The sequence below is a fragment of the Pseudomonas sp. GD03944 genome (assembly GCF_029839275.1).
Taxonomy (GTDB): Bacteria; Pseudomonadota; Gammaproteobacteria; order Pseudomonadales; family Pseudomonadaceae; genus Aquipseudomonas.
The window spans coordinates 111914-156267 of the sequence record NZ_JAOCAH010000012.1 but is presented as its reverse complement, the minus strand read 5'-3'; the positions used below and the strand labels follow the sequence as shown (position 1 = coordinate 156267).

Here is a 44354-nt window from a genome sequence, read left to right as displayed (position 1 = left end):
CTTCGGCTTGATTGGGTCTTTCCCGTGCAGTTGTCGCTGCATGTGGGAAAGATTAAATTCGACACCCTTGATGCACCAGATAGCAAAAATCACCTCTAGCGTTCCATTTGGAGAACGATCAGTGGAAGACCTCAATTCCCTCTACTACTTCACCCAGGTGGTGGAGCACGGTGGCTTCGCCGCCGCCGGCCGCGCGCTGGACATGCCCAAGTCCAAGCTCAGCCGCCGCATCACCGAGCTGGAGGAGCGCCTCGGCGTGCGCCTGCTGAACCGCACCAGCCGCCATTGCTCGCTCACCGAGATCGGCCAGGCGTACTACCAGCGCTGCGTGGCTATGCGGGTGGAAGCGGAAGGCGCGGCGGAAGTGATCGAGCGCAACCGCTGCGAGCCGCGCGGCCTGGTGCGCCTGGCCTGCCCCACGACGCTGCTCAACCACTGGGTGGGGCCGATGCTGACCCGCTACATGATCAAGTACCCGCTGGTGGAGCTGTACATCGAGAGCACCAACCGCCGGGTCGACATCCTCCACGAGGGCTTTGACATCGCCCTGCGGGTGCGCTTTCCGCCGCTGGAAAACACCGACATGGTGATGAAGGTGCTGGGCGCCAGTACCCAGTGCCTGGTCGGCCACCCGGATTTCCTGGCGCAGCTGCCGGCCAACTTCCAGCCCGAAGACCTGGGCAATCTGCCCAGCCTGCACTGGGGCGGCTCGCAACGTGATTACCAGTGGGAACTGCTGGGCCCGGACAACGCGCGCCAGGTGATCGCCCACACCCCGCGCATGGTCACCGACGACCTGATCGCCCTGTGTCACGGTGCGGTGGCGGGCGTCGGCATTGCCCACCTGCCGCGCGTCGCCGTGCGCGACGACCTGGCCGCCGGGCGCCTGGTGGAAATGCTGCCGGGCTGGACGCCCAAGTGCGGCATCGTCCACGCGATCTTCCCGTCGCGCCGCGGCCTGCTGCCCTCGGTACGCACGCTGATCGACTTCCTCGCCGATGAATTCAGCCAGAGCGACATGGCCTAGGGCATCGCCGCCGGCCAGCCTTGCAGTCGGCCGGTGGCGGGCGTTGCTGGTCCTGCGCTATACCGAATGAGCCAATTCACCGGCACCGAAAAGTGGACCAATCCGAATGTGCCGGATTGGATCTATGTGGACGAGCCGACGGTGCGTAGAGTCGCCTTCACCGGGCCAGGTAGTTCTGCCACACGCACAGAGGCGTCGGTTTCTTCTCAACCCAGACACGGATGAAAACCCATGAGCCAACGCCTCGATTACTTCTCCCTCTCGCCCCAGGCCTCTGCCAAGTACGTGGATTTTTCCATGCTGCTGAACAAGACGCCGTTCCTGGCCGAGCTGGCCCACCTGGTGATGCTGCGCGCCTCGCAGATCAACGGCTGCGCCTTCTGCGTCGACATGCACGTGAAGGAAGGCAAGATCCGCGGTGAACGCGAGCTGCGCCTGCACCACGTGGCCATCTGGCGCGAATCGCCGCTGTTCTCCGAGCGCGAGCGCGCCGCCCTGGAATGGACCGAAGCCTTGACCAGCCTGTCGCCGCTCGGCGTGTCCGACGCCGTCTATGCCAGCGTGCGCGAGCAGTTCTCCGAACAGGAGCTGTCCGACCTGTCGTTCATGGTCGTCGCCATCAACGGCTGGAACCGCCTCAACGTGGCCTTCCGCAACGTGCCGGGCTCCGCCGACAAGCAGTTCGGCCTGACCAAGGCCAACCTGGCCTGACGCTGTCCTCCACTTTCAGGGAAGCCATGACCATGACCATGACCACTCCCCTTCGCGTGCTTCGGCTCGCCAGCAGCCCGCGCGGCGCCGACTCGGAAAGCCTGCGCCTGTCACAACGGGTGCTCGACGGCCTGGCCGCGCAGCACGGCGGCCGAGCCCTGGAGCTGCAGGATGTCGACCTCAACGACCTGCCCCATGTGGACACCGCCTATGCCGTGGCCCTGGCCACGCCAACCGCTAGCGCCCAGGGCGAACCGGGCAGCACGCTGCAGCGTTCCGATGCGCTGATCCGCCAGCTCGACGAGGCCGACGTGCTGCTGATCGCCACGCCGATGCACAACTACACCGTGCCGTCGGCGCTCAAGTCCTGGGTCGACCACGTGGTGCGCGTTCGCGTGACCTTCAACGGCACGCCCCAAGGCAAGGTCGGCCTGCTGCGCGACCGCCCGGTGTACGTGGCGGTGTCCTCGGGTGGCCTGATCAGCGGCGAGCAAGCGCGCCAGCCAGACTTCCTGCGCCCGTACCTGCAAGCCGCGCTGGGCACGGTTGGCCTGCACGACCTGCATTTCTTCTGTGTGGAAGGCACCGCCAGGGGCGAACAGGCGACCGCCGACGCCCGCTTAGCGGCAGAGGCCGCGATCAGCGCGTTCTTCTCCGCCGCCTGAGTCACCCCGGCCCGGCAGATCCGCGTAGCTGCCGGGCCATTCCCCGTTCTGCCCCAGCTGTTTCCCCCTTCCGGCGCCGCCTCGCTTGCGCCATCCGCCGCAGTCCTATACACAGTCAGCCGCGCCTCGTTGCACGCCAGGGCAGGGTCCGTCCCGCGCAGCGACCGGCTGCGGTGACCAATCCCCGCGCGCCTCCATCAGACACATTCGCCGTCCGCTCAACGGAGCTTTGCATGCTGCCTCTGCCGTTTTCCCTCCCGCCTGCCCGCCTCACCCTGCTGGCGCTCGCCTGCCTGACCGCCCAGGGCGCACTGGCGGCGCAGCCGTTGCAACTGGATTCGGTGCAGATCAGCGGCACGCAGCTGAGCGAGACGGAAGCCGCGCGCGAGCAGCTCAAGCGCGTGCCGGGCGCCACCAATGTGGTGGACATGGCCACGGTGGAAGAAGGCCGCGTGGCCGGCGTCGCCGATGTGCTGGCCTACCAGCCCGGGGTCTACGCCCAATCGCCGGGTAACGAGGGGGTGAAGATCAGCGTGCGCGGCTCGGGCATCAATCGCGGCCCCGGCTCCCACGCCTCCGGCACCCACATCATGCTCGACGGCCTGCCGCTGACCGGCCCTGGCGGTACGCCCTACGAACTGCTGGAGCCGCTGTGGATAAGTCGCGCCGAAGTGCTGCGCGGCGCCAATGGCTTCGACCGCGGTTCGCTGGCCCTGGGCGGCGCCATCGACTACATCACCCACACCGGCCACACCGCGCCCAAGCTGCAGCTGCGCTACGAAGCGGGCAGCCGCGGCTACCAGAAGCGCAGCATCACCTCCGGCCAGGTGCTGGGCGATTTCGACTACTACATCAACCTGACCGACAGCGACACCGACGGCTACCAGGATCACTCTTCGGGCCAGGGCAAAGGCATCGCCGCCAATGTCGGCTACCGCTTCAACGAGAGCCTGGAGACGCGTTTCTACCTGCGCTACCGCGAGACCGAGCACGACATTCCGGGTCGCCTGACCAAGGCGCAGATCGAGCACGACCCGCGCGCGGCGGCCGCCAACAACCTGCGCATCGACGCCCACCGCGACCAGCCCGGCAGCACCTGGATCGCCAATAAGACCACCTGGCAGATCGATGATGACTCGACCCTGGTGGCCGGCCTGGCCTATCACCACTACCCGATGGACTTCGCCGAAACCGCCTACCGCGACAGCGCCTACCGCATCCGCGTGGACTACAGCGACGTCAGCGCCACGCTGAACTACACCCGCCGGCACACCCTGTTCGGCCTGGACAGCACCACCACCGTGGGTTTGCGTAGCACCACCACCCTGCCGAGCAGCAAGTCCCGGGAGAACGCCACCCTGCCGATGACCGTGGACACCACCGTCTACCCGGCCGGCACCCTGATGCGTGCTTACGAGCACCTGGGCTCGGACAACGTGCTGCATGTCAGCAACGAACTGGAGCTGGCCCCCGACCTGTGGCTGACCAGCGGCCTGGCGCTGATCTATACCCGCCGTGAGGTGCAGGTGACCTGGCCGGCCAACGACGACAAGCTCAGCGAAAGCACCTGGGACTACGCGCCCCGTATCGGCCTGCGCTACCAGCTCAACCCCGAGGTGCAGCTGTACGGCAACATCAGCCGCTCCGTGGAGCCGCCGCACGCCTGGTCGATGATCTGGAGTTCGCCCCTGCGCTTCGCCGCGCCTGGCCAGCCGTACAACGCCCGCCAGCGCGCGCCGATTTCGCTGGATAACCAGACCGCCACCACCTTCGAGATTGGTGCCCGTGGCGACTCGGCCATCGGTACCTGGGACCTGGCCTACTACTACGCGCAGGTGCGCCACGAGCTGCTCACCGTCGAGATCGAGAACAACGTCTTCGCCGAATCCAACGCCAGCCCCACCGTGCACCAGGGTATCGAAGCCGGCCTGACCAGCCCGCTGTGGCAAGGCGGCGCGGCCGGCGCCCTGAGCCTGCGACAGGCCTACACTTTCAGCGACTTCCACTACCGCGACGACGATGAGTTCGGCGACAAACGCCTGCCGGGCCTGCCCCGTCACTACTACCAGGCCGAACTACGCTACGACCACCCGAGCGGCTTCTACGCCGGCCTCAACACCCAGTACGCCTCCAAGGTCGCGGTGGACTACGCCAACTCCTACTACGCCGACGCCTACGCCACCTTCGGCGCCACCCTGGGTTACGCCTCGCCGAAAGACGACTGGCAAACCTGGCTCGACCTGCGCAACCTCACCGACAAACGCTATGCGGCGACCGTCACCCCTGGCTACAACGACAACGGCGCCGACGTGGCACGCTCCACGCCGGGCGAAGGGTTTGGGGTGTATACAGGGGTGTCGTGGAGTTGGTTGTAACGCGGGCTTTGCACGGCTCGTGGGCTGGTGGTGGAAAACGCTTCGCGGTTTTCCACCCTACTTACTTCCAACTATTCGCATGTGCCATCCAGTAGTAGCCTAGTGCCTTCTTTCACTGCGCTACGGATTGGCCATGAAAACTCTCGCCCTCTCCCTGGCTTTACTTGGCCTGTTCAGCACAGATGCCTGGTCTAAAAACTGCCGCAACAGCCAGCCATGCGGTAACTCCTGTATTTCGTGGAACAAGACGTGTCGCATTGGGACACCCAGCTATGTGGCTCCCGCACCGCCAGTGCGTACACAGCTTCCCGCTAAACCCCATGAAGCCTCAACAACGTCCGGCTTGTATGTGCAAGATGACGACACGTATTCCGTAAGCTCTCCTGCCCATAACGCTCGACGATTAAGGCGGCTGACATTTGGTGAAATGGTGCGGGTTTATCAACAGATTGGTGACTGGATACGCATCTCCGAACCTGGTCAACCGAATGAATGGCTAATTCGACACTCGTTGAGTACTTCACAGCCGTCACATAGCCCATCTCAGCCAGCCAGGTCACCGCTCAAATACGATCTCTCTCAACCAGAGGCAGTCATCGCGTGGGGAGATGCCCAAACCGATGCCGCATTCACCTATGCATTGCCCTCCCGTACATCCAGTCGCATAAGGAGACTCGTATTTGGAGAAAAACTCGCCGTTTACGAACTCATGGGCGAATGGGCGCGAATTTCGCCAGCAGGCGCTGATGAGGAATGGGTGGTACGAAGCTACATAGGCGTTTAACAACGGCCAGACCGTAGGGTGGACAACGCTGTTTTTGTCCACCGTCCTGCCACTTACTCCGCTGCCTGACCGTCTTTCCTCAACAGATAGCTGTCCATGATCCAGCCATTGCGTTCCCGTGCCTCGGCACGGGTGGTGGCGATGCGGTCGGCCACGTCGTCGAGCGGGCCGGCGATGAGGATTTCGTCGGCGGTGCCGACGTAGGCGCCCCAGTAGATGTGCAGGTGCTGACCGACGAAGCGGCGGTAGGTGTCCTTGGCGTCGAGCATCACCGCCACGCTGTCCACGCCCTGGGGCCAGCCCTCGGCGAGCAGGCGGCCGGTGGTGATTTCCACGGCGCGGCCAATGCTGTTGAGCGGGACGCGGTGGCGCGCCGTAAGGGCCTGCAGGCTGGTGATGCCGGGGATCACGTCGTACTCGAGGTCGCCGCGGGCCACGGCGATGGTCTCGATGATGCGGATGCTGCTGTCGTACAGCGACGGGTCGCCCCAGACCATGAAGGCCGCCACGTCGCCGTCGGCCATCTGCTCGTCGATCAGTTGCTCGAACACCGCCTGCTTGTCGCGGTTCAGCTCGTCGACGCTGCCGCGGTAATCGGCGGCCTCGCGCTCGCGTTCCGGTTGCAGGCCTTCGGCGAAGCGCGGGGTGTGGCCGTCGAGGAAGCGCTCGCAGATTTCCCGGCGTAACGCGTTGAGCTTGTGCTTGGCCGGGCCCTTGTCCATCAGGAAGATCACGTCGGCGCGGCGCAGGGCCTTGATCGCCTGCTGGGTGATGTAGTCGGGGTCGCCGGCACCGATGCCGACCAGAAGCAGGGTTTTCATCAGGTTCTCCACCCGGCGAGCGGCGCCAGGCTGTCGATGGGGTAATAGTCGGCGCCGAGTTCGGCGGCCAGTTGGCGGCCACGGCCGATGCGGACCGGCGCGCTTTCGATGTCCACCAGCAGGGTCGGGCAGGCGCTCGGGCTCAGGGTCGGCCAATCGCGCACGCGGCCGTCAGTGATCACCAGCAAGCGGTGATGCTCGGCCGGGTGCAGGCGCTGACGGCGCGCCTGCCAGGTCGCGGCCTGTTGCACGGCATCGATCAGGGGCGTGCCACCGCCAGCGCCCAGCTCATCCAGCCAGTGCTGCAGGGCCTGGGAGGCTTTCTGCCCGTGCCACAGCCACTGCGCCTGCTGGCCGGTGGCGTGCAGCAGGGCCAGGCGCGCGCGCTGACGGCGCGCCTGCTCGAACACCTCGGCGAGCAAGCCCTTGGCCTTGCTCAGTGCGCCGTGGCGGCGGGTCGAGGCCGAGGCATCGACGACCACCAGCCACAGCTCGGTCTGGCGCGCGCTGCGCGGGCGGTGCAGCAAGTCCGCGCGGCTGCGTGGGCGGCCCTGGAGCAGGCTCGCCGGCCAGTCGATAGCGCCCAGCCGGCCGCTGCGGCTGGCGCCACTGCGCCCACCGCTGAAGTTACCCGGTCTTGGGGAAGCATCCGCACCCCTGGGTTGGCGCGGGCGGATGCTCAGGGCTTTTTTGTCCAGCGCGGCGGTTCGCGCCGTTCACCCGTGGCCTGGGCCTGGGCCGGCAGCTCGCCCCATTGGCCTTCGCCCTGGGGCTGCGTCTGGACATTCGCCGCGGAGCCTTGCGCAGGCGGCGGCGATTGAGGGGGTTGCGCCGGCGGAGCATGGCGACGGCGATGGCGCAGCACGAAGTCGGCGACGGCCTCGATGTCATCATTGTCGATGCGCTCGCCACCGCGCCAGGCGGCGTGGGCACGGGCGGCACGCAGCCAGACCAGGTCGGCGCGCAAGCCATCGACGGCAGCGGTGAAACAGCGTTGGCTGATCTGCTCCAGCGCCTCGTCATCCAGGGGAATGTCGGCCAGACGCTGGCGAGCGTTCTGACAACGGGCGCCCAAGGCATCCTGCTGTTCTTGCCAACGCTGGATAAAGGCCCGCGGGTCGGCATCGAAGGCCAGGCGTCGACGCACGATCTCGGCCCGCTGGGCCGGCTGCGGCTGGGCATCGAGGGCCAGGTTGAGGCCAAAGCGGTCGAGCAATTGCGGGCGCAGTTCGCCCTCCTCGCTGTTCATGGTGCCGATCAGCACGAAGCGCGCAGCATGGCGGTGCGAGATGCCGTCGCGCTCGATGTGGTTGACCCCACTGGCAGCGGCGTCCAGCAGCAGGTCCACCAGGTGGTCCGGCAGCAGGTTGACCTCGTCCACGTAGAGCACCCCGCCGTCGGCCTTGGCCAGCAGCCCTGGGGAAAACTGCGCGCGGCCTTCGCCCAGGGCGGCATCCAGGTCGAGGGTGCCGACGATGCGCTCCTCGCTCGCCCCCAGCGGCAGGGTGACGAAGGTGCCGCTCGCCAGCAGGTCGGCCAGGCCACGGGCCAGGGTCGACTTGGCCATGCCGCGCGGGCCTTCGATCAGCACACCGCCGATGGCCGGATCGATGGCCGCCAGGCACAGCGCCAGCTTGAGATCATCGGCGCCAACCACGGCGGCGAGGGGGAAGTGATGTTCGGTCATGGTCGAAACGGGTCCGGTTGGAAAAAGGCATAGCAGAAATGTACACCGGGAATCGGGCGGTGAACGGCCTGGCGGCGCGATCGCACGGTAAACGTACGCGACTCCCGTAGGAGGGGCTTCAGCCGCGCGCCCTTCGCCGCTAAAGCGCCTCCCACCCATTGCGTACCTGTCGCCGCAATAGTCGAGCGCGGCGCGGTCCCGTAGGGTGGGTTAGCGGCGCGGAACGCCGAGGGCGAATTCACCAGCGGCGGTGGCGCGGCGCGTAACCCACCAGGCGATGGAACGCGTTGCGCCGGTGGTGGGTTACGCCGCAGCAGGTTCAGCGTATGGATTGGAAAGCGCGGCAGGCGGCTAACCCACCCTACGGGTTGCATCGCATCCGGAAATACCAGCAATCGCAGGCTCATGATTCTTCGCTGTCGATCAGCAGGTTTTCGATGGCCTCTCGGTATTCGCCGGGGTTTTCCCACAGGCCGCGCTGCTGGGCTTCGAGCAGGCGTTCGAGCATGTCGTTGAGGGCGCCGGGATTGTGCTGCTGGATGAAGTCCCGGGTATCGCGGTCGAGCAGGTAGGCGTCGGTGAGCAGTGCGTACTGGTGGTCGTCGACCAGTTCACTGGTGGCGTCGAAGGCGAACAGGTAGTCGATGGTCGCGGCCAGTTCGAAGGCGCCCTTGTAGCCGTGGCGTTTCATGCCGTCGATCCACTTGGGATTGGCCGCACGGGCGCGCACCACACGGTTCAATTCTTCCTTGAGGCTGCGGATGCGCGGGGTGTCGGGCTGGCTGTTGTCGCCGTGGTAGCTGGCCACCTTGAGGCCACGCAGGGTTTCCACGGCGGCCAGCATGCCGCCCTGGAACTGGTAGTAGTCGTTGGAATCGAGGATGTCGTGTTCGCGGTTGTCCTGGTTGTGCAGCACGGCCTGCAGGTGTTCCAGACGCTCGGCGAACTGCGCCCGGGCCGGCGTGCCGTCGCTGTCCTTGCCGTAGGCGTAGCCGCCCCAGTTGAGGTAGACCTCGGCCAGGTCCTCGCGGGTCTGCCACAGGCGTTCTTCGATGGCGTTCTGCACACCCGCGCCATAGGCGCCCGGCTTGGAGCCGAACACCCGCCAGCCCGCCTGGAGCCGCGCCTCGTGCTCGTCCAGCCCGCTGTCCTGGAGGGTCAGCGACTCACGCCAGACCCGCGCCGACAGCGGGTTCATGTCTTCCGGCTCGTCCAGTTCGACCACGGCCTGCACGGCGTCGTCGAACAGGCGGATAAGGTTGCTGAAGGCGTCGCGGAAGAAGCCCGACACCCGCAGGGTCACGTCGACCCGCGGCCGACCGAGTTGCTCCAGGGGCAGCACCTCGAAGCGCTCCACGCGCTGGCTGCCGGCCTGCCACACCGGGCGCACGCCCATCAGTGCCAGGGCCTGGGCCATGTCGTCGCCACCGGTGCGCATGGTCGCCGTGCCCCACATCGACAGGCCGAGCTGGCGCAGGTGGTCGCCGTGGTCCTGCAGGTGCCGCTCCAGCAGGCGATCGGCGGCCTGCACGCCAATGCGCCAGGCGGTCGGCGTGGGCAGGTTGCGCACGTCGACGGTGAAGAAGTTGCGCCCGGTGGGCAGCACGTCCAGCCGCCCGCGGCTCGGCGCACCACTGGGGCCTGACGGGACGAAGCGACCGTCCAGCGCAGCCAGCAGGCCCGCCATCTCGGCCGGCCCGCAGGCATCCAGCCGGGGCGCGACCTGCTCTTGCAGGCGCTGCAGGACCAGGGCACTGGCGGCGCCCGGTGCGTCGATGACGTGATCAATCAGGTGCAGCGCCAGCAGCTCCAGGCGTTCGCGGGTATCGCCCGTGGTGCGCCAGGGGCTGTCATTGACGGCCAGCAGGGCGTCCGGACGCGGCCCCTGCCAGGTCGTGGCCATGTCGCAATCGAGGGGGTCGAAACCCAGCGCCAGGTCATTGCCCAACGCCCGCAGCAGGCTGGCATTGCCTGCCTGCCCATCGCCCCGGGGAATGCGCAGCAGCGCCAGCAGGGTATCCCGGCGCAGTTGCCCCGCCGGGGATTCGCCGAACACATGCAGGCCGTCGCGAATCTGCGATTCCTTGAGGTCGCACAGGTAGGCGTCGAGTTGCGGCAGCCAGCTGTCAGCGTCGTCGTTGAGCTGCAGACCCAGTTCGCGGTCGAGGCTGGCCTCGCGCACCTTGGCCAGGATCTCGCCGCGCAGCTCGACGGCGCGACGCAGGTCGAGCTGGCTGGCGTCGTAGTACTCGTCGGCCAGGCGCTCGATGTCGCGCAGCAGGCCGTAGCTCTCGGCGCGGGTCAGCGGCGGCATCAGGTGATCGATGATCACCGCCTGGGTGCGGCGCTTGGCCTGGGCGCCCTCACCCGGGTCATTGACGATGAAGGGGTAGACGTTGGGCAGCGGCCCGAGGATCGCCTCCGGCCAGCACTGCTCGGACAGGCCGACGCTCTTGCCCGGCAGCCATTCCAGGTTGCCGTGCTTGCCGACGTGCACCACCGCGTTGGCACCGAAGACCGTGCGCAGCCAGCAGTAGAAGGCCAGATAGCCGTGCGGCGGCACTAGGTCCGGGTCGTGGTAGACCGCGCTGGCATCCACCTGGTAACCCCGGGCCGGCTGAATGCCGACGAAGGTCAGGCCGAAGCGCAGGCCGGCCACCATCAACCGGCCACTGCGGAACATCGGGTCTTGTTCGGGGGTGCCCCAGCGGTCCAGTACCGCCTGCTGGTTGGCCGCTGGCAGGCTGTGGAAAAACGCCCGGTATTCGTCCAGCGCCAGGCTCTGGGCGCAGGGCCGCGCATCCAGGTTATCGAGGTCGTTGGTCACGCCGCCGAGCAGGCTGTGGATAAGCGCGGTGCCGCTGTCCGGCAGGTTATCCACAGGGTAGCCCTGCTGTTGCAGAGCCTTGAGGATGTTCAGCGCCGCCGCCGGGGTGTCCAGGCCGACGCCGTTGCCGATGCGGCCATCACGGGTCGGGTAATTGGCGAGCACCAGGGCGATACGTTTGCTGGCGTTGGGTTTTACCGTCAGTTCGACCCAGTTGCGCGCCAGTTCGGCGACGAAGTCCATACCTGGCAAGTGCGGGTGATAACAGACCACATCGCTCTGGCTGCGCTCGCTGCGCCAGGCCAGGCCCTTGAAACTGATCGGGCGGGTGATCAGCCGACCGTCCAGCTCCGGCAGCACGATGTGCATGGCCAGGTCGCGCGGCCCCAGGCCCTGGGCATTGGCTTGCCACTGGTCGTGGTTATCCAGGGCACACACGGCCTGCAACACCGGCACGTCGCGGCGGAACGGGCGCGCCTCCGGTGCCTCCGGGTTGGACATGGCGAAGCCAGTGGTGTTGATGATCAACGCGGCGCCAGTTTCGTCCAGCCAGTCTTCCACCTGGGTCAGACAGGCCGCCTCCTTGAGGCTGGCCACGGCGATCGGCAGCGGGTTCAGGCCCTTGGCCTGCAGGCGCTGGCAGAAGGCGTCGATGAAGGCGGTGTTCGCCGCCTGCACGTGGTTACGGTAGAACAGCAAGGCCGCGACCGGCGCCTCGGCCTGCCAGTCCGCTTGCCAGTGGGTCAGGGTCGGATTGGCGTGGCCGGGGTGGTAGACCCCGACCCGGGGCAATGCCTGCGGTTCTGCCCACGGGTAGTCGCGCTGAAGCCAGCGGCTGGCGATGCAGTCGAACAGGTGCCGGGCATTCTGCGCGCCGCCCTGACGCAGGAATTGCCAGAGCCGATGACGGTCATCCTCCGCCACGTTGCTCAGGCCGCTGAGCTCCGGATCGGGACTGTCATCCCCCGGCACCATGATGACCTTTGCCCTGCGCTCGGCCAGCTCGACCAGGCGCTCAATGCCGTAGCGCCAGTAGCTGACGCCGCCGTGCACGGAGATCAGGATCACCCTGGCGTGCTGCAGCACCTGCTCGACATACAGGTCCACCGAGGCGTGATTGCTCAGCTGCGCCGGACTGGCCAGGCGCAGGCTCGGGTAGTCCTCCGGTAGCGTGCGCGCCACCTCGGCCAGCAGCGACAGGTGCGAATCGCCGGTGCACAGGATCACCAGCTCGGCGGGCGTCTGGCCAAGGTCGGCAATGCTATCGGCCGGCAGCTGCTGGCCGGGCTGGGTGCGGAGAAGGTGCATGCTCGTTCTCGTGGCAGGGGTCAATCGTGGGAGGGGCTTTTAGCCGCGAGGATCAGCAGACCTGATCGCGGAAGACCCTCCCACAATCACTCAGGCCAGGGCGGCGGCCAGCTCGGCTTCGATGGCCGCGCGATCCAGCTGCTGACCGATCACCACCAGGCGGCTGTTGCGCGCTTCGCCGGGCTGCCAGGCACGGTCGAAGTGCTTGTCGAAACGCTGGCCAACCCCCTGCAGCAGCAGGCGCATGGGTTTTCCCGGAATGGCGGCGAAGCCCTTCACCCGCAGAATGCCGTGCTTGGCGACGGCCTCTTTCAGGGCTGCCAGCAGGCGCGCCTCTTCAGCTTCCGGTAGTTCCACGTGGAACGAGTCGAACTCTTCGTGATCGTGGTCTTCGTCCTCATCGTCATGGTGGGTGCGGCGGTTTTCAATGTGCAGCTCGGTTTCGCTGTTCAGGCCGATCAGCACGCTCAGGGGCAGCTTGCCGCCGTGGGCTTCGACCACCTTGACCGACGGCGGCAACTCTTCCGCCACTTCGGCACGCACCGCCGCCAGGGCCTCGGCGTCCAGTTGGTCAGCCTTGTTGAGGATGACCAGATCGGCGCTGGCCAGCTGGTCGGCGAACAGCTCGTGCAGCGGCGACTCGTGGTCGAGGTTCGGGTCCTGCTTGCGCTGCGCATCCACCTGGTCCGGGAAGGCGGCGAAGGTGCCGGCGATCACCGCCGGACTGTCGACCACGGTAATGACCGCGTCGACGGTGCAGGCGTTGCGGATTTCCGGCCAGTTGAAAGCCTGCACCAGCGGCTTGGGCAGGGCCAGGCCACTGGTTTCGATGAGGATGTGGTCGAGGTCGCCACGGCGCGCCACCAGGTCGCGCATGACCGGGAAGAACTCCTCCTGCACGGTGCAGCACAGGCAGCCGTTGGCGAGTTCGTAGACACGGCCGTTGGCTTCTTCCTCGGTGCACCCGATCGAGCACTGCTTGAGGATCTCGCCGTCGATGCCCAGCTCGCCGAATTCGTTGACGATCACCGCGATACGGCGCCCTTCGGCGTTTTCCAGCATGTGGCGGAGCAAGGTGGTCTTACCGGCGCCGAGGAAGCCGGTGATGATGGTGACAGGCAGTTTGCCGAGCGTTTTCATGGGAAGCCCTGGTCGAGTCCGTGGGATCGGCGGGCAGGCGGCAACGAGCTGGCAGCCACAGGCTGGCAGTGCATACCACCGGATCACCCCGCCCGGTTGACGAAAATGGGACGAGGCAGGTCTCCTGGCTCACGACCCGGCGGGTGCCTCGGCACCGGCCATGCCCTTCGCCTTCCCGCGCGAGCGCAGTGGCAATGAATGAAGGGCAATACGTCGTTCACAGTTGCGGGGGCAGCCACGGATTGACGCACCGTGTTCCCTCTTAGCTCCGGTAGCGCGTACCGGAGAACCTCGACCGGTGAAGGCTACGCAGTGCCCGGGGGCAGGTCAATCGCCACGGTTGACGGCTGATCGGCTTCATGATGTTCTACAAAGTGTTTCAGGTGTCTTGCGCCACGGCGCGAGGTGAAACGGGAAGTCGGTGCGAATCCGACGCTGCCCCCGCAACGGTAAGCGAATGCCGGATCGTTTTAGCCACTGCGCCCTTGGGCGTGGGAAGGCTGATCCTCACTGTCTCGAGACAGTCGTCGCAAGCCCGGAGACCGGCCTGTAACCCTGTTTGGCAACCTGCGGTGGGCGGGTACGCGCCGGAATCCCGCTCCTGCCTGGTGCGGGTTCATGCTGCGTTCCTTCTGCATCGCTCAACAGTCATCAGAAGGTCCGATCGCCATGTCCAGCAGCACACTCTCCACATCGTCCGCGGTTGCTCTGCCCCTGTCCCAACGTATCGTGCTCGCGGTAGGCAGTTGCCTGCTCGGTGCCGCGCTGATCTTCGTTGCCGGCTTCTCGCACATCGAAGCCCTGCACAACGCCGCCCACGATACCCGCCACAGTGCGGCCTTCCCCTGCCACTGAGGCGCTCGTCCATGCTCAAGCGTATCGCCCAGACGGCCGGGTTCGCCGGCCTGCTCGCCGCCATCGTCCTGACCCTGCTGCAGAGCCTGTGGGTCACCCCGCTGATTCTGCAGGCGGAAACCTTCGAAACCAGCGAGCCCGCTGCCGAAGTGGTCGAACACAACCACGACGCCGCTGCCGTCGCCCATGAACACGAGCACGACACCGCCGGTGGCCATAGCCATGACGGTGAGGCCTGGGCACCGGAGGACGGCTGGCAGCGCCTGCTGGCCACCGGTCTGAGCAACCTGGTGGTGGCCGTGGGCTTCGCCCTGATGCTCGCCGGCCTGTTCACCCTGCGTGCACCCGGCCAGTTGTGGCAGGGCCTGCTCTGGGGCCTGGCGGGTTTCACCACCTTCTCCCTCGCCCCGTCTGCCGGCCTGCCGCCGGAACTGCCGGGCACCGCAGCCGCCGACCTGCTGCTGCGCCAGTACTGGTGGATCGGCGCCGCGGCCTCGACCGCCGCAGGCCTGGCGCTGTTGGCGTTCGGCAGCCACGGGGTGCTGCGCATTCTCGGCGTGCTGATTCTGGCGGTCCCGCACGTGGTCGGCGCCCCGCACCCAGAGGTGCACGAAAGCCTGGCGCCTGCCGCGCTGGAGCGTGAGTTCATCCTCGCCTCGCTGCTGACCAACGCCGTGTTCTGGTCCGCCCTGGGCGTGGCGGCCGCCTGGTTCTACGGCCGCCCCCAACGGCATGCCTGATCCCGTAGACGGCCGCGCCCTGTATGTCGCGGGGCTCGGCTGCCGCCAGGGCTGCTCACGGGACGAGCTGCTCGATCTGCTGCAGCGAACGCTGACCCTGCAAGGCCTGACGCTCGAACACCTGAGCGGCCTGGCCAGCAGCGAGCACAAGTCCGCAGAACCCGGCCTGCTGCAGTTGGCTGAGTACCTGCAATTGCCGATCACCTTCGTGCCCGTCACCGAGCTGGCGCGTTACCATGGGCGCCTGAGCGAAACCTCCGAGCTCGCCCTGCGCACCACCGGCAGTGCTGGCATCGCGGAAGCCAGCGCGCTCGCCCTGGCCGAACGCCTGAGCGGCGGCGAAGCCCGGTTACTAATGACCAAACAGAAAAGCCCTAGCGCCACCCTGGCCCTAGCGGTGGTATCCGCCCCGCGAACATGTGACTGAACGATGGACCACTTCGAAAGCGTCATCAAAACCCTGTTGGAGGGTAAAGGCTACTGGGTCAGACAGTCCTTCAAGGTCAAACTCACCAAAGAAGAAAAAAGACAGATCGGCAAGCCTTCCATTCCCCGGCCGGAGATTGACCTACTCGCGTTCAAGCCTGCGCAGAATCGTGTGCTGGCCTTCGAGGCCAAGTCTTTCCTCGACTCGACGGGCGTGCGCCTCTCCTGCCTCAACGAAGTGCATGCCATTCCCGAAGGCAAGTACAAGCTGTTCACTTGCGAGAACTACCGCCGCATCGTGCTTGCACGCCTGAAGCAGGATCTGATCGCACTCGATATGGCCAACGAGGCTACCGAGATCGTATTGGGCCTCGCAGCTGGCAAGGTCTATCAATCCAGAAGCGCTGAAATCGAGCAGGTATTCGCCCAACATGGCTGGATTTTCTGGTCACCGGAAGATATCCGCCGGTACGTGATCGATCTGGCCAAACTGGGTTACGAGAACGAACCGGCAATCATCACGGCCAAGATTCTGATGCGCCAAGCCACTCCGTAGCACTACACCTGTTCAGGGAACCCCCCATGACCGTCTACTTCATCGGTGCCGGCCCCGGCGACCCGGAATTGATCACCGTCAAAGGCCAGCGCCTGGTGCGTACGTGCCCGGTGATTCTGTATGCCGGCTCCCTGGTGCCCGAGGCCGTGCTGGACGGTCACCAAGCCGAGCAGGTGATTAACACTGCCGAGCTGCACCTGGAAGAGATCATCACGTTGATTCGGCAGGCCCATGAACGGGGCCAGGACGTCGCCCGGGTGCACTCCGGCGACCCGTCGCTGTATGGCGCGATCGGCGAGCAGATCCGTCATTTGCGGGCGTTGGATATCCCCTTTCAGATCATCCCCGGCGTCACCGCCACCTCGGCCTGCGCTGCGCTGCTGGAAAGCGAGCTGACCCTGCCCGACGTGTCCCAGACGCTGATCCTCACCCGCTACGGCAGCAAATCCGCGCTGCCGCCCGGCGAGCAACTGCCTGACCTGGCGCGCCACGGCGCCACCATGGCGATTCACCTGGGGGTGGCGCACCTGGGCAAGATCGTCGCCGAGTTGCTGCCGCACTACGGTGCCGACTGCCCCATTGCAGTTATCCACAGGGCCAGTTGGCCGGATCAGGACTGGGTGCTGGGCACATTGGCCGATATCGAGGCGCAGGTCAGCGCCAAGGGCTTTCGCCGCACGGCGCTGATTCTGGTGGGGCGTGTGCTGAACGCCGAGGACTTCGCCGACTCGGCGCTGTACAACGCCGGGCACCGGCATCTTTATCGAGACCCCACGGCTGACTGATGGCTAAAGCGCCTTCTAGCGCCAGCGGTTCGAACAGCGGGCAGGATCTCTGAGAGACGGCGAACAGGGCAGCAAACAGGCCGACTCCTTGAACCGCACGCTGACCTGAAGGGGCGGGCCACCCGGGTTCTCAACCGAATAGTCGTTCAGGCAGCTCTGCCCTTCCAGGTAACGGAACAGAAACCCCTGTTTGGCTCCGTCGAAACGCAGGAGGAGATCCTGGGACTTCTTCCAGCCAGACTTGTAGGGAATATTGAAACGCCAGCGCCCCTCTTCCAGCGCTTCGCCTTTCAATGTCAGGGATGAATAGTCCTCACCTACCTTCGCCGTCGGATAGGCCACCGCGAATACATGCGTACCGGCAAAGCCCATCTCAGGCTCGATGATCGTGCGCCGAAACGCGCTGTAGAGCGTCGGCGGATAGCTCAACGTCCGCTCGTAACGCACCTCAAGGCTGCCCAGGCTTCGGCTGGCATCCAGTTGCTCGCTGGGCATGTCAGGAATGTATTCATGGGTACTGCGACAACCCGCTACCGCGAACAACAGGATGGCCACCGAACACCTGGAAAAAAGCTGCAGCGCGGTCATTTCAAGCACTCCAGGCAGTTGGCAGCGCCATGATTGGCCAGGTCGATCGCCACGACCTCGGGGTCAGCGGTGTCGTAGACCCGCAAGAACAGCGTCACCGTCCCACCCCGGATGGAGTAGTGGCTCTCGTTGATGCGCAGCATGCGCAACCCTAGCGTCGCGAAATGGCGCGTGATCGACGATAACGCGGCGTCCCGCGCCATGCGGGTATACAGCCGCGGCCGCAGCTTGTCCCCCGAAAGCCCAAATGCCTCGACCGTCACACCCAGCATGGGCTGCGGCCGTTCCAGCGCGAACGCGAGGGGCAACGGGTTACCGGGGTAATACAGCAGGCCGCAATCACACGGCGGCCTCAGCCGGGGATCGTCATGGGGCAAGACCCGCACCCCCGGGTGGCCGGCGCGGAAGTTGCGCCAGGCCAACGGTGTTCCGGTCTTGACCAGGTGTGCGTAGTAGTCGCGCAAAAACTGGGCAAAAGGCGTCGATAGCGGCTCGGGCTCCGTGGTCTGGCCCAAACCACGCAGGTGCCACTGGCCGTCCTTGCGGTACCAGGTGAACTGGTCATGCGCCCATTTATACCGGGCATAGGGCTCGAAGAGGCCGCGCTCGGTGCCGTGCTGGTACCTGCCCGTTTCAGACAGGCGCCGTTGCTCGCGACTCACCTGCTCGCGGGCTTCGGCCAGTGCTTTCGGGTCAGGCCAGATCACACCGACCAGCCCTTTGCCGGGCTCCATGAGCACCACCGCGCCATCGGCAGTGCGTGAAACGACGCGGCTCATATCCGGCGCCACCAACAGCAGCCCGGCGGCGCCATAGGGGCTCACGGAAACGGTGCGCAGTTCCCCCGTCGCAGCGGACAGCACCGCGTCGATTTCCGGGAATACACGCAAATCCGGATTGCTCTGCGGCCAGCCCAGGGTGGTGAAGGCGCTGAGCGAGGTGGACAGGGGTACACCCGTTTCGTGAATGCGGACCAGTTGGGTGCCGGGCTTGAAGTAATCGTGGGTCGCGCTCTCCTTGCCGACACCGACGACCAGCAACGCCTTGTCATCACCCAACAGGTAATAGCGAGAGGTGCGCTGGTACCAGTCACCGACCGGCTGGCGCTGCTTGCCCTGATAGGAGAAGTGCCGCCCGCGATCGAGAAACGCTTCGACCTCACTCGTCTCCACCAGACGACCGAAGCCACCGATCTCCAGGCCATGCGCGGGACTTGCCTGCACACCGGCGCTGAACAACGTCGCGACAACAGTGGCGCACAGGCACCAGGGTTTGAAAGGCAGGAGGTTCATCCTTGATATGTCCACCGATAATGGCCGCCCAACTCCTGGGCTCCGGGCATGTTAACCGCATCCTCGGCTGTTCAGCGTTCCCCGCGGCCACGGGCGGCCATTTCTGTGAACCGCTCGGACTTACCGAAAACACCGGGGTCGCCAGCCGATCCGCCTCTCAGCGCAGGGCTTCGGGCGCCGCACCCAGGCGGCACAGCCCGTACACGCTGGCGTCGACCTTGCCTTGGTTATCGACAATGACGATCTCCGCACCGAGCGCACGCAGGCGTATATTCAGGTCGCTGGCGTACAACTCGCGGATGAAATGCGGGTAATCGATGCGCTCGGCGCTCGGCAGGCGTTCCATCAGCAGGGCATGCAGCGCTGGTAAGCAGAACTGCCAGCGCCCCGCCTCGCACTCGAAACCTTCGGCACGCAGCCAGGCGATGCAGGGCGCATCGCCGGCCAGCACCGCCTGGCAGCTGCCGAACAGCAGTGCCAGGGCCGGACTCATCGCGCTTACTCGACCGTGACGCTCTTGGCCAGGTTGCGCGGCTGGTCGACGTCGGTGCCCTTGAGCACGGCGACGTAGTAGGACAGCAGCTGCAGCGGGATGGTGTAGAGGATCGGCGTCAGGGCGTCATGGATGTGCGGCATGTTCACCACGTGGGTGCCTTCGCCGTTGTTCATGCCGGCCTTCTGGTCGGCGAAGACGATCAACTCGCCGCCACGCGCACGCACTTCCTGCAGGTTGGACTTGAGCTTCTCCAGCAGCTCGTTGTTCGGCGCCACGGTGACCACCGGCATGTCGGCGTCGACCAGGGCCAGCGGGCCATGCTTGAGCTCGCCGGCCGGGTAGGCTTCGGCGTGGATGTAGGAAATTTCCTTGAGCTTGAGCGCGCCTTCCATCGCCACCGGGTACTGCGCGCCACGGCCGAGGAACAGGCTGTGGTGCTTCTCGGCGAACAGTTCGGAGACCTTCTCCACCACGCTGTCCATGGCCAGGGCTTCGCCCAGGCGGGTCGGCAGGCGACGCAGTTCGTCCACCAGCTCCGCCTGCAGGGCCTTGTCCAGGGTGCCGCGTACCTGACCGAGGGACAGGGTCAGCAGCATCAGGGCCACCAGCTGGGTGGTGAAGGCCTTGGTGGACGCCACGCCGATTTCCGGGCCGGCCTGGGTCAGCAGGGTCAGGTCGGATTCGCGCACCAGGGAGCTGATGCCGACGTTGCAGATGGCCAGGCTGGCCAGGTAGCCCAGCTCCTTGCCATTGCGCAGGGCAGCCAGGGTGTCGGCGGTTTCGCCGGACTGGGAAATGCTGACGAACAGGGTGTCCGGCTGCACCACCACCTTGCGGTAGCGGAATTCGCTGGCCACTTCGATCTGGCACGGGATGCCGGCCAGGCCTTCCAGCCAGTAACGGGCCACCATGCCGGCGTGGTAACTGGTGCCGCAGGCAACGATCTGCACGTTGCGCACCTTGGCGAACAGCTCGGCAGCCTGGGGGCCGAAGGCCTGGACCAGCACGTGGTCGCTGCCCAGACGGCCTTCCAGGGTGCGCTGCACGACCTTGGGCTGCTCGTGGATTTCCTTGAGCATGAAGTGGCGGTACTCGCCCTTGTCGGCGGCCTCGGCGCCTTCGTGGTACTGCACGCTTTCGCGCTCCACCGGCTCGCCCTGCAGGTTCCAGATCTGCACGGCATCGCGGCGGATCTCGGCGATATCGCCTTCTTCCAGGTACATGAAGCGGTCGGTGACCTGGCGCAGGGCCAACTGGTCGGATGCCAGGAAGTTCTCGCCCAGACCCAGGCCAATCACCAGCGGGCTGCCACTGCGGGCCGCTACCAGGCGGTCCGGCTGCTTGGCACTGATCACCGCCAGACCGTAAGCGCCGTGCAGCTCTTTCACGGCGTCCTTGAGTGCCGCGGTCAGGTCGCCCAGGCTTTTCAGCTTGTGGTCGAGAAGGTGCACGATGACTTCGGTGTCGGTGTCAGAGGTGAAGACGTAGCCCAGGCCCTTGAGCTGCGCGCGCAGCTCTTCGTGGTTCTCGATGATGCCGTTGTGCACCACGGCCAGGTCGCCGCCGGAGAAGTGCGGGTGGGCATTGCGCTCGCTCGGCGCACCGTGGGTGGCCCAGCGGGTGTGGGCGATGCCCAGGCGGCCGGCCAGGGGCTCGGCGTTCAGCGCGGCTTCCAGCTCGCTGACCTTGCCCACGCGGCGGCGACGGTCGAGGCCACCCTGTTCGGTCAGCAGTGCCACACCGGCGCTGTCGTAGCCACGGTATTCCAGGCGCTTGAGGCCTTCGACCAGGATGGGGGTGACGGTACGTTCAGCGACTGCGCCCACGATGCCACACATAGGATTCTCCTTGCTTTTAAGCGTCTACAGCGGCGCAGATCAGCTTGATGCCGCGCGCGATCAGTTGTTCACGGGCCTCGGTGTCGAGGCGTTCATCGGTAATCAGTGTATGCACGCTGCCCCAGGGCAGCTCGAGGTTGGGAATCCGCCGGCCGATCTTGTCGCTCTCGACCATCACCACCACTTCCCGGGCCACTTCGGCCATCACCCTGGACAGGCCCAGCAGCTCATTGAAGGTGGTAGTGCCGCGCGCCAGGTCGATGCCATCGGCGCCAATGAACAGCTGGTCGAAATCGTAGGAGCGCAGCACCTGTTCCGCCACCTGGCCCTGGAAGGACTCCGAGTGCGGGTCCCAGGTACCGCCCGTCATCAGCAGCACCGGCTCATGCTCCAGTTCGCGCAGGGCATTGGCCACGTTCAGCGAGTTGGTCATCACTACCAGGCCGGGCTTGTGGCCGAGCTGCGGGATCATCGCCGCGGTGGTGGTGCCACTGTCGATGATGATGCGCGCATGCTCGCGGATGCAGGCAACGCCGGCTCGGGCGATGGCCTGCTTGTACGGCGAAACCGGTTGCGCACCCTCCCCGATCAGTTCCTGGGGCATGGGCACTGCCCCCCCATAGCGGCGCAGCAGCAGGCCATTCTTTTCCAGCGCAGAGAGGTCTTTGCGAATGGTCACTTCGGAGGTGGCGAAGGCTTTCGACAACTCATCGACACTGACCTCGCCCTGCTCGGCGAGCAAGGCAAGGATGGTGTGGCGACGCTGCGGTGTATTGCGCTTCGACATCTGTAAGTTTCGATTCGAAAGATAATGGCGCGAATCAAAACATAAGAACGGGATGCCCGCAAGCGCGGCTGGTGAAAATCTACACACCGCCGACGGGCGTTCGCGAGGCTCAGTTCAGCGTCAGCTTGATGCCGAAACCCACCAGGCACAGCCCTGCCAGTTTCTCCAGGATTCTGGAAATGCGCGGGTTGGCGCGCATCCTTTCAGCCAGGAAGTGGGTGCTGAGCACGATCACCAGGCCGTACAGGAAGGTCAGCACGGCGATGGTCACTGCCAGGAAACCGAACGTCACCATGCCCTGGTGGCGTACCGGGTCGATGAACAGGGGGAAGAAGGCCATGTAGAAAACGATGGCCTTGGGATTGAACAGGGTGATCACCAGCGTCTGCCACAGGTACTGACGTGGCTCGATATTCAGCGTCGGCGCTGCCCCGGGTTTCGCCAGCAGCATGCGCAGGCCGAGATAGACCAGGTAGGCCGCGCCGAGCCACTGCACCAGGTGAAAGGCCGTCGGGTAGGCCTTGAGCAACGCGGCGACGCCGGCCACGGCCAGCCACATCAACACCTGGTCACCCAGAATGATGCCCAGGGTCGACGCCAGGCCACCACGGATGCCGCCCTTGCCTGTGGATAAGATCAGCGCAAGGTTACCTGGGCCCGGGATCGCCAGCAGGATGATGAAGGCCACCACGAAGGCGCTGTAATCCGTTACACCGAACACGCTGCTTCTCCCTGCTTGTTGGAATGAAACGTAGCCTGCCTGTCAGGCAGTTATCCACAAGACCATTCAGCCTGGTACTTCCCGGGTATCGCTTCGCTCAACCCAGGCTACAGGCTGCTTACTTGTTCTTCGTAGGCCGCTTCCAGCCTTCGATATTGCGCTGGCGGGCACGGCCGACGGCCAGGCTGTCGGCCGGCACGTCCTGGGTCACCACCGAGCCGGCGCCCGTGGTGGAACGATCGCCCAGGGTCACTGGTGCCACCAGGGCACTGTTGGAGCCGATGAACACGTCTTCACCGAGCAGGGTACGGTGCTTGTTGGCACCGTCGTAGTTGCAGGTGATGGTGCCGGCGCCGATGTTGGTGCGCGCACCGATTTCGGCATCGCCCAGGTAGCTCAGGTGGCCCGCCTTGGCGCCCTCGCCCAGCACCGCGTTCTTCAGTTCGACGAAGTTGCCCACATGGGCCTTGGCCCCCAGCTTGGCACCCGGACGCAGGCGGGCGAACGGACCGCAATCGGCGCCCTCGCCCAGCTCGGCACCTTCCAGGTGGCTGTTGGCTTTGACGATGGCGCCGCGGCGCAGCACGGAATCCTTGATCACGCAGTTCGGGCCGATCTGCACACCGTCCTCGATCACCACCTTGCCTTCGAGAATGACGTTGGCGTCGATCAGCACGTCGCGGCCGACGGTGACGTCACCGCGCAGGTCGAAGCGGGCCGGATCGATCAGGGTCACGCCCTGGGCCATCAGGCGGCGCGCGGCGCGGTACTGGTAATGGCGCTCGAGCTGCGACAACTGGATGCGGTCGTTGGCACCGAGCACTTCCATCTCGTCGGCCGCCCGCTCGGTGGCCACCACCAGGCCGTCGGCCACCGCCATGGCGATGACGTCGGTCAGGTAGTACTCACCCTGGGCATTGCTGTTGGACAGGCGCCCCAGCCAGTCGGCCAGGCGCTTGCCCGGCACGGCGAGGATGCCGGTATTGCCTTCGCGGATGGCGCGCTGGGCGTCGCTGGCGTCCTTGTGCTCGATGATGGCCTGAACCACGCCGTCGCCGTTGCGCACGATGCGCCCGTACCCGGTGGGGTCGGCCAGCTCGACGGTCAGCAGGCCGAGCTGCTGGTCGCTCACCTGACCCAGCAGGCGCTCGAGGGTCGCCGTTTCGATCAGGGGCACGTCGCCATAGAGGATCAGCACCGTGTCGGCGCTCAGCTGCGGCAAGGCCTGGGCCACGGCATGGCCGGTGCCGAGCTGCTCGGCCTGGATCACGAAATTCAGGTCATCCGCCGCCAAACGCTCGCGCACCTGCTCGGCACCGTGCCCGATCACCACGTGGATGCCCTGCGGCTTCAACTGGCGTGCGGTGTCGATCACGTGCCCCAGCATGGATTTGCCGGCCACGGCGTGCAGGACTTTCGGCAAGGCGGAACGCATGCGCGTGCCTTGGCCGGCGGCGAGGATGACGATATCGAGCGACATAGAGGCAGGTCCTGAGCAGTCGTCGACTGGTTTGGGCAGAGCTGCCGCACAGCCGACACGGAATATGAAATGACAGGCAAAGAAAAAGGGTAGCCAAGGCTACCCTTTTACTTGCTTGCGATGAAGCGCCGGAATTAACCGCCGAACTTCTTGCGCAGCTGCTGGACGGTACGCAGCTGGGCCGCGACCTCTGCCAGATGAGCAGCAGCGGAGCCGTAGTCGAACTCCGAGCCTTTCTCACTCAGGGCTTTCTCGGCAGCCCGCAGGGCTTCCTGAGCAGCAGCTTCATCGATATCGGCAGCACGCTGCACGGTATCGGCGAGCACTTTCACCACACTCGGCTGAACTTCGAGGAAGCCACCGGAGATGTAGAACACCTCGGCTTCGCCACCTTGCTTGACCAGACGAATCGGACCCGGCTTGAGGTCGGTAATCAGCGGCGCGTGGCCTGGAGCGATACCGAGATCACCCAGGTTACCGTGCGCAATCACCATCTCGACCAGACCGGAGAAGATCTCGCCTTCTGCGCTGACGATGTCGCAATGGACTGTCATAGCCATGTCTAACCTCACGTATCGGTCTGTCTGCCCACCAGGTGTGCAGACGGACCGGAAGCGCCCGTTGCCGGGCGCACGGGTGATTACAGTTTCTTCGCTTTCTCGACAGCTTCTTCGATGCCGCCAACCATGTAGAACGCCTGCTCCGGCAGGTGATCGTAGTCACCTTTCAGGATGCCGCTGAAACCAGCGATGGTGTCCTTCAGGGAAACGTACTTGCCTGGCGAACCGGTGAAGACTTCGGCCACGAAGAACGGCTGGGACAGGAAGCGCTGGATCTTACGAGCACGGGATACCAGCTGCTTGTCTTCTTCCGACAGTTCGTCCATGCCGAGGATCGCGATGATGTCCTTCAGCTCTTTGTAGCGCTGCAGCACGTACTGAACGCCGCGAGCGGTGTCGTAGTGCTCCTGGCCGATCACGTTCGGGTCCAGCTGGCGCGAAGTCGAGTCGAGTGGATCGACCGCCGGGTAGATACCCAGGGAAGCGATGTCACGGGACAGTACGACGGTGGCGTCCAAGTGGGCGAAGGTGGTCGCCGGGCTCGGGTCAGTCAGGTCGTCCGCAGGTACGTATACGGCCTGGATCGAGGTGATCGAACCGGTTTTGGTCGACGTGATGCGCTCTTGCAGAACGCCCATCTCTTCGGCCAGGGTCGGCTGATAACCTACTGCCGACGGCATACGGCCGAGCAGTGCGGATACTTCGGTACCGGCCAGGGTGTAACGGTAGATGTTGTCCACGAAGAACAGAACATCACGGCCTTCGTCACGGAACTTCTCGGCCATGGTCAGACCGGTCAGCGCCACGCGCAGACGGTTGCCTGGCGGCTCGTTCATCTGACCGTAGACCAGGGCTACCTTGTCGAGAACGTTGGAGTCCTTCATCTCGTGGTAGAAGTCGTTACCCTCACGAGTACGCTCACCCACACCGGCGAACACGGAATAACCGCTGTGCTCGATGGCGATGTTACGGATCAGTTCCATCATGTTTACGGTCTTGCCGACACCGGCACCACCGAACAGACCGACTTTACCGCCCTTGGCGAACGGGCAGACCAGGTCGATAACCTTGATGCCTGTTTCCAGCAGCTCGTTGGAGCCTGCTTGCTCGGCGTAGGTCGGAGCGGCACGGTGAATGCCCCAGCGCTCTTCTTCGCCAATCGGACCGGCTTCGTCGATCGGGTTGCCCAGCACGTCCATGATACGGCCCAGGGTTTTCACCCCGACCGGTACCTGGATGCCTGCGCCAGTGCTGCCGACGTTCAGGCCACGCTTGAGGCCTTCGGTCGAACCCATCGCAATGGTACGGACCACGCCGTCGCCCAGCTGCTGCTGAACTTCCAGGGTGGTTTCGGCGCCGTCTACTTTCAGCGCTTCATAAACACTCGGCACTTGATCACGCGGGAATTCCACGTCGATAACGGCGCCGATGATTTGAACGATACGTCCGCTACTCATCTTTGGTTCCTCTGAATATTTGAACCGTTCTTAAACCGCGGCAGCGCCGCCGACGATTTCCGAAATTTCCTGGGTGATCGCTGCCTGACGTGCCTTGTTGTAAACCAACTGCAGGCCTTTGATCAGATCGCCAGCGTTGTCGGTGGCGTTCTTCATCGCGATCATCCGCGCCGCTTGTTCAGCCGCGTTGTTCTCAACCACCGCCTGGTACACCTGCGACTCCACGTAACGCACCATCAAGCCGTCCAGCAGCTCCTTGGCGTCGGGTTCGTACAGGTAATCCCAGTGATGCTTGAGTTCCTGATCCGGATCAGCCACCAGCGGAATCAACTGCTCCACTGTCGGCTTTTGCGTCATGGTATTGATGAACTTGTTCGAGACCACGGACAAACGATCGATGCGACCTTCGAGGTAGGCATCGAGCATTACCTTGACGCTACCAATCAGATCATTGATCGACGGTTCCTCGCCCAGGTGGCTGATCGCAGCAACGATGTTGCCACCAAAGTTGCGGAAGAAGCCCGCACCCTTGCTGCCAACCACGCAGAGATCGATCTCCACGCCTTGCTCGCGATTGCTCGCCATGTCCTTGACCAGAGCCTTGAACAGGTTGGTGTTCAGACCACCACACAGACCACGATCCGAGCTGACCACGACATAACCAACGCGTTTTACTTCGCGTTCGATCATGAACGGGTGACGGTATTCCGGGTTGGCGTTGGCCAGATGACCAATAACCTGGCGGATACGCTCCGCGTAGGGACGGCTAGCTGCCATGCGCTGTTGTGCCTTGCGCATTTTGCTGACCGCCACCTTCTCCATGGCGCTGGTGATCTTCTGCGTGCTTTTGATGCTCGCAATCTTGCTGCGAATCTCTTTTGCGCCTGCCATTTGACACCTATCGGGTTAGCAAGCGGGGACCTCTCGGCCCCCACTGCGGCTTACCAGGTTTGGGTGGCCTTGAACTTCTCGATACCGGCTTTGAGGCCAGCGTCGATTTCGTCGTTAAAGTCACCCTTCTCGTTGATCTTCGCCAGCAGAGCGGCTTGATCCCGGTTGAAGTAAGCGATCAGGGCCTGTTCGAATGCACCGATTTTGGCGACTTCGATGTCCTGCAGGAAACCACGCTCGGCGGCATACAGCGACAGGGCCATGTCGGCGATCGACATCGGCGCATATTGCTTCTGCTTCATCAGCTCGGTAACGCGCTGACCGTGCTCAAGCTGCTTGCGGGTGGCTTCGTCCAGGTCAGAAGCGAACTGGGCGAATGCAGCCAGTTCACGGTACTGAGCCAGAGCGGTACGGATACCACCGGAGAGCTTCTTGATGATCTTGGTCTGTGCAGCACCACCTACGCGGGATACCGAGATACCGGCGTTGACCGCAGGACGGATGCCCGAGTTGAACATGGCCGATTCCAGGAAGATCTGACCGTCGGTGATCGAAATCACGTTGGTCGGAACGAACGCGGAAACGTCGCCAGCCTGGGTTTCGATGATCGGCAGAGCGGTCAGGGAACCGGTCTTGCCAGTCACGGCGCCATTGGTGAACTTCTCGACGTACTCTTCGGAAACGCGCGATGCACGCTCCAGCAGACGGCTGTGGAGATAGAACACGTCGCCCGGGTAGGCTTCACGGCCTGGCGGACGGCGCAGCAGCAGGGAAATCTGGCGGTAGGCCACTGCTTGCTTGGACAGATCGTCATACACGATCAGCGCGTCTTCACCGCGGTCGCGGAAGTACTCGCCCATGGTGCAACCGGCGTACGGTGCAATGAACTGCAGCGCAGCGGATTCGGAAGCCGACGCAGCCACCACGATGGTGTTGGCCAGGGCGCCGTTCTCTTCCAGCTTGCGTACCACGTTGGCGATGGTCGATTGCTTCTGACCGATAGCCACGTAGACGCAGCGGATACCGCTGTTCTTCTGGTTGATGATGGCGTCGATGGCCAGAGCGGTTTTACCGATCTGACGGTCACCGATGATCAGCTCGCGCTGGCCACGGCCAACCGGGATCATGGCATCGACCGACTTGTAACCGGTTTGCACCGGCTGGTCGACCGACTTACGCCAGATCACGCCCGGCGCAACCTTTTCAACAGCGTCGGTAGCGACGTTGTTCAGCGGGCCTTTGCCGTCGATCGGGTTGCCCAGCGCGTCGACGACGCGACCCAGCAGTTCCGGACCAACCGGGACTTCCAGGATGCGGCCGGTGCACTTGGCGCTCATGCCTTCTGCAAGGCTGGTGTAGGCACCCAGGACTACAGCACCGACGGAGTCTTGCTCCAGGTTCAGTGCCATGCCGTAGACGCTGCCCGGGAACTCGATCATTTCGCCGTACATGACGTCGGCGAGACCGTGAATGCGCACGATACCGTCAGACACGCTGACGATGGTGCCTTCGTTACGGGCTTGGGAGGCTACATCGAGTTTCTCGATGCGGCCCTTGATGATTTCACTAATTTCGGAAGGATTGAGTTGCTGCATAGCTCTGCTGCCCCTTCAAACTCAAGATTTCAATGCTTCGGCCAGCTTCGCGATTTTGCCGCGAACTGAGCCATCGATAACCAGGTCGCCGGCGCGGATCACGACACCACCGATGAGGGTGGCATCTTCCGCGGCGTGCAGACGCACTTCTCGGCCGAGCCGTGCACTGAGAACCTTGGCGAGTTTGTCTTGCTGTTCATCGCTCAATGCGAAGGCACTGGTAACGTCCACGTCTACCGATTTTTCCTGCTCGGCCTTGTACAGCTCGAACAGGGCAACGATTTCCGGCAACAGGGCCAGACGATCGTTCTCGGCGACGACATGGATGAAATTGCGTACCTGGGCGTCGAACTTGTCACCACACACCTCGATGAAGGTGGTGGCCTTATCTGTACTCGTCAGACGCGGGGCCTTGAGCACGCGCTGCATGGTGTCGTCTTGCGACACCAGTGCAGCCAGGCCGAGCATGGCTGACCAATTGGCCAGTTGCTGGTGGGCCTGGGCGTACTCGAAGGCAGCCTTAGCGTAAGGTCGGGCCAGCGTGGTCAGTTCTGCCATGATCGCGCCCTCGCTTAAATTTCGGCTGCCAGTTTGGAAACCAGCTCCGCATGCGCGTTTTGGTCGATGGATGCGCCCAGGATCTTCTCGGCACCGCTGACGGCCAGGGTACCCACTTGGGCACGCAGGGCGTCTTTGACGCTGTTCAGTTCCTGTTCGATCTCGGCCTGAGCCTGAGCCTTCACACGGTCAGCTTCGACACGGGCCTGATCACGGGCTTCGTCGACGATCTGGGTCGCGCGTTTCTTGGCTTGCTCAATGATTTCAGCGGCCTGGCCTTTGGCTTCGCGCAGTTGTTGACCCACTTTCTCTTGGGCCAACTCCAGGTCACGAGCCGCACGGCTGGCAGCGTCCAATCCGTCTGCAATCTTCTTCTGACGTTCCTGCAAAGCCGCAATGACCGGAGGCCACACGTACTTCATGCAGAACAGCACGAAGATGAAGAAGGCAACGGACTGGCCAATCAGGGTTGCATTAATGTTCACGCCAACACCTCGCTCGTTCGTTGTCCGTCAAACCAATTCACTCGAAATGACGAGTGATTAGCCTGCAATTTGACCAACGAAGGGGTTCGCGAAGGTGAAGAACAGTGCGATACCAACACCGATCATGGTCACGGCGTCGAGCAGACCGGCGACGATGAACATTTTAACTTGCAGCATCGGAACCATTTCCGGCTGACGCGCAGCGCCTTCCAGGAACTTGCCGCCCAGCAGGCCGAAGCCAATAGCGGTACCCAGTGCGCCCAGGCCAATCAGCAGAGCAACAGCGATCGCGGTCAGACCAACTACAGTTTCCATCTTTCCTCCCGACTTTTTACGTCGTATTGGTTAAGGTTTTCTAAGGTAAAGCGGTAAAGCAAAATCGTTGCTTCGGTTGCCCTTTCGGGCGCCCACTTCGAGCGCAGAACGCTCTTAGTGGTTGTCTTCGTGCGCCATCGACAGGTAGACGATGGTCAGCATCATGAAGATGAACGCTTGCAGCACGATGATCAGGATGTGGAACACAGCCCACGCCCACTGCAAGGCAATACCCAGCGCACCCAGCAGCAGGCCGCCGCCGAACATGATTGCGATGAGGATGAAGATCAGCTCGCCGGCGTACAGGTTGCCGAACAGACGCAGTGCCAGGGAAACCGGCTTGGCGATCAGGGTGACGAATTCGAGCAGGAAGTTGACCGGAACCAGCAGCGCCTGAACGAAGACGTTCTTGCTGCCGAACGGGTGCAGGGTCAGCTCGCCGAGGAAACCGCCGATGCCCTTGACCTTGATGCTGTAGTACAGGATCAGGGCGAAGACCGACAGGGCCAGGCCCAGGGTGGCGTTCGGGTCGGTGGTCGGTACGACACGGAAGTACAGGTGCGGATCACCAGCAACCTTGGCGGCCAGCATCGGCAGCCAGTCCACAGGCACCAGGTCCATGAAGTTCATCAGGAAGACCCAGACGAAGATGGTCAGGGCCAGCGGAGCGATCAGCGGGTTACGGCCGTGGAAGGTGTCCTTCACGCTGCCGTCGACGAACTCGACCAGCACTTCGACGAAGTTCTGCAAGCCGCTGGGTTGGCCCGAGGTGGCACGCTTGGCGGCAGCACGGAACAACAGGATGAAGATCAGGCCGAGTACCACGGACACCGCCAGGGTATCCACGTGGAATGCCCAGAAACCCATTTCCTGGGCTTCCTTGGCGGTGTGGGCGAAGCCCCAGCCATTAACCGGATGCTGACCGTAGGTCAGGTTGGTCAAGTGATGCTGGATATAACCCGAAGCGGTTTCTGCAGCTGCCATATATCCCTCAAACGCTCTAAGGTCTTAAAAATCTTATTTTCATCAGCAGGGGGGCGAACCAGTTGACCAGTTGGGTCAGGAAGAACACGCCGAATACTGCCAGCGGCTCCAATGGCTTCACACCTGCAAACGTCAGTGCAAACAGCACCGCCGTCAAAATCAACTTGCCCGCTTCGCCGGCGTAAAACGACCGGACTATCGCTTGAGCAGCCCGCGCCCCGCTGAAACGGAACGCCTTGTGGGCGAAATACACATTCGGCAGCCAGGCAATCAGGCCACCGCTCAACGCCGAATAGCCAGCGATACGACCTTGCCACTGCCAGATGACAGCACTGAGCAACAGCAGTACGACGGCTTGTACGGCCAGCACCGGGAAGACTGGAAGACGATGGAAGGGCATGCGTTTTGGCGCGCGGACATCCATCACGTTGTTCCCGGATTCAGACCTCTGGCATCGGCGCCAGCCAAATCAATAACTTGGCATAGTTTGTGCCGACGAAATGCGCGCAGAGTATAGGGGCGGTTCCCCCCCCATTCAACTGCCCGGTAGTGATTTCCGACTAGTGCTACAGCGCCAATTGTTTCAGCGAATGTGGGCCAGAACGCCCTGCAGTTCATCGAGGGAGTTGTAGCGGATAACCAACTGCCCTTTACCTTTCTGTCCGTGCTTGATTTGCACCGGCGAGCCCAGGCGCTCAGCCAGGCGCTGTTCCAGTCGACTGATGTCGGGATCAGCCTTGGTCGGTGCAACCGTATTGTCCTTGCCGTTCAACCACTGCCTGACCAGGGCTTCGGTCTGACGGACCGTCAGGCCCCGTGCGACAACGTGTCGCGCCCCTTCCACCTGTTGTTCGAGGGGCAGACCGAGCAGCGCACGGGCATGTCCCATTTCCAGATCACCGTGGGAAAGGAGGGTCTTGATCTCCTCCGGCAGGGCGATCAGGCGCAGCAGGTTGGTGATGGTCACGCGGGACTTGCCCACGGCTTCGGCGACCTGTTGCTGGGTCAGCTGGAATTCCTGTTGCAGGCGCTGCAACGCAACCGCTTCTTCGATCGGGTTGAGGTCTTCGCGCTGGATGTTCTCGATCAGCGCCATGGCGATGGCCGCTTCATCGGGCAGGTCGCGGACCATGGCCGGAATACGCTCGATACCGGCCTGCTGGGACGCGCGCCAACGGCGCTCACCGGCGATGATTTCGAAACGGCCACCGCCGATGGGGCGCACGACGATGGGCTGCAGGATGCCCTGGGCCTTGATCGACTGGGCGAGTTCTTCCAGTGCGGTCGGGTCCATGTCACGACGAGGCTGGTACTTGCCACGCTGGATCAGGTCCAGGGGCAGGTGTTGCAGTTCGCGGCTATCGACCTCGGTGGCTTCTTCCTGCAAGGCAGCGGCGCTGGTCCCTCCCAGGAGAGCATCCAGGCCTCGACCCAGCCCTCGTTTCTTGGCAGCCATGCGAAATTTCCTTATGCAGTTGCAGTGTGGGCACTGGTGCGTTGGCGCCGAACCAGTTCGCCCGCCAGCGCCAGGTAGGCGATGGCACCACGGGATTGCTTGTCGTAGACCAGCGCCGGCATGCCGAAGCTCGGGGCCTCGGCCAGGCGCACGTTACGCGGGATCACGGTTTGGTACAGCTTGTCGGCGAAATGTTCCTTGAGCTGTGCAGAAACATCATTGGTCAGGCTGATGCGCGGATCGTACATGGTGCGCAGCAGGCCTTCGATCTTCAGGCTCGGGTTCAACAGCTGGGCGATACGCTGAATGCTGTTGACCAGGTCACTCAGCCCCTCCAGCGCGTAGTACTCGCACTGCATGGGGATAATGACGCCATCGGCGGCCACCAGGGCGTTGATGGTCAGCATCGACAGGGCCGGCGGGCAGTCGATGAGGATGTAGTCGTAGTTCTCGCGGATAGGCGCCAGGGCATAACGCAGGCGGCTTTCCTTCATCTTCATTTCCAGCAGTGCCACTTCGGCGGCGGTCAGGTCGCGGTTGGCCGGCAGCAGCTGGTAGCCGCCATGCTCGGAAAACTGCATGGCATCGACCAGGTTGCACTCGCCGATCAGCACGTCGTAGATCGAGTGATCCAGGCCATGCTTGTCGACACCGCTGCCCATGGTCGCGTTGCCCTGGGGATCGAGGTCGATCAGCAGCACGCGGCGCTTGGTCGCCACCAGTGACGCAGCCAGGTTGATGCAGGTGGTGGTCTTGCCCACACCGCCTTTCTGGTTAGCGATTGCGAATACCTTTGCCATGCTGCCGTTCCCCCTAGACCGAGCGTCGCAGTATCAGCAGATGGCGCTGACCTTGGCAACCGGGAACCTTGAGCACATGCGTGGCAGTGAGACGAAAGTCCGCCGGCAGGGCCTGCAGCTCGTCATCCGGGTGTACGCCCTTCATGGCCAGCCACTGGGTCTCGCCGTTGCCCAGGTGACGGGTCCAGCTGGAAAAGTCTTCAAGCGAACTGAAGGCCCGTGAACTGATGCCAGTGAATGGCTGTTCAGGGGTGAACGCTTCGACGCGGCTGTGGATAACCTTGAGGTTGTCCAGCTTCAGCTCGAGCTTCACCTGGGTCAGGAAGCGGGTCTTCTTGCCGTTGGAATCCAGCAGGGTGAAACGGCGTTCGGGGAACATGATTGCCAGGGGCACACCCGGCATGCCGCCGCCGCTGCCCACATCCAGCCAGTTATCCCCAGCCTCGGCCACGTACGAAACCACGCTCAGGCTGTCGAGCAGATGGCGCGAAACCATTTCATCAGGATCGCGCACAGCCGTCAGATTGTAGGCCTTGTTCCACTTGATCAGCAGGGCCAGGTAGCCGAGCAACAGCTCCTGCTGCCGAGCCGTGAGCTCGATGCCCAGCTCGCGGGCGCCTTCGATGAGTTCCTCGGCATGACGGGTAGTGACCGCAGACATCAGGCGCTTTGCTCCAGCTCTCGGCCGGCGCCGCGTTTCTTCAGGTGGATCAGCAGCAGGGAAATCGCCGCAGGGGTAACACCCGGGATGCGCGATGCCTGACCCAGCGTCGCCGGACGGGTGTTGCCCAGCTTGTGCTGGATCTCTTTCGACAGACCGGAAATAGTCGTGTAGTCGATATCGTCAGGCAGCCTGGTGTCTTCGCTGGCACGCAGGCGGGCGATTTCATCCTGCTGACGGTCGATGTAACCGGCGTATTTGGTCTTGATCTCGACCTGCTCCGCGACCTGAGGGTCCTCGGCACCACCGCCAGTCACCTCGACGAGACCGGCGTAGTCGATCTCCGGGCGGGACAGCAGGTTCAGCAGGTTGTACTCGTGGGTCAACGGGGTGCCGAAACGCGTGGCGATGGCGTCGCCCTGCGGCGTGTTCGGGCGCACCCAGGTGCTCTTCAGGCGCTGTTCTTCCTGGGCGATGCCCTCGCGCTTGGCTTCAAACGCTGCCCAGCGCACATCGTCCACCAGCCCGAGCTCACGGCCTTTTTCAGTCAGACGCAGGTCAGCGTTGTCCTCGCGCAGGATCAGCCGGTACTCGGCACGCGAGGTGAACATGCGGTACGGCTCCTGGGTGCCGAGGGTGATCAGGTCGTCGACCAGCACGCCGATATAAGCTTCGTCACGGCGTGGGCACCAGGCGTCTTTGCCCTGGGCGCGCAATGCGGCGTTGCAGCCGGCCAGCAGACCCTGGGCACCGGCCTCTTCGTAGCCGGTGGTGCCGTTGATCTGGCCAGCGAAAAACAGACCGCCGATGACCTTGGTTTCCAGGCTGTACTTGAGGTCACGCGGATCGAAGTAGTCGTACTCGATGGCGTAGCCCGGGCGCACGATGTGGGCGTTTTCCATGCCGCGGATGCTCTGCACGATCTGCAGCTGCACATCGAACGGCAGCGACGTGGAAATCCCGTTGGGGTACAGCTCGTGGGTGGTCAGGCCTTCCGGCTCGATGAAGACCTGGTGGCTTTCCTTGTCGGCAAAACGGTGGATCTTGTCTTCGATCGACGGGCAGTAGCGCGGGCCCACGCCTTCGATCACGCCGGAATACATCGGCGAACGGTCGAGGTTGGACGCAATGATCTCGTGGGTGCGGGCATTGGTGTGAGTGATCCAGCAGCTTACCTGCCGCGGATGCTGTTCTTTCGAGCCCAGGAAGGACATCACCGGAATAGGTGTATCGCCCGGCTGTTCGGTCATCACCGAAAAGTCCACGGAGCGACCATCGATACGCGGTGGCGTACCGGTCTTGAGGCGGCCCACACGCAACGGTAGCTCACGCAGGCGCTTGGCCAGGGCGATCGAAGGCGGATCGCCGGCACGGCCGCCGGAATAGTTCTGCAGGCCGATGTGGATAAGTCCACCGAGGAAGGTCCCGGTGGTCAGTACCACGGAGTCGGCAAAGAAGCGCAGCCCCATTTGGGTGACTACTCCCTTGACCTCGTCCTGCTCGACGATGAGATCGTCAGCGGCCTGCTGGAATATCCACAGGTTCGCTTGATTCTCCAGCGTCTCGCGGATGGCAGCCTTGTACAGGACGCGATCAGCCTGGGCGCGTGTGGCGCGCACCGCTGGGCCTTTGCGGCTGTTCAGTACACGGAACTGGATACCGCCCTTGTCCGTGGCTTCGGCCATGGCGCCGCCGAGGGCGTCGATTTCCTTGACCAGATGGCTTTTGCCAATCCCGCCGATGGCCGGGTTGCAGCTCATCTGGCCGAGGGTTTCCACGTTATGGGTCAGCAGCAGGGTCTTCACGCCCATGCGTGCTGCTGCGAGCGCAGCTTCGGTACCGGCATGACCACCGCCGATCACGATCACTTGAAAACGGGAAGGGAAATCCACCACGCACCTCGTGTGCCTGTTTCAAAAGGGAGGGATTTGCTTACGAAAGCAGAAGAGCCGGCAAGTATAGGGATTTACCTAGTGTGAATGAAGCCTTTTGCACAAAAAATAGCCAGCTCTGGGAAGACCCGGGAAAGAGATGTTAATAAAGAATAAAAGAATGAATTTTTATAAAGGCTTGTTTATATGTTTATTTCTTATGTGCGTCTTATCTGTGGATAGATTGCTGCAGGCTTAACCCTACAAGGGCTGCAGCGTTTCAAAACCCTGTGATTTTCCTGGCCACTGACTGTTGGATAGCGGTCTGTAACCTGTGTATGGAAAGGGTGGTTATCCACAAGGTGGTTTCTCCCCGGCTTTTCAACCGGGTTATGGACTGGGTTCAGGCACGGTTTTCCACAGGGCTTATTTCACCCTGTTAGCAAATCAAACAGGGTCGTGGTACAGGCTTCTTGTAGCGCGCAAGGCGCGCTCAGGGATAGCTGTAACCCTGTCGGGGCTACGGTTCTATCGGGGAGAGGCGGCGTTTTACTTGCCGATGCAGAAGCTGGAGAAGATTCGACCGAGCAGGTCATCCGAACTGAAAGCGCCGGTGATTTCGCCCAGCGCATGCTGCGCCTGTCGCAGGTCCTCAGCCAACAATTCACCGGCGCCGGCGAGGGTCAATTGGGCATGGCCATGATCCAGGTGTGCAGAGGCCTGGCGCAGGGCCTCCAGGTGCCGCCGGCGTGCGCTGAAGCCGCTTTCCGCGGTCTGCTCGTAACCCATGCAGGCTTTCAGGTGATCGCGCAGCAGGTCGAGGCCGGCGCTGGATTTAGCTGACAGGCTGATGGTCACATGGCCGTCTTCGCTGACCTCGAGGGCAACCGGTTCAGCGGATAGATCCGCCTTGTTGCGAATCAGCGTGACCCTGGACGGGTCGGGGCGCTGGTCGAGGAATTCCGGCCACAACGCGAAGGGATCGGCAGCTTCAGGCGCAGTCGCATCCACCACCAGCAGGATCCGGTCGGCTTCACCGATGGCCTTCAGAGCACGCTCGACCCCGATCTTCTCCACCTGGTCGTCGGTATCGCGTAAACCGGCGGTGTCCACCACGTGTAGCGGCATGCTGTCGATGTGGATATGTTCGCGCAGAATGTCCCGGGTTGTGCCGGCGATCTCCGTGACGATCGCCGCTTCACGTCCGGCCAGGGCATTGAGCAGGCTGGATTTACCGGCATTCGGCCGACCGGCAATGACCACCGTCATGCCCTCGCGCAGCAGCGCGCCCTGCCCGGCTTCGCGCAGCACACCGGCCAGTTCGTTGCGCACCGCCTCCAACAGGCCCAACACGTGGCCATCGGCAAGGAAGTCGATTTCCTCCTCGGGAAAGTCGATGGCGGCTTCGACATAGATACGCAGGTTGATCAGGCGCTCGGTCAGGCTGTGCACACGCCGGGAAAATTCGCCCTGCAGGGAGCGCAGCGCATTGCGGGCAGCCTGTTCGGAACTGGCCTCGATCAGGTCGGCGATCGCCTCGGCCTGGGCCAGGTCGAGCTTGTCATTGAGGAAGGCGCGTTCGCTGAACTCGCCAGGACGGGCCAGGCGCGCGCCGAGCTGCAGGCAGTGGCGCAGCAGCAGGTCGAGAACCACCGGACCACCGTGCCCCTGCAATTCCAAGACGTCTTCGCCGGTGAACGAATTCGGGCCGGGGAAGAACAGCGCCAGGCCTTCATCGAGCACCTGGTCGTTCTCGGCGAAGAACGGGCCGTAGTGGGCGTAGCGCGGCTTGAGCTCCCGTTGGCACAGCGAGCGGGCGAGCGTACCGGCAAGCGGTCCGGAAATGCGGACGATCCCGACCCCACCACGACCCTGTGCAGTGGCGACGGCGGCAATGGTTTCACGGATTGGGGACATGCTCGACTCCGAATGGCGGATAGCAAGACGCCCCACAGCGGGGGCGTCTTTCATAGCGTAGAAGCGTTAGCCGATCAGGCGGCTGCGGCCTTCGCTGCTGCTTCGATCTTGCGGGTAATGTACCACTGCTGCGCGATCGACAGGACGTTGTTGACGACCCAGTACAGGACCAGACCAGCCGGGAACCACAGGAAGAAGAAGGTGAAGATGATTGGCATCAGCTTCAGTACCCGGGCCTGCATCGGATCCGGCGGCGTCGGGTTCAACTGCTGCTGGATGAACATCGTGGCGCCCATGATGATCGGCAGGATGAAGAACGGATCCTTGATCGACAGGTCGGTGATCCACAGCAGCCAGGGCGCCTGGCGCATCTCGACGCTTTCCAGCAGCACCCAGTAGAGTGCCAGGAAGACCGGCATCTGCACCAGGATCGGCAGGCAGCCGCCCAGCGGGTTGATCTTCTCTTTCTTGTACAGCTCCATCATCGCCTGGGACATCTTCTGGCGATCGTCACCGAACTGTTCCTTCAGGGCCTGCAGCTTCGGCGATACGGCGCGCATGCGTGCCATCGACTTGTAGCTGGCCGCGGACAGCGGGAAGAAGATCAGCTTGATGATGACGGTCAGGGCAATGATCGACCAGCCCCAGTTGCCCAACATGCCGTGGATGACTTCCAGCAGCCAGAAGATCGGCTGGGCGAGGAACCACAGGATGCCGTAGTCGACGGTCAGTTCGAGCCCCGGGGACAGGGTTTTCAGGTGACCCTGAATTTTCGGACCGGCGTACAGGATTGCGCCGACTTCGCCTTTGCTGCCCGGTGCGACCTGCAGGGTCTGACCGGTAAAGCCGACGATGTAGTTGCCCTGGGTGTCCTTGCGGCTCTGCACCTGGTTGGTGCTGTCCTTCGAAGGAATCCAGGCGGTCACGAAGTAGTGTTGCAGCCAGGCGACCCAGCCACCTTCGACGTTTTCCTTGTACCAGGCGTTCGGGTTGCCTTCGCGGCGCTTCTCGTCCTGCTTGTCGATGTCCTTGATCGAGATCTTCTTGTACGGCTCGCCCGGGGTCCAGACGGCACCACCCAGGTAGGTCGCGGTACCGGTAGCCGTGGTCGAAGACGGATCACCGCTGCCATCACGCTTGAGCTGGGCGAAGAAGTTGCCGCTCCAGGCCTGTTCGCTCTGGTTGTCGATCAGGTACTTGATGTCGACCTGGTAAGACGAAGGATCGATGCAGCCCGGTTTCTTGGTCTGCTGTTCCTTGGCCGAACACTCGGCGTTCAGGCCACGCTTGAAGGTGAAACGCTTGATGTAATTGACGTTACCTTCGGTGTAGGTCAGGTCGACCACCAGCTGGTCCTGGCCTTCAGCCAGCGCGTACTGCGACTTTTCGCTGCTCCACAGGGCACGGCCGCTGGATTTGTCCGGGGCATTGCTGCCAATCAGACCGCTCTGCGCCAGGTAGGTACGCTCGTTGCCGTTGTCGAACAGCTGGAACGGAACATCCGGACGATCCTGACGGCGCGGGTACTGCGGCAGGGTGAGCTGCACGATATCGCCACCGCGCGGATCGATGGCCAGGTCGAGGACATCGGTCTTAACCCGGATCAACTGGTCGCTGACGGCGGTCGGTGCCACGGCGGCAGCGCTTGGCTCGGTTGCCACGGCAGAAGGAATGTCGTTGCCCAGTGCAGCGGGTGCAGTTGGGGTATCCGGCAAACCTGGTACGGAACTACTGGCTGCGGCATTCTGAGTCGGCAGGGCAGCCTGGCCATAATCCTGGTTCCACTGCAGAACCAGCATGTAGGACACGATTGCCAGGGCGACGATCAGGATCGAGCGTTGAATATCCATGATTATTCGGCCATCGAAGAGGAACGGGAATTTTTCGCGGGGGGAACCGGGTCGTAGCCACCGGGATTCCAGGGATGACAGCGGCCGAGCCTGCGAACGGTCAGCCAGCCACCCCGCACGAAGCCGTGTTGCTCGATGGCTTCATGCGCGTAGCAGGAACAGCTGGGGTAGAAACGACAGTGACTGGCCATCAGGGGGCTGATGGCGTAGCGGTAGAACTGGATTGAAGCGAGGGCCAGTTTACGCATGGGGACTGTCGTTCACCCCACTTTGGGCAGGCGCTTGCGGGGTCGGCTTGCTGCGTGCCAGGCGTTTCCAGAGTTTGCCGAACTGTTGAGCGAGTTCGGGGTTATCCAGATCGCCGAGGCCCTTACGCGCGACCACCACGATGTCCCAACCGGTCAGGGTTTCCTGATTCAGTCGGAACGACTCGCGGATCTGGCGTTTCAGGCGATTGCGCTCGACCGAGAGCTTGACGCTCTTTTTTCCGATCACCAGCCCTAGCCGGGGATGATCGAGGTCGTTATCACGCGCAAGCAGCAGGACATTTCTGCCCGGCGCTTTGCCGCTGGGGGAGTCGAAGACTGCCTTGAATTGCCGGGGAGTTAGCAGACGCTTTTCCCGGCCGAAGCCTCGACTCACCACAAGACTGAATGATTAGACAGTCAGACGCTTGCGGCCCTTGGCGCGACGACGCGACAGGACAGCACGGCCGTTCTTGGTGGCCATACGGGCACGGAAACCGTGGGTGCGAGCGCGCTTGATGGTGCTGGGTTGGAAAGTGCGTTTCATGGTGCGTTACCTGGGTGGTCGACTACGGGCCGGAATGGCCCCCGTTTTAAGAGACCGGCGATTGTAGAGAAAGCCGAGGGTCAGGTCAATTTCCAACCAGTCATTCGAGTGAATTATGAAATATAAAGAAGAGAATGTTTAAAGAGGATAGAAGTGTTAGTAATGCTTAGGGCAGCCTTCGTCTGTGCATAACTCATCAGAAGCCAGGAACGGCGGAGCTTCCAGGCAAGGGTAAGTCTGTCAGAAAACGGTGCCAGGCTTGTGGTTTTGCCGCGCATAAGCTGAGGATGAAAGGCGAAATTACCCACAGCCAGGTTTTCAACCGGGTTATCCCTGGGGTTGTCCCGAGCGCTCAGGGGCGGTTATCCACAGACTTCCCGGGCGGCGTTCTGATGGCCCGTAAAGTCATAACATCTTGATTTTACTTGGCCATAAAATCGTTTTCGTGTGGATAACTCTGGCGTTGGCGGCTACAATGACCGCTGTTTTTTGGCGTCGAAGCCTCCAGATTTAGGGGATATCAGTGTCCGTGGAACTTTGGCAGCAGTGCGTAGAGCTTCTACGTGACGAACTGCCTGCCCAGCAATTCAACACCTGGATCCGTCCACTGCAGGTCGAAGCCGAAGGCGACGAGCTCCGTGTCTATGCACCCAACCGTTTCGTGCTCGACTGGGTGAATGAAAAGTACCTGAGTCGTCTGCTCGAGCTGCTGTCCGAACGGACCAACGGCCTGGTGCCTGCCCTGTCCTTATTAATAGGCAGCAAACGCAGTTCCGCACCGCGTGCTGCGATAACGCCTTCGCCAGCGCCTGCCAAGGTCGAAACGCCGCTTGCCGCGATGCCCACCACTCAGGTGGACATGTACGCGCAGCAGGAACCGTCCCGTGCGCGCTTCGATTCCATGGCTCAGCCTGCTGTCCAGCCGGTCCGTACCGAGCGTTCGGTTCAGGTCGAGGGTGCGCTCAAGCACACCAGTTACCTGAACCGTACCTTCACCTTCGACAACTTCGTGGAAGGCAAGTCGAACCAGTTGGCCCGCGCGGCTGCCTGGCAGGTCGCCGATAATCCCAAGCACGGTTACAACCCGCTGTTCCTGTACGGTGGCGTCGGCCTCGGCAAGACGCACCTGATGCACGCGGTGGGCAACCACCTGCTGCAGAAGAACCCGAACGCCAAGGTCGTGTACCTGCATTCCGAGCGTTTCGTGGCCGACATGGTCAAGGCGCTGCAACTGAATGCCATCAACGAGTTCAAGCGTTTCTACCGGTCGGTGGACGCACTGCTGATCGATGACATTCAGTTCTTCGCCAAGAAGGAACGCTCCCAGGAAGAATTCTTCCACACCTTCAACGCACTGCTTGAAGGCGGCCAGCAGGTGATCCTCACCAGCGATCGGTATCCGAAGGAAATCGAAGGCCTGGAAGAACGCCTCAAGTCGCGTTTCGGCTGGGGCCTGACGGTGGCGGTCGAGCCACCGGAGCTGGAAACCCGGGTGGCGATCCTGATGAAGAAGGCCGACCAGGCCAAGATCGACCTGCCCCATGATGCCGCCTTCTTCATCGCTCAGCGCATTCGTTCCAACGTGCGTGAGCTGGAAGGTGCATTGAAACGAGTCATCGCCCACTCTCACTTCATGGGCCGCGACATCACCATCGAGTTGATTCGCGAATCCCTGAAGGACCTGTTGGCGCTGCAAGACAAGCTGGTCAGTATCGACAACATCCAGCGCACCGTGGCCGAGTACTACAAGATCAAGATTTCCGATCTGCTCTCCAAGCGGCGCTCGCGCTCCATCGCCCGACCACGGCAGGTCGCCATGGCGCTGTCGAAGGAACTGACCAACCACAGCCTGCCGGAAATTGGCGATGCCTTCGGCGGCCGCGATCACACCACGGTATTGCATGCATGCCGTAAGATTGCTGAACTTAGGGAATCCGACGCGGACATCCGCGAGGACTACAAGAACCTGCTGCGTACACTGACAACCTAATACGCAACTCCACGAGGCAAGGGACTAGACCATGCACTTCACCATTCAACGCGAAGCCCTGTTGAAACCCCTGCAACTGGTCGCCGGCGTCGTGGAACGCCGCCAGACCTTGCCGGTTCTCTCAAACGTGCTGCTGGTAGTTGAAGGCCAGCAACTGTCGCTCACCGGTACCGACCTCGAAGTCGAACTGGTTGGACGCGTCACCCTGGAAGATGCCGCGGAACCGGGCGAAATCACCGTACCGGCGCGCAAGCTCATGGACATCTGCAAAAGCCTGCCGAGCGACGCGCTGATCGACATCCGCGTCGACGACCAGAAGTTGCTGGTGAAAGCCGGTCGCAGCCGTTTCACCCTGTCCACCCTGCCGGCCAACGATTTCCCGACCGTTGAAGAAGGCCCGGGCTCCCTGACCTTCAGCCTGGTGCAGAGCAAGCTGCGTCGCCTGATCGAGCGCACCAGTTTCGCCATGGCGCAGCAGGACGTGCGTTATTACCTGAACGGCATGCTGCTGGAAGTGCAGAGCGGTGTGCTCCGCGCTGTCGCCACCGACGGCCACCGCCTGGCCATGTGCTCGATGGAAGCCGCCATCGAACAGGTCGAGCGTCACCAGGTCATCGTGCCGCGCAAAGGTATTCTCGAGCTGGCCCGCCTGCTGACCGAACAGGACGGCAGCGTCAGCATCGTGCTGGGTCAGCACCACATCCGTGCAACCACTGGCGAATTCACCTTCACCTCCAAGCTGGTCGACGGCAAGTTCCCGGATTACGAGCGTGTATTGCCGCGTGGTGGCGACAAGCTGGTGGTGGCCGATCGTCAGGGCTTGCGCGAAGCGTTCAGCCGTACCGCAATTCTGTCCAACGAGAAGTACCGTGGTATCCGTCTGCAGTTGGCTGCCGGCCTGCTGAAAATCCAGGCGAACAACCCGGAGCAGGAAGAAGCGGAAGAAGAGATCGCCGTAGACTACAACGGCTCGGCGCTGGAGATCGGTTTCAACGTCAGCTACCTGCTGGACGTGCTGGGTGTGATGACCACCGAGCAGGTGCGACTGATTCTTTCCGATGCGAACAGCAGCGCACTGGTACAGGAAGCTGACAACGACGATTCCGCGTACGTCGTTATGCCGATGCGCCTGTAACCGCTTCAATGTCTCTCACCCGCGTCACTGTCACCGCGGTGCGTAACCTGCACCCGGTGACACTCTCCCCCTCCCCGCGTATCAACATCCTCCACGGCGCCAATGGCAGCGGCAAAACCAGCGTGCTGGAAGCCATCCATCTGCTTGGCTTGGCGCGTTCGTTTCGCAGTGCCCGTTTGCTTCCGGTCATTCAGTATGAGCAACTCGCCTGTACGGTTTTCGGTCAGGTCCAGCTCGCGGATCAACGCCAGAGCAACCTTGGAATTTCCCGCGATCGTCAGGGCGAATTCCAGATTCGCATCGATGGGCAGAACGCGCGTAGCGCCGCTCAATTGGCTGAACTGCTGCCGTTGCAACTGATCAACCCAGACAGCTTTAGGCTCCTCGAAGGTGCCCCCAAGATTCGCCGACAGTTTCTCGATTGGGGAGTGTTCCACGTGGAACCTCGTTTCCTGCCGGCGTGGCAACGCCTGCAGAAGGCCCTGCGACAGCGGAACTCATGGCTGCGCCGTGGTACACTTGACGCCGCTTCGCAAGCGGCCTGGGACCGCGAATTGTGCCTTGCCAGCGATGAAATCGACGGCTATCGGCGCGCCTACATCCAGGCCCTTAAGCCAGTATTCGAACGCACCCTTGGAGAGTTGGTCGAGCTGAGTGGTTTGACCCTGAGTTACTACCGAGGTTGGGACAAGGAGCGCGATCTTCAGGAAGTGCTGGCGTCGTCTCTTTCTCGTGATCAACAGATTGGCCACACCCAGTCTGGTCCCCAAAGAGCGGATCTGCGCCTTCGACTTGGCGCACACAACGCGGCTGAAATACTGTCGCGTGGTCAGCAGAAGTTAGTGGTATGTGCCCTTAAGATTGCCCAGGGCCATTTGGTGAACGAGGCCAAACATGGCCAATGTATCTATCTGGTGGATGACTTACCGTCAGAACTGGATGACCAGCACCGGCTCGCATTGTGCCGATTGCTGGAAGATTTGCACTGCCAGGTGTTCATCACCTGCGTAGATCATGAATTGTTGAGGGAAGGCTGGCGCACGGATACGCCGGTTTCCATGTTCCACGTGGAACATGGCTGTATCACCCAGACCCACGACCATCGGGAGTGAAGGCATGAGCGAAAAC

43 protein-coding genes and 2 riboswitches (1 of these 45 cut by a window edge) are annotated in these 44354 nt (G+C 63.0%); of the genes, 13 read left to right on the top strand and 30 right to left on the bottom strand.

Annotated features, from left to right (window positions below):
* Positions 1-121: 121 nt before the first annotated feature.
* The 4 genes from N5C28_RS18515 to N5C28_RS18500 all read left to right on the top strand — a co-directional run bounded on the left by N5C28_RS18515 (position 122) and on the right by N5C28_RS18500 (position 4778).
* Positions 122-1027, top strand: a complete 906-nt coding sequence (locus N5C28_RS18515; RefSeq protein ID WP_279824601.1) for a LysR substrate-binding domain-containing protein — start codon at positions 122-124, stop codon at positions 1025-1027.
* 231 nt (positions 1028-1258) lie between these two features.
* Positions 1259-1738 (top strand): carboxymuconolactone decarboxylase family protein, encoded by a 480-nt coding sequence (locus N5C28_RS18510; protein WP_279824600.1) that lies wholly within the window; start codon positions 1259-1261, stop codon positions 1736-1738.
* Positions 1739-1776: 38 nt separating this feature from the next.
* On the top strand, positions 1777-2403 hold the full coding sequence (locus N5C28_RS18505) for an NAD(P)H-dependent oxidoreductase (RefSeq protein ID WP_279824599.1): 627 nt from the start codon (positions 1777-1779) through the stop codon (positions 2401-2403).
* Between the two features lie 233 nt (positions 2404-2636).
* The gene (locus N5C28_RS18500) at positions 2637-4778 is read left to right on the top strand and encodes a TonB-dependent receptor (RefSeq protein ID WP_279824597.1); all 2142 of its coding nucleotides are present in this window, start codon (positions 2637-2639) and stop codon (positions 4776-4778) included.
* Between the two features lie 837 nt (positions 4779-5615).
* Here the strand turns inward: N5C28_RS18500 and cobF are convergent.
* The 5 genes from cobF to cobW form a co-directional block, all read right to left on the bottom strand.
* Entirely contained in the window at positions 5616-6383 is a 768-nt protein-coding gene (cobF, locus tag N5C28_RS18495) for a precorrin-6A synthase (deacetylating) (protein ID WP_279824595.1), read from the bottom strand.
* Entirely contained in the window at positions 6383-7081 is a 699-nt protein-coding gene (locus N5C28_RS18490; RefSeq protein WP_279824603.1) for a VWA domain-containing protein, read from the bottom strand. Before N5C28_RS18490 ends, cobF begins: the two co-directional genes overlap by 1 nt.
* The gene (locus N5C28_RS18485; RefSeq protein ID WP_279824594.1) at positions 7063-8070 is read right to left on the bottom strand and encodes an AAA family ATPase; all 1008 of its coding nucleotides are present in this window, start codon (positions 8068-8070) and stop codon (positions 7063-7065) included. The genes N5C28_RS18490 and N5C28_RS18485 overlap by 19 nt, the downstream gene beginning before the upstream one ends.
* A 403-nt stretch (positions 8071-8473) precedes the next feature.
* A complete protein-coding gene (gene cobN, locus N5C28_RS18480; protein ID WP_279824592.1) occupies positions 8474-12205 on the bottom strand; it encodes a cobaltochelatase subunit CobN in 3732 nt (1243 codons plus the stop codon).
* Between the two features lie 90 nt (positions 12206-12295).
* Positions 12296-13345, bottom strand: coding sequence for a cobalamin biosynthesis protein CobW (gene cobW, locus N5C28_RS18475; protein WP_279824591.1), 1050 nt, complete (start codon positions 13343-13345; stop codon positions 12296-12298).
* Positions 13346-13441: 96 nt separating this feature from the next.
* Positions 13442-13654: riboswitch (cobalamin riboswitch) on the bottom strand.
* 55 nt (positions 13655-13709) lie between these two features.
* Positions 13710-13911, top strand: a riboswitch (cobalamin riboswitch).
* 103 nt (positions 13912-14014) lie between these two features.
* On the opposite strand from cobW, the gene N5C28_RS18470 reads away from it, so the two are divergent.
* From N5C28_RS18470 to cobM, 5 genes are read left to right on the top strand one after another with little or no spacing between them, the layout of a single operon-like run.
* Entirely contained in the window at positions 14015-14200 is a 186-nt protein-coding gene (locus tag N5C28_RS18470) for a CbtB-domain containing protein (protein ID WP_279824590.1), read from the top strand.
* A gap of 11 nt (positions 14201-14211) precedes the next feature.
* A complete protein-coding gene (locus tag N5C28_RS18465) occupies positions 14212-14940 on the top strand; it encodes a CbtA family protein (protein ID WP_279824589.1) in 729 nt (242 codons plus the stop codon).
* Positions 14933-15367, top strand: coding sequence for a cobalamin biosynthesis protein (locus N5C28_RS18460; protein ID WP_279824588.1), 435 nt, complete (start codon positions 14933-14935; stop codon positions 15365-15367). Before N5C28_RS18465 ends, N5C28_RS18460 begins: the two co-directional genes overlap by 8 nt.
* Before the next feature lie 3 nt (positions 15368-15370).
* The gene (locus N5C28_RS18455) at positions 15371-15922 is read left to right on the top strand and encodes a hypothetical protein (protein ID WP_279824587.1); all 552 of its coding nucleotides are present in this window, start codon (positions 15371-15373) and stop codon (positions 15920-15922) included.
* A gap of 26 nt (positions 15923-15948) precedes the next feature.
* Positions 15949-16707, top strand: a complete 759-nt coding sequence (gene cobM, locus N5C28_RS18450; RefSeq protein ID WP_279824586.1) for a precorrin-4 C(11)-methyltransferase — start codon at positions 15949-15951, stop codon at positions 16705-16707.
* Between the two features lie 15 nt (positions 16708-16722).
* Here the strand turns inward: cobM and N5C28_RS18445 are convergent, their stop codons facing one another.
* The 25 genes from N5C28_RS18445 to rpmH form a co-directional block, all read right to left on the bottom strand.
* Entirely contained in the window at positions 16723-17295 is a 573-nt protein-coding gene (locus N5C28_RS18445) for a hypothetical protein (RefSeq protein WP_279824585.1), read from the bottom strand.
* Positions 17292-18587, bottom strand: coding sequence for a hypothetical protein (locus N5C28_RS18440; RefSeq protein WP_279824584.1), 1296 nt, complete (start codon positions 18585-18587; stop codon positions 17292-17294). Before N5C28_RS18440 ends, N5C28_RS18445 begins: the two co-directional genes overlap by 4 nt.
* Positions 18588-18744: 157 nt before the next feature.
* Positions 18745-19080: a hypothetical protein gene (locus tag N5C28_RS18435; protein WP_279824583.1), complete on the bottom strand. Its 336-nt coding sequence runs from the start codon at positions 19078-19080 to the stop codon at positions 18745-18747.
* Positions 19081-19085: 5 nt separating this feature from the next.
* The gene (gene glmS, locus N5C28_RS18430) at positions 19086-20921 is read right to left on the bottom strand and encodes a glutamine--fructose-6-phosphate transaminase (isomerizing) (protein WP_279824581.1); all 1836 of its coding nucleotides are present in this window, start codon (positions 20919-20921) and stop codon (positions 19086-19088) included.
* A gap of 16 nt (positions 20922-20937) precedes the next feature.
* Positions 20938-21708, bottom strand: coding sequence for a DeoR family transcriptional regulator (locus N5C28_RS18425; RefSeq protein WP_279824580.1), 771 nt, complete (start codon positions 21706-21708; stop codon positions 20938-20940).
* A gap of 109 nt (positions 21709-21817) precedes the next feature.
* On the bottom strand, positions 21818-22429 hold the full coding sequence (locus tag N5C28_RS18420) for a LysE family transporter (protein ID WP_279824579.1): 612 nt from the start codon (positions 22427-22429) through the stop codon (positions 21818-21820).
* A gap of 118 nt (positions 22430-22547) precedes the next feature.
* The gene (gene glmU / locus N5C28_RS18415) at positions 22548-23909 is read right to left on the bottom strand and encodes a bifunctional UDP-N-acetylglucosamine diphosphorylase/glucosamine-1-phosphate N-acetyltransferase GlmU (RefSeq protein WP_279824577.1); all 1362 of its coding nucleotides are present in this window, start codon (positions 23907-23909) and stop codon (positions 22548-22550) included.
* A gap of 134 nt (positions 23910-24043) precedes the next feature.
* Positions 24044-24469, bottom strand: a complete 426-nt coding sequence (locus N5C28_RS18410) for a F0F1 ATP synthase subunit epsilon (protein WP_279824576.1) — start codon at positions 24467-24469, stop codon at positions 24044-24046.
* An 80-nt stretch (positions 24470-24549) separates the two neighbouring features.
* On the bottom strand, positions 24550-25926 hold the full coding sequence (gene atpD / locus N5C28_RS18405) for a F0F1 ATP synthase subunit beta (RefSeq protein ID WP_279824575.1): 1377 nt from the start codon (positions 25924-25926) through the stop codon (positions 24550-24552).
* Between the two features lie 30 nt (positions 25927-25956).
* Positions 25957-26817 carry a F0F1 ATP synthase subunit gamma gene (gene atpG, locus N5C28_RS18400; protein WP_279824573.1) on the bottom strand — a complete coding sequence of 287 codons (861 nt, stop codon included), beginning with the start codon at positions 26815-26817 and terminating at the stop codon, positions 25957-25959.
* Between the two features lie 50 nt (positions 26818-26867).
* Complete coding sequence (atpA, locus tag N5C28_RS18395) at positions 26868-28412, bottom strand: F0F1 ATP synthase subunit alpha (protein ID WP_279824571.1); 1545 nt, start codon at positions 28410-28412, stop codon at positions 26868-26870.
* 21 nt (positions 28413-28433) lie between these two features.
* Positions 28434-28970, bottom strand: coding sequence for a F0F1 ATP synthase subunit delta (locus N5C28_RS18390; protein WP_279824570.1), 537 nt, complete (start codon positions 28968-28970; stop codon positions 28434-28436).
* 14 nt (positions 28971-28984) lie between these two features.
* On the bottom strand, positions 28985-29455 hold the full coding sequence (locus tag N5C28_RS18385; protein WP_279824569.1) for a F0F1 ATP synthase subunit B: 471 nt from the start codon (positions 29453-29455) through the stop codon (positions 28985-28987).
* A 57-nt stretch (positions 29456-29512) separates the two neighbouring features.
* Positions 29513-29770, bottom strand: coding sequence for a F0F1 ATP synthase subunit C (gene atpE / locus N5C28_RS18380; RefSeq protein ID WP_003097235.1), 258 nt, complete (start codon positions 29768-29770; stop codon positions 29513-29515).
* A gap of 114 nt (positions 29771-29884) precedes the next feature.
* Positions 29885-30754, bottom strand: a complete 870-nt coding sequence (gene atpB / locus N5C28_RS18375; RefSeq protein ID WP_279824568.1) for a F0F1 ATP synthase subunit A — start codon at positions 30752-30754, stop codon at positions 29885-29887.
* 16 nt (positions 30755-30770) lie between these two features.
* On the bottom strand, positions 30771-31178 hold the full coding sequence (locus N5C28_RS18370) for a F0F1 ATP synthase subunit I (protein ID WP_279824566.1): 408 nt from the start codon (positions 31176-31178) through the stop codon (positions 30771-30773).
* A 159-nt stretch (positions 31179-31337) separates the two neighbouring features.
* Entirely contained in the window at positions 31338-32210 is an 873-nt protein-coding gene (locus N5C28_RS18365) for a ParB/RepB/Spo0J family partition protein (protein ID WP_279824564.1), read from the bottom strand.
* A gap of 11 nt (positions 32211-32221) precedes the next feature.
* Positions 32222-33010, bottom strand: a complete 789-nt coding sequence (locus N5C28_RS18360; protein ID WP_279824563.1) for a ParA family protein — start codon at positions 33008-33010, stop codon at positions 32222-32224.
* A 13-nt stretch (positions 33011-33023) separates the two neighbouring features.
* Entirely contained in the window at positions 33024-33671 is a 648-nt protein-coding gene (gene rsmG / locus N5C28_RS18355; RefSeq protein WP_279824562.1) for a 16S rRNA (guanine(527)-N(7))-methyltransferase RsmG, read from the bottom strand.
* Positions 33671-35563 carry a tRNA uridine-5-carboxymethylaminomethyl(34) synthesis enzyme MnmG gene (gene mnmG, locus N5C28_RS18350; protein WP_279824561.1) on the bottom strand — a complete coding sequence of 631 codons (1893 nt, stop codon included), beginning with the start codon at positions 35561-35563 and terminating at the stop codon, positions 33671-33673. Before mnmG ends, rsmG begins: the two co-directional genes overlap by 1 nt.
* Before the next feature lie 528 nt (positions 35564-36091).
* A complete protein-coding gene (mnmE, locus tag N5C28_RS18345) occupies positions 36092-37459 on the bottom strand; it encodes a tRNA uridine-5-carboxymethylaminomethyl(34) synthesis GTPase MnmE (RefSeq protein WP_279824560.1) in 1368 nt (455 codons plus the stop codon).
* A gap of 74 nt (positions 37460-37533) precedes the next feature.
* Positions 37534-39309, bottom strand: coding sequence for a membrane protein insertase YidC (yidC, locus tag N5C28_RS18340; RefSeq protein ID WP_279824558.1), 1776 nt, complete (start codon positions 39307-39309; stop codon positions 37534-37536).
* 2 nt (positions 39310-39311) lie between these two features.
* On the bottom strand, positions 39312-39557 hold the full coding sequence (yidD, locus tag N5C28_RS18335; protein ID WP_279824557.1) for a membrane protein insertion efficiency factor YidD: 246 nt from the start codon (positions 39555-39557) through the stop codon (positions 39312-39314).
* Positions 39550-39951 (bottom strand): ribonuclease P protein component, encoded by a 402-nt coding sequence (gene rnpA / locus N5C28_RS18330; protein ID WP_279824556.1) that lies wholly within the window; start codon positions 39949-39951, stop codon positions 39550-39552. The genes yidD and rnpA overlap by 8 nt, the downstream gene beginning before the upstream one ends.
* A gap of 15 nt (positions 39952-39966) precedes the next feature.
* The gene (rpmH, locus tag N5C28_RS18325; protein WP_003246698.1) at positions 39967-40101 is read right to left on the bottom strand and encodes a 50S ribosomal protein L34; all 135 of its coding nucleotides are present in this window, start codon (positions 40099-40101) and stop codon (positions 39967-39969) included.
* A gap of 523 nt (positions 40102-40624) precedes the next feature.
* Between rpmH and dnaA the strand changes: the two genes are divergently transcribed.
* The 4 genes in view from dnaA to gyrB are tightly spaced (at most 31 nt apart) and all read left to right on the top strand, a layout consistent with a single transcriptional unit that may run on beyond the window.
* The gene (dnaA, locus tag N5C28_RS18320; RefSeq protein WP_279824553.1) at positions 40625-42091 is read left to right on the top strand and encodes a chromosomal replication initiator protein DnaA; all 1467 of its coding nucleotides are present in this window, start codon (positions 40625-40627) and stop codon (positions 42089-42091) included.
* Between the two features lie 31 nt (positions 42092-42122).
* Positions 42123-43226 carry a DNA polymerase III subunit beta gene (dnaN, locus tag N5C28_RS18315; protein ID WP_279824551.1) on the top strand — a complete coding sequence of 368 codons (1104 nt, stop codon included), beginning with the start codon at positions 42123-42125 and terminating at the stop codon, positions 43224-43226.
* 8 nt (positions 43227-43234) lie between these two features.
* A complete protein-coding gene (gene recF, locus N5C28_RS18310) occupies positions 43235-44338 on the top strand; it encodes a DNA replication/repair protein RecF (protein WP_279824550.1) in 1104 nt (367 codons plus the stop codon).
* Between the two features lie 4 nt (positions 44339-44342).
* Positions 44343-44354 carry the start of a DNA topoisomerase (ATP-hydrolyzing) subunit B gene (gyrB, locus tag N5C28_RS18305; RefSeq protein WP_279824549.1) on the top strand. Its footprint extends 2406 nt past the window's final position, so 12 of the gene's 2418 nt are visible here — the first part of the coding sequence; it begins with the start codon at positions 44343-44345; the stop codon falls past the right edge of the window.

Coding starts and splice junctions, on each gene's coding strand:
- N5C28_RS18510 (WP_279824600.1), top strand. CDS start 1,259: ATGAGCCAACGCCTCGATTACTTCTCCCTCTCGCCCCAGGCCTCTGCC.
- N5C28_RS18505 (WP_279824599.1), top strand. CDS start 1,777: ATGACCACTCCCCTTCGCGTGCTTCGGCTCGCCAGCAGCCCGCGCGGC.
- N5C28_RS18500 (WP_279824597.1), top strand. CDS start 2,637: ATGCTGCCTCTGCCGTTTTCCCTCCCGCCTGCCCGCCTCACCCTGCTG.
- cobF (WP_279824595.1), bottom strand. CDS start 6,383: ATGAAAACCCTGCTTCTGGTCGGCATCGGTGCCGGCGACCCCGACTAC.
- N5C28_RS18485 (WP_279824594.1), bottom strand. CDS start 8,070: ATGACCGAACATCACTTCCCCCTCGCCGCCGTGGTTGGCGCCGATGAT.
- cobN (WP_279824592.1), bottom strand. CDS start 12,205: ATGCACCTTCTCCGCACCCAGCCCGGCCAGCAGCTGCCGGCCGATAGC.
- cobW (WP_279824591.1), bottom strand. CDS start 13,345: ATGAAAACGCTCGGCAAACTGCCTGTCACCATCATCACCGGCTTCCTC.
- N5C28_RS18470 (WP_279824590.1), top strand. CDS start 14,015: ATGTCCAGCAGCACACTCTCCACATCGTCCGCGGTTGCTCTGCCCCTG.
- N5C28_RS18465 (WP_279824589.1), top strand. CDS start 14,212: ATGCTCAAGCGTATCGCCCAGACGGCCGGGTTCGCCGGCCTGCTCGCC.
- N5C28_RS18460 (WP_279824588.1), top strand. CDS start 14,933: ATGCCTGATCCCGTAGACGGCCGCGCCCTGTATGTCGCGGGGCTCGGC.
- N5C28_RS18455 (WP_279824587.1), top strand. CDS start 15,371: ATGGACCACTTCGAAAGCGTCATCAAAACCCTGTTGGAGGGTAAAGGC.
- cobM (WP_279824586.1), top strand. CDS start 15,949: ATGACCGTCTACTTCATCGGTGCCGGCCCCGGCGACCCGGAATTGATC.
- N5C28_RS18445 (WP_279824585.1), bottom strand. CDS start 17,295: ATGACCGCGCTGCAGCTTTTTTCCAGGTGTTCGGTGGCCATCCTGTTG.
- N5C28_RS18440 (WP_279824584.1), bottom strand. CDS start 18,587: ATGAACCTCCTGCCTTTCAAACCCTGGTGCCTGTGCGCCACTGTTGTC.
- N5C28_RS18435 (WP_279824583.1), bottom strand. CDS start 19,080: ATGAGTCCGGCCCTGGCACTGCTGTTCGGCAGCTGCCAGGCGGTGCTG.
- glmS (WP_279824581.1), bottom strand. CDS start 20,921: ATGTGTGGCATCGTGGGCGCAGTCGCTGAACGTACCGTCACCCCCATC.
- N5C28_RS18425 (WP_279824580.1), bottom strand. CDS start 21,708: ATGTCGAAGCGCAATACACCGCAGCGTCGCCACACCATCCTTGCCTTG.
- glmU (WP_279824577.1), bottom strand. CDS start 23,909: ATGTCGCTCGATATCGTCATCCTCGCCGCCGGCCAAGGCACGCGCATG.
- N5C28_RS18410 (WP_279824576.1), bottom strand. CDS start 24,469: ATGGCTATGACAGTCCATTGCGACATCGTCAGCGCAGAAGGCGAGATC.
- atpD (WP_279824575.1), bottom strand. CDS start 25,926: ATGAGTAGCGGACGTATCGTTCAAATCATCGGCGCCGTTATCGACGTG.
- atpG (WP_279824573.1), bottom strand. CDS start 26,817: ATGGCAGGCGCAAAAGAGATTCGCAGCAAGATTGCGAGCATCAAAAGC.
- atpA (WP_279824571.1), bottom strand. CDS start 28,412: ATGCAGCAACTCAATCCTTCCGAAATTAGTGAAATCATCAAGGGCCGC.
- N5C28_RS18390 (WP_279824570.1), bottom strand. CDS start 28,970: ATGGCAGAACTGACCACGCTGGCCCGACCTTACGCTAAGGCTGCCTTC.
- atpE (WP_003097235.1), bottom strand. CDS start 29,770: ATGGAAACTGTAGTTGGTCTGACCGCGATCGCTGTTGCTCTGCTGATT.
- atpB (WP_279824568.1), bottom strand. CDS start 30,754: ATGGCAGCTGCAGAAACCGCTTCGGGTTATATCCAGCATCACTTGACC.
- N5C28_RS18370 (WP_279824566.1), bottom strand. CDS start 31,178: ATGGATGTCCGCGCGCCAAAACGCATGCCCTTCCATCGTCTTCCAGTC.
- N5C28_RS18365 (WP_279824564.1), bottom strand. CDS start 32,210: ATGGCTGCCAAGAAACGAGGGCTGGGTCGAGGCCTGGATGCTCTCCTG.
- N5C28_RS18360 (WP_279824563.1), bottom strand. CDS start 33,010: ATGGCAAAGGTATTCGCAATCGCTAACCAGAAAGGCGGTGTGGGCAAG.
- rsmG (WP_279824562.1), bottom strand. CDS start 33,671: ATGTCTGCGGTCACTACCCGTCATGCCGAGGAACTCATCGAAGGCGCC.
- mnmE (WP_279824560.1), bottom strand. CDS start 37,459: ATGTCCCCAATCCGTGAAACCATTGCCGCCGTCGCCACTGCACAGGGT.
- yidC (WP_279824558.1), bottom strand. CDS start 39,309: ATGGATATTCAACGCTCGATCCTGATCGTCGCCCTGGCAATCGTGTCC.
- yidD (WP_279824557.1), bottom strand. CDS start 39,557: ATGCGTAAACTGGCCCTCGCTTCAATCCAGTTCTACCGCTACGCCATC.
- rpmH (WP_003246698.1), bottom strand. CDS start 40,101: ATGAAACGCACTTTCCAACCCAGCACCATCAAGCGCGCTCGCACCCAC.
- dnaN (WP_279824551.1), top strand. CDS start 42,123: ATGCACTTCACCATTCAACGCGAAGCCCTGTTGAAACCCCTGCAACTG.
- recF (WP_279824550.1), top strand. CDS start 43,235: ATGTCTCTCACCCGCGTCACTGTCACCGCGGTGCGTAACCTGCACCCG.